General features: G+C 54.5%; 53 protein-coding genes and 1 tRNA gene (2 of these 54 cut by a window edge). 33 read left to right on the forward strand and 21 right to left on the reverse strand.

What is annotated here, in order from left to right; genetic code table 11:
• On the reverse strand, positions 1–429 hold the beginning of the coding sequence (drt3b, locus tag ATO67_RS18205) for an antiviral reverse transcriptase Drt3b (protein WP_067652569.1). Its footprint begins 1,644 nt before the window's first position; the window shows 429 of its 2,073 coding nt (coding positions 1–429); the start codon lies at positions 427–429; its stop codon lies off the left edge, out of view.
• On the reverse strand, positions 422–1,768 hold the full coding sequence (gene drt3a, locus ATO67_RS18210; RefSeq protein ID WP_067652571.1) for an antiviral reverse transcriptase Drt3a: 1,347 nt from the start codon (positions 1,766–1,768) through the stop codon (positions 422–424). Before drt3a ends, drt3b begins: the two co-directional genes overlap by 8 nt.
• 398 nt (positions 1,769–2,166) lie before the next feature.
• Between drt3a and ATO67_RS18215 the strand changes: the two genes are divergently transcribed.
• The 6 genes from ATO67_RS18215 (at position 2,167) to ATO67_RS18240 (ending at position 7,406) form a co-directional block, all read left to right on the forward strand.
• Positions 2,167–3,537 (forward strand): tyrosine-type recombinase/integrase, encoded by a 1,371-nt coding sequence (locus ATO67_RS18215; RefSeq protein WP_245304029.1) that lies wholly within the window; start codon positions 2,167–2,169, stop codon positions 3,535–3,537.
• Between the two features lie 80 nt (positions 3,538–3,617).
• Positions 3,618–4,013, forward strand: a complete 396-nt coding sequence (locus ATO67_RS18220; protein WP_067652573.1) for a hypothetical protein — start codon at positions 3,618–3,620, stop codon at positions 4,011–4,013.
• Positions 4,014–4,156: 143 nt separating this feature from the next.
• On the forward strand, positions 4,157–4,702 hold the full coding sequence (locus tag ATO67_RS22530) for a thermonuclease family protein (RefSeq protein WP_082760327.1): 546 nt from the start codon (positions 4,157–4,159) through the stop codon (positions 4,700–4,702).
• 65 nt (positions 4,703–4,767) lie between these two features.
• A complete protein-coding gene (locus tag ATO67_RS18230) occupies positions 4,768–5,220 on the forward strand; it encodes a hypothetical protein (RefSeq protein WP_067652577.1) in 453 nt (150 codons plus the stop codon).
• Positions 5,221–5,480: 260 nt separating this feature from the next.
• Positions 5,481–5,732 (forward strand): hypothetical protein, encoded by a 252-nt coding sequence (locus ATO67_RS18235; RefSeq protein WP_067652812.1) that lies wholly within the window; start codon positions 5,481–5,483, stop codon positions 5,730–5,732.
• A gap of 183 nt (positions 5,733–5,915) precedes the next feature.
• Complete coding sequence (locus ATO67_RS18240; protein WP_067652579.1) at positions 5,916–7,406, forward strand: hypothetical protein; 1,491 nt, start codon at positions 5,916–5,918, stop codon at positions 7,404–7,406.
• Between the two features lie 110 nt (positions 7,407–7,516).
• On the opposite strand, the gene ATO67_RS18245 is transcribed toward ATO67_RS18240, so the two are convergent.
• The 3 genes from ATO67_RS18245 to ATO67_RS18255 are packed head-to-tail and all read right to left on the reverse strand — an operon-like array spanning position 7,517 to position 9,509.
• Positions 7,517–7,894 (reverse strand): lysozyme inhibitor LprI family protein, encoded by a 378-nt coding sequence (locus ATO67_RS18245; protein WP_067652581.1) that lies wholly within the window; start codon positions 7,892–7,894, stop codon positions 7,517–7,519.
• A 33-nt stretch (positions 7,895–7,927) separates the two neighbouring features.
• On the reverse strand, positions 7,928–8,704 hold the full coding sequence (locus ATO67_RS18250; RefSeq protein WP_067652583.1) for a hypothetical protein: 777 nt from the start codon (positions 8,702–8,704) through the stop codon (positions 7,928–7,930).
• 37 nt (positions 8,705–8,741) lie between these two features.
• Positions 8,742–9,509 (reverse strand): hypothetical protein, encoded by a 768-nt coding sequence (locus tag ATO67_RS18255; RefSeq protein WP_067652584.1) that lies wholly within the window; start codon positions 9,507–9,509, stop codon positions 8,742–8,744.
• Between the two features lie 302 nt (positions 9,510–9,811).
• Between ATO67_RS18255 and ATO67_RS18260 the strand changes: the two genes are divergently transcribed.
• The 3 genes from ATO67_RS18260 to ATO67_RS18270 are packed head-to-tail and all read left to right on the forward strand — an operon-like array spanning position 9,812 to position 11,641.
• Entirely contained in the window at positions 9,812–10,357 is a 546-nt protein-coding gene (locus ATO67_RS18260; RefSeq protein ID WP_067652585.1) for a recombinase family protein, read from the forward strand.
• Positions 10,329–10,814 carry a hypothetical protein gene (locus ATO67_RS18265; protein WP_158667372.1) on the forward strand — a complete coding sequence of 162 codons (486 nt, stop codon included), beginning with the start codon at positions 10,329–10,331 and terminating at the stop codon, positions 10,812–10,814. Before ATO67_RS18260 ends, ATO67_RS18265 begins: the two co-directional genes overlap by 29 nt.
• 41 nt (positions 10,815–10,855) lie before the next feature.
• The gene (locus ATO67_RS18270; protein WP_067652589.1) at positions 10,856–11,641 is read left to right on the forward strand and encodes a hypothetical protein; all 786 of its coding nucleotides are present in this window, start codon (positions 10,856–10,858) and stop codon (positions 11,639–11,641) included.
• Positions 11,642–11,871: 230 nt separating this feature from the next.
• On the opposite strand, the gene ATO67_RS22535 is transcribed toward ATO67_RS18270, so the two are convergent.
• The 5 genes from ATO67_RS22535 to ATO67_RS18295 form a co-directional block, all read right to left on the reverse strand.
• Positions 11,872–12,534, reverse strand: coding sequence for a DUF2272 domain-containing protein (locus ATO67_RS22535; protein ID WP_082760328.1), 663 nt, complete (start codon positions 12,532–12,534; stop codon positions 11,872–11,874).
• Between the two features lie 14 nt (positions 12,535–12,548).
• Entirely contained in the window at positions 12,549–13,232 is a 684-nt protein-coding gene (locus ATO67_RS18280) for a glycoside hydrolase family 19 protein (protein WP_067652593.1), read from the reverse strand.
• A gap of 70 nt (positions 13,233–13,302) precedes the next feature.
• Positions 13,303–14,046 (reverse strand): hypothetical protein, encoded by a 744-nt coding sequence (locus ATO67_RS18285; protein WP_067652595.1) that lies wholly within the window; start codon positions 14,044–14,046, stop codon positions 13,303–13,305.
• Positions 14,047–14,383: 337 nt separating this feature from the next.
• On the reverse strand, positions 14,384–14,863 hold the full coding sequence (locus ATO67_RS18290; protein WP_067652597.1) for a class I SAM-dependent methyltransferase: 480 nt from the start codon (positions 14,861–14,863) through the stop codon (positions 14,384–14,386).
• A complete protein-coding gene (locus ATO67_RS18295) occupies positions 14,863–15,078 on the reverse strand; it encodes a hypothetical protein (RefSeq protein ID WP_067652599.1) in 216 nt (71 codons plus the stop codon). The genes ATO67_RS18290 and ATO67_RS18295 overlap by 1 nt, the downstream gene beginning before the upstream one ends.
• A gap of 1,035 nt (positions 15,079–16,113) precedes the next feature.
• Here ATO67_RS18295 and ATO67_RS18300 point away from each other — a divergent pair.
• From ATO67_RS18300 to ATO67_RS18340, 9 genes are all read left to right on the forward strand, one after another.
• Positions 16,114–16,986 carry a phage integrase N-terminal domain-containing protein gene (locus ATO67_RS18300; RefSeq protein WP_067652601.1) on the forward strand — a complete coding sequence of 291 codons (873 nt, stop codon included), beginning with the start codon at positions 16,114–16,116 and terminating at the stop codon, positions 16,984–16,986.
• Complete coding sequence (locus ATO67_RS18305; RefSeq protein ID WP_067652602.1) at positions 16,986–17,288, forward strand: hypothetical protein; 303 nt, start codon at positions 16,986–16,988, stop codon at positions 17,286–17,288. The genes ATO67_RS18300 and ATO67_RS18305 overlap by 1 nt, the downstream gene beginning before the upstream one ends.
• Positions 17,289–17,433: 145 nt before the next feature.
• On the forward strand, positions 17,434–18,234 hold the full coding sequence (locus ATO67_RS18310; protein ID WP_067652604.1) for a hypothetical protein: 801 nt from the start codon (positions 17,434–17,436) through the stop codon (positions 18,232–18,234).
• Between the two features lies 1 nt (position 18,235).
• Positions 18,236–18,868 (forward strand): thymidylate synthase family protein, encoded by a 633-nt coding sequence (locus ATO67_RS18315; RefSeq protein WP_067652606.1) that lies wholly within the window; start codon positions 18,236–18,238, stop codon positions 18,866–18,868.
• Between the two features lie 72 nt (positions 18,869–18,940).
• Positions 18,941–20,623, forward strand: coding sequence for a type IV secretory system conjugative DNA transfer family protein (locus ATO67_RS18320; RefSeq protein WP_067652608.1), 1,683 nt, complete (start codon positions 18,941–18,943; stop codon positions 20,621–20,623).
• A 9-nt stretch (positions 20,624–20,632) separates the two neighbouring features.
• Entirely contained in the window at positions 20,633–21,556 is a 924-nt protein-coding gene (locus ATO67_RS18325; protein WP_067652611.1) for a M48 family metalloprotease, read from the forward strand.
• 59 nt (positions 21,557–21,615) lie between these two features.
• The gene (locus tag ATO67_RS18330) at positions 21,616–22,356 is read left to right on the forward strand and encodes a hypothetical protein (protein ID WP_067652613.1); all 741 of its coding nucleotides are present in this window, start codon (positions 21,616–21,618) and stop codon (positions 22,354–22,356) included.
• A 49-nt stretch (positions 22,357–22,405) separates the two neighbouring features.
• Positions 22,406–22,681 carry a hypothetical protein gene (locus tag ATO67_RS18335; protein WP_158667373.1) on the forward strand — a complete coding sequence of 92 codons (276 nt, stop codon included), beginning with the start codon at positions 22,406–22,408 and terminating at the stop codon, positions 22,679–22,681.
• 112 nt (positions 22,682–22,793) lie between these two features.
• On the forward strand, positions 22,794–23,969 hold the full coding sequence (locus ATO67_RS18340; RefSeq protein ID WP_067652617.1) for an HNH endonuclease: 1,176 nt from the start codon (positions 22,794–22,796) through the stop codon (positions 23,967–23,969).
• Positions 23,970–23,997: 28 nt separating this feature from the next.
• Here ATO67_RS18340 and ATO67_RS18345 read toward each other — a convergent pair whose 3' ends face one another.
• The gene (locus ATO67_RS18345; RefSeq protein WP_158667374.1) at positions 23,998–24,888 is read right to left on the reverse strand and encodes an HNH endonuclease; all 891 of its coding nucleotides are present in this window, start codon (positions 24,886–24,888) and stop codon (positions 23,998–24,000) included.
• A 205-nt stretch (positions 24,889–25,093) separates the two neighbouring features.
• Here ATO67_RS18345 and ATO67_RS18350 point away from each other — a divergent pair, with 205 nt between their 5' ends.
• Positions 25,094–29,680 (forward strand): NACHT domain-containing protein, encoded by a 4,587-nt coding sequence (locus ATO67_RS18350; RefSeq protein WP_067652620.1) that lies wholly within the window; start codon positions 25,094–25,096, stop codon positions 29,678–29,680.
• Between the two features lie 17 nt (positions 29,681–29,697).
• On the opposite strand, the gene mobQ is transcribed toward ATO67_RS18350, so the two are convergent.
• The 3 genes from mobQ to ATO67_RS18365 form a co-directional block, all read right to left on the reverse strand.
• A complete protein-coding gene (gene mobQ, locus ATO67_RS18355) occupies positions 29,698–30,756 on the reverse strand; it encodes a MobQ family relaxase (protein ID WP_067652621.1) in 1,059 nt (352 codons plus the stop codon).
• A gap of 191 nt (positions 30,757–30,947) precedes the next feature.
• Positions 30,948–32,108: a tyrosine-type recombinase/integrase gene (locus tag ATO67_RS18360; protein WP_067652622.1), complete on the reverse strand. Its 1,161-nt coding sequence runs from the start codon at positions 32,106–32,108 to the stop codon at positions 30,948–30,950.
• Positions 32,109–32,195: 87 nt separating this feature from the next.
• Positions 32,196–32,271: transfer RNA gene (locus ATO67_RS18365), tRNA-Lys, on the reverse strand.
• 270 nt (positions 32,272–32,541) lie between these two features.
• On the opposite strand from ATO67_RS18365, the gene ATO67_RS18370 reads away from it, so the two are divergent.
• Both ATO67_RS18370 and ATO67_RS18375 read left to right on the forward strand, forming a co-directional pair.
• Positions 32,542–33,288, forward strand: coding sequence for a cytochrome c biogenesis CcdA family protein (locus ATO67_RS18370; RefSeq protein WP_067652623.1), 747 nt, complete (start codon positions 32,542–32,544; stop codon positions 33,286–33,288).
• Positions 33,289–33,323: 35 nt separating this feature from the next.
• On the forward strand, positions 33,324–34,268 hold the full coding sequence (locus ATO67_RS18375; RefSeq protein WP_067652625.1) for an AEC family transporter: 945 nt from the start codon (positions 33,324–33,326) through the stop codon (positions 34,266–34,268).
• Here the strand turns inward: ATO67_RS18375 and ATO67_RS18380 are convergent.
• Complete coding sequence (locus tag ATO67_RS18380) at positions 34,246–35,460, reverse strand: UbiH/UbiF family hydroxylase (protein WP_067652627.1); 1,215 nt, start codon at positions 35,458–35,460, stop codon at positions 34,246–34,248. The two genes, ATO67_RS18375 and ATO67_RS18380, sit on opposite strands and share 23 nt — an antisense overlap.
• Positions 35,461–35,684: 224 nt before the next feature.
• Between ATO67_RS18380 and pcsA the strand changes: the two genes are divergently transcribed.
• The 8 genes from pcsA (at position 35,685) to ATO67_RS18420 (ending at position 45,729) form a co-directional block, all read left to right on the forward strand.
• Positions 35,685–36,419: a phosphatidylcholine synthase gene (gene pcsA, locus ATO67_RS18385; RefSeq protein WP_067652629.1), complete on the forward strand. Its 735-nt coding sequence runs from the start codon at positions 35,685–35,687 to the stop codon at positions 36,417–36,419.
• 180 nt (positions 36,420–36,599) lie between these two features.
• A complete protein-coding gene (locus ATO67_RS18390; RefSeq protein ID WP_067652814.1) occupies positions 36,600–38,159 on the forward strand; it encodes an ABC transporter ATP-binding protein in 1,560 nt (519 codons plus the stop codon).
• On the forward strand, positions 38,149–39,237 hold the full coding sequence (locus ATO67_RS18395; RefSeq protein WP_067652630.1) for an ABC transporter permease: 1,089 nt from the start codon (positions 38,149–38,151) through the stop codon (positions 39,235–39,237). The genes ATO67_RS18390 and ATO67_RS18395 overlap by 11 nt, the downstream gene beginning before the upstream one ends.
• A complete protein-coding gene (locus ATO67_RS18400; RefSeq protein WP_067652634.1) occupies positions 39,237–40,157 on the forward strand; it encodes an ABC transporter permease in 921 nt (306 codons plus the stop codon). The genes ATO67_RS18395 and ATO67_RS18400 overlap by 1 nt, the downstream gene beginning before the upstream one ends.
• 34 nt (positions 40,158–40,191) lie before the next feature.
• Complete coding sequence (locus ATO67_RS18405; protein WP_067652636.1) at positions 40,192–41,265, forward strand: BMP family ABC transporter substrate-binding protein; 1,074 nt, start codon at positions 40,192–40,194, stop codon at positions 41,263–41,265.
• A 308-nt stretch (positions 41,266–41,573) separates the two neighbouring features.
• On the forward strand, positions 41,574–42,932 hold the full coding sequence (gene glmU / locus ATO67_RS18410; protein WP_067652638.1) for a bifunctional UDP-N-acetylglucosamine diphosphorylase/glucosamine-1-phosphate N-acetyltransferase GlmU: 1,359 nt from the start codon (positions 41,574–41,576) through the stop codon (positions 42,930–42,932).
• 99 nt (positions 42,933–43,031) lie between these two features.
• A complete protein-coding gene (gene glmS, locus ATO67_RS18415; protein ID WP_067652640.1) occupies positions 43,032–44,858 on the forward strand; it encodes a glutamine--fructose-6-phosphate transaminase (isomerizing) in 1,827 nt (608 codons plus the stop codon).
• 184 nt (positions 44,859–45,042) lie between these two features.
• Positions 45,043–45,729: a DUF502 domain-containing protein gene (locus ATO67_RS18420; RefSeq protein WP_067652642.1), complete on the forward strand. Its 687-nt coding sequence runs from the start codon at positions 45,043–45,045 to the stop codon at positions 45,727–45,729.
• On the opposite strand, the gene ATO67_RS18425 is transcribed toward ATO67_RS18420, so the two are convergent.
• The gene (locus ATO67_RS18425) at positions 45,714–45,971 is read right to left on the reverse strand and encodes a hypothetical protein (protein ID WP_067652644.1); all 258 of its coding nucleotides are present in this window, start codon (positions 45,969–45,971) and stop codon (positions 45,714–45,716) included. The genes ATO67_RS18420 and ATO67_RS18425 overlap by 16 nt on opposite strands.
• Positions 45,972–45,977: 6 nt before the next feature.
• On the reverse strand, positions 45,978–48,083 hold the full coding sequence (gene recG, locus ATO67_RS18430) for an ATP-dependent DNA helicase RecG (protein ID WP_067652645.1): 2,106 nt from the start codon (positions 48,081–48,083) through the stop codon (positions 45,978–45,980).
• Between the two features lie 170 nt (positions 48,084–48,253).
• Here recG and ATO67_RS18435 point away from each other — a divergent pair, with 170 nt between their 5' ends.
• From ATO67_RS18435 to ATO67_RS18445, 3 genes are all read left to right on the forward strand, one after another.
• The gene (locus tag ATO67_RS18435; protein WP_067652647.1) at positions 48,254–48,571 is read left to right on the forward strand and encodes an FAD assembly factor SdhE; all 318 of its coding nucleotides are present in this window, start codon (positions 48,254–48,256) and stop codon (positions 48,569–48,571) included.
• A complete protein-coding gene (mfd, locus tag ATO67_RS18440; RefSeq protein WP_067652649.1) occupies positions 48,568–52,065 on the forward strand; it encodes a transcription-repair coupling factor in 3,498 nt (1,165 codons plus the stop codon). The genes ATO67_RS18435 and mfd overlap by 4 nt, the downstream gene beginning before the upstream one ends.
• A 131-nt stretch (positions 52,066–52,196) precedes the next feature.
• Positions 52,197–52,526 carry a hypothetical protein gene (locus ATO67_RS18445; RefSeq protein WP_067652650.1) on the forward strand — a complete coding sequence of 110 codons (330 nt, stop codon included), beginning with the start codon at positions 52,197–52,199 and terminating at the stop codon, positions 52,524–52,526.
• Positions 52,527–52,547: 21 nt separating this feature from the next.
• Here the strand turns inward: ATO67_RS18445 and ATO67_RS18450 are convergent, their stop codons facing one another.
• From ATO67_RS18450 to ATO67_RS18460, 3 genes are all read right to left on the reverse strand, one after another.
• Positions 52,548–53,492 (reverse strand): DMT family transporter, encoded by a 945-nt coding sequence (locus ATO67_RS18450; RefSeq protein WP_067652652.1) that lies wholly within the window; start codon positions 53,490–53,492, stop codon positions 52,548–52,550.
• 53 nt (positions 53,493–53,545) lie between these two features.
• Positions 53,546–54,217 (reverse strand): DsbA family oxidoreductase, encoded by a 672-nt coding sequence (locus tag ATO67_RS18455; RefSeq protein WP_067652654.1) that lies wholly within the window; start codon positions 54,215–54,217, stop codon positions 53,546–53,548.
• A gap of 91 nt (positions 54,218–54,308) precedes the next feature.
• A complete protein-coding gene (locus tag ATO67_RS18460; RefSeq protein WP_067652656.1) occupies positions 54,309–56,135 on the reverse strand; it encodes an extracellular solute-binding protein in 1,827 nt (608 codons plus the stop codon).
• Positions 56,136–56,455: 320 nt separating this feature from the next.
• Between ATO67_RS18460 and ATO67_RS18465 the strand changes: the two genes are divergently transcribed.
• Positions 56,456–57,106 (forward strand): invasion associated locus B family protein, encoded by a 651-nt coding sequence (locus ATO67_RS18465; protein ID WP_067652660.1) that lies wholly within the window; start codon positions 56,456–56,458, stop codon positions 57,104–57,106.
• Positions 57,107–57,178: 72 nt separating this feature from the next.
• Here ATO67_RS18465 and hspQ read toward each other — a convergent pair whose 3' ends face one another.
• Positions 57,179–57,501 carry the 3' portion of a heat shock protein HspQ gene (gene hspQ, locus ATO67_RS18470; RefSeq protein WP_067652662.1) on the reverse strand. Its footprint extends 7 nt past the window's final position, so the window shows 323 of its 330 coding nt (coding positions 8–330); its start codon lies beyond the right edge, outside the window — the gene reads right to left on this strand; its stop codon occupies positions 57,179–57,181.

Raw genomic sequence — 57,501 nt, forward strand, 5'->3', positions numbered from 1 at the left:
CGTATGATAGATAATAAGCGCGCTATGCGTTGCGTAGAAGCTCGCCACCGCGACCTGATTGCGCGGATGAATAACGCTTAATGTACGACCATCTAGGTTGTGAGATACGCGAAAATTAAATGGTATAGTTGCCATCTTGCATTTGCCGATGGGCACTGAGCGGCGCGTTTTCAGTTTGCCCCATTCGGTCACGACAGTGGTCGTGATCGCAAAAGTGGTATCGATCCCGAACAGCAGCCGCATAGTTCGATCAAGGGCGTCAGTTCCGCATACCCAGCGCAGCTGCTTGTTTTCGATCTCGACGCTGTTGTCCCGAAGAAAGCGGTAAAAGCCTCGATTGGAAAAAGTCGGCGGCACCTCGAATGGCAGCATATCCGTCAGCACGGATCGCTGTTTTCGGTGGGTGAGCGAGACGCGTCGCTTAGCCATGTTTCCAAGCCCTTACGATCATCTGCAACTCTCTCGTACTGAAATTATGATATCTGCGTTGCTCGAAGCCGGTGGTGAATTTGAGCTTTTTCAATTGTTTTTGCAGACTGGTGCTTTTCAGCGTGCCGATATGTACCTTTAGCTCATTGTCAAGCTGACCGAAACTCGACAAGTCGGTGACGACCGAGTTGTTGAAATAAATGCCGGTAGCCGCTTGCGATTTGCTGTTTGAGAGGCGCGTGTTACCCGTCAAAAACTTTATGCGACCCACTAGCTCTCGGTACGCGATCCTCGGGCTGATGGGCCTTTCCTGCCAGTAGGCGTCAAACGCAGCTTTCATGCGCGTGCGATATTTATCCACCTTCGCTGCGCTCGGGCCAATCTCGAGCTTTCCGCCTTTCGGGCTAAAACTATAACCGAGATACTCGAAATCCTTGGGATTGGAATCTGCGATCGCGACCTCAAACGTCTTTGTCGTATTGTGCGTGAGGGAGTTGTCATCGAAGATGGCGATAGTACGGTCTTTGTAGGAACCGAGGCTTGTGCCTGCGGGCGGTCGTGCGAATACAGCCACGATGTCATCGACGAACCGGCAATATAAAACTAATCCGGGGATCGCCTTTATGGCCTTGTCGACCGGTCGAAGATACAGCTCTGCTAAATATGCGCTGATCCCGACGCCCCTCGGTACGCCGGTCACGGTGCCAGAAACCTTGCCGTAGGAGTCTAGCACCTGCTTGATGTATTTCTTCGAGGCGGGACTTAATAGCTGGTCCCGGTCCAGTTTCTCGACCAGTCGCTTACGGTCGATGCTCTCATAGAATGATGAAATATCGGTACGGACCAGCTCGAACGGAAAGCTGCTACAGAGCATATCACGAAGCTGACAGACCAAGTCATGACGGTTCGCCTGCTTCACGCCATAGATGCGATGGATGTTACGCTGGAGTTGCTTGATGACGAAAAACGTCGCTGGCTCCGCGTCGATGCAGAAAACCGGCTTCCCTCCCGGCCCAGTCTTCTGGGAGAGGTCGATCTTGAAATTGGGCTTCAGTACCTTCAGGCTGATCTCATCCATGAGATCATCGATCGCTGTAGATTTGGCGTTCTTGAGTTCCGCCAATTCTGCTTTCAAAGCCAGCATCGTCGCTTCAAATACATCGGTCGCCATTGTCAATCCGAGCGCACGGTGTCCGCGGATGTCCTTCACTTTCTCGCGAATCGCGAGTGTGTGATTCTCGAGTGTTGGGAAATACCGGGTCGCCAGATCGAGCCCCTTGCGGTTCTCAGCATCGTAGATGCGTCGGAAGTTCTCCGCAGTGAACATCTGATCAAGCATTATTTGCGACTCATCCCATTTTATATCAGTCCGTAGTTACACGCGATAATGTGCGAAGTGGTGTCGAATCGCAACGTTGAGATGAGATATGTTGCCGCGACACTGTCTGCTAACTGGGCACATCGGAAGGTAAAGGCGAAAAGCTGCCTGTTACACCAAAGTTACATGAACCTGGCAATGGCGGGTGAAATTCACGTAACTGTTTGGAAAATTTGGTGCGCCCAAAGAGATTCGAACTCCTGACCCTCAGATTCGTAGCGGCTACATTTCGAAATATTCGAAATATAAAATGACAACAAGTGCATGTTATTACGTCATTTTATCAATATGATCACTCGTCATTACTTCACATTCTGCGTTACATGAACTATAAATCCGTTACATGGAAGTTACATGAAATGCCGAAATTGTTCTTAACCGACTCGTTTGTTTTTGGGTCATCGTGTCCTGCCGGAAAGGATCAAGAAATCTTCTGGGATTACCCCGTCGGGGAGGATGGTGTCATCCGTAATGGCTCCTTGTCGGGGCTGGGCTTGCGGGTCACGGCGCTTGGAAACAAGACATTCGTGCATGCCTATGTTTTCAACCAAAAGCGGCATCGGAAAGCGCTGGGATCGACCGTCGTCCTGAACGTAGCGTCCGCAAGATTGGCGGTGATAGACCGCGAACAACGGCTGAAAGCTGGCGAAAACCCTGACCTTGATGAAAATGATCCACGCCGCATTCACCTCATGACTGTCCGCGAAGCGATAGACCGTTATTGGGAGAGCCACGTCTCCGGTTTGTCGGACGGCTACAAGCATTCATTTGTCATGCTGATGGCGAAGTGGCTCCGCCGCGTCCCGACGGTCGCGACCAAAAGGGGCAAGAACATTCGGAACTACACCGATCTCGGCACGATGTTCTTGGATAGGCCCTTATCCACAATCAAACCATTGGACATCGAGCGTTACCAGAAACAGTTTACCTCACCGTACGTTTACAACACAGCGCTCCGGCACGTTTTGGCACTGTTTAATTGGGCCATCCGCATGCAACTGGTGGATATGCGCAATCCTGCCCACCCGCTGAAAAAGCGCAAAGTCATTCGCCAGCGGCGGGATTACTCGATGGAGCAAATTCGCCAAATCACCGCGCATATCTTTTACCCTGTTTTCGATGCCGTACCCGACATCAAGGACTTGAGCGGTATCGCGAAACGCGATGAGGCTCTCGTCAAAGCCCATATCGTTACAGCCAATGACCAGATGGCAGAGCTGTGCAATTACATGGGCGTCCTTTTCCTTACTATGGCTCGCCCTAGTGATCTCGCGAACGCCGAATTTGCGCATTTCGATCTGGACCAGCTTATCTGGAACAAGCACAACACCAAAGGCATCAAGTTGTCGCGTTCTCTCTACGAATACGCTTACCGCACAGTGCCGATCCACAGCAAGGTGGCGACAATGGTCCGGGCCCAGCGGGATCGTTGGCCCGGTAGCAATCTTGTGTTCCCGTCACATTCTGATCCATCAAAGCCACGCGACAATTTCCGCAAGGGACTGGCGCGGTTTAAGGCGTTACCGGGTGTGCCCGACCACTTCCAACTTTACGACCTCAAACGCATCGCAATTTCGCTGATGCTGACGGGGCAGGGGGTGTCCCGCGAAGCGGTCTCCCACTACGTCGATCACAAGGGCAATCTTGAGACGACGATGATCTACGACCTCGGGCTTGTCGATCCGCTCCGACCTGTAACCCAGCGCCTTGGCGAACTGGCAGGCATTTAAGCAGGATCATTTCAACGGGAGGGAGGCTCGACCAAACTGGTATCCGTCGCCCTAATGCCTCATAAGGAAAGGATCGGCATATGGAACCCCTTCGTGCGATTGTGCTTTCAGATATCCAACTGAACGACATGCTACGGGAGGCGGCACGACAGGGCGTAGCCTTAGCTGTGGCCGAATTGCGTAAGGACCTTCACCAGTCACCGGACGATGTCACTTTGCAGAGACTGAGGACATACCTCACAAACCCAGCGTCAATCCCGAACCCGAACGACTGCTGGGCGCACAGCGGTATCATCCGCCAGATCGAGTCCACGCCTCGCGGTAAACCAAAATCATCGGCATGGTTCATGAAATTCCAGCGAGAGACCGGACTTGCCAGTTGCTACACCCGTCCAAGCCCTGCCTATGGCCGCCGCCGCGAATGGTCGTTTGCCGATATCCGGCTGGCGTGGGGGGCATACTACCGTCGACGGTAATTGAAGTGCGCGCTGCAATGTTAGCGATATCGCCTGAAAGATTCAGCCGTACACGCTTATCCGCGAGATGTTCTCTTTCCCTCACTTACAACTTGTGGGTATTGTCCAGATAAAGGGAACAATGCGTGTAGTGGGTTGGGGACATGGGGTTATTTCGTATTTTAGTACGGGCATTTTTCGGGAGGAAAAGGCGCTCGTCTTCATGGAAGAAACAATCGCATCCGGTTGTGATTGTGACTCGCCCAACTCCGCAGCAGAATGCGACCCCACATTCAATTGTTGTTCCGCTAGCGCCAGTCGATACCATTCTGCAAGGGCCGTGCTGGGTTGTTGATGGCGACACGATTGTCATCGATAGCCGCCATATTCGACTTGCTGGGATCGATGCTCCCGAACTCGACCATCCCTATGGCAAACAAGCCAAATGGGCGCTGGTTAAGCTCTGCAAGGGACAAACCATCACCGCCCGGATCAGGCCGGAATTGTCGTACGACCGAGTTGTCGCGGAATTTTTCTTGTCGGATGGCCGTGATCTGGCGGCTGAAATGGTCAGCGCTGGCATGGCGCTGGACTGGCCCAAATTCTCAGGCGGGAAATATAGGCATCTCGAAACAGCGGATGCACGAAAAAAACTTTGGCGTGCCGATGCGCGTCAGCGCGGCAAACTGCGCTTGCAGAAAGATAGTTAGGCCACCCGGCATTATGTGGCGCTTTGCGAAACTGCCGCCGTCGGAGCACTGGTTGGGAAACAATAATGAACCGAAATGAGTATCAGCGTGATGTGTGCGCCCGGAGTGGCGAAGCGCTCAACGTCCCGTTTAATCCCGACGTCACGATTGGCGACTGGAAGCCGCAACCGTCCGAGTGCCATCAGAACGTCGATTACTATGTGCAACATCACCGTGGATATGTGGCAGTCAGGGGATGGCTACTCCTTTTGGTGTTTGGCGAGCAAAAGCAATACACCCCGCACTCTGTCGTACGGTGCCCAGAGGGCAACTTATTCGACATCACGCCCGTCAGAGGTCAGACACCCGTACACCGATGGTTTATTACCCACGTTGAAAACGAGCAATTATTCCATTCAATGAGTCAACCGAACTATCCGATTCAATGCCTCGGCTGCACGGTCGCGCCGCCTTTGAGCTTTGAACAGCTGTGCCAGATGCAAGATGTAGAGACAGCTTCTCATCGGCGCGATTGTTGATAACGAAAAACCGTCCCCTCCTGATTACGTGTTCAGGAGAGGACGGCCCACTCTCTGACCTTCGGGTACTTCCTACGTTCCGAAGCGCAGGAAGTGTCTAAACCCTATCGTGGCCGAAGAAGTCTGGCTGTCATATCTGTGCCAGAATTGCATAACCGTGCCATCAAATAACAGACAACCCACAGCGGCAGTGCAGATCTGCATATTGCCACGCCTAGACCGAACATTAAGGCTGCTGGTCAATTCGCATGGAGGCCAAAATGCGCAAAGACCAGATCCCAGAATTCGTAGACGAGATTATCGCGACAGGATGCCCCATATGTGCGGTGGGACATGACACCTATGTATTTGGGGAGATCGACGTACTGGATGAAGACTTTGACCGCGTGGTGAGAGAGGTTCAGGAAATCTGTGACAACTACGGCGAACGCGATCACTTGCGGTTGGAAATTGCCGCTTATCTCCGTTCTATTGGTCGTGTCTTCGATTTGCCGGAAGAGACCGTTCATTAACGGGGTTCGGAACGACGTTGGTGAGGGGAGGCCCGCAGACTCGGCGTTGGGCGGAGTGAAATAGTCAAAATTTGATGACGAGGTCGGCTCTCACAACTATTTGGGGAGAACCGTGTGCTTTACACAGTAAACTGTTGTTCAGTCTTAACTTCCTTTATACTGTCAAAAAGGAAGGGGGAACTTATGGCAACTTTTATCAGCGACTATTTCGGTGTGGACGCGGAGGTTTTTGAGGATTACGGCGCTTTAAACATCTCAGTTGTAAATGACCTGCCGCTCTTCATCGATCCCTTTCTGCTTTTTCATAGCGACCGACCTGAATATGTAGAATTACATGAAGCGATAATCAATTATCTTGTCTTTCTGCGCGACCGTGCCGCAGCGGGCCCTGTTAACGAGGGCGAATTGCGAAACTGGTACTGTTTCAAAGAGGTAAAACAAAACTGGCTGGGGTTCTCAGTTTCAGGAAATGGTGGCGCTGGTCTCGGGATGGAGTTCGCGCGCAATCTTCATGCAAACCTAAACGTTATTTTTCCAAATTTCGGGCAAGAGCAGATTACCGAAAGTAGTCACTTGGAAAAGGTCTGCCTGGTTTCTGATGGCGTAGGCCGGGACAATATCAGCGATTTTACCACGAATTTGATCAAAGATTTTCTTTGCAAATACACCCAAACCTTTGCTGCTGCCCATTTACCTCCAGAAGCCGTACGTGAAGTTTGGGTTGAGCGCGCTCGGTTCAACTACGACACCGAAGCCTGGTCGCGTGCGAAATACAGGCTGCCGGTGGTGAACGGTGACTATGTAATACTTACGCCCAAGGATATGCTGACCCGAGATGAGAACTGGATCAACAAAGAGGATCTGATCGACGGGTTCGAGAACATTCCTACCGCGATCCCTGACGTGCAATTGCGCTCATCTGTGTTTAACTATTTCGAGACCGCGCTGAAACGCCGTCCCAAACAACCCGGAAAGAAACAACCCGAGCCCACGCAGAAAGAGCGTGCTCAGGCTGCGGTCGCAACAATGCGGCAGTTCCCCGAAATCATTGATTATTACATCCGGCTTAAGGAGCAAAATGGCGACAACGCTTCAGATGTGAGCGCGGAAAAGGTCATGGCAATCGAGTACATGTTCATTGAACAACTGCGTGCCTTGCAAGCATCTCTTGTCGCAAACACAAAGTTCTATGAAATTGGCAAGTCGACATATGAGGAGGCTCATGCGCGCCTCGCGTACCTGAAAGATGTCATCGAGAACAAAGGCGGTCACCGTTTCTTCTATAACGACAAGGGCGTGCCAATCGAGCGAGAAAAGGACCTGCACGTTCTTTATCGATTGGTCTGGTTTGGGACGCCTTCCGATTTTGGTGCCGAAGCCAACGATGGTCGCGGACCGGTTGATTTCAAAATAAGCCGAGGGACAGAGAAGACCCTCGTAGAGATGAAGCTCGCTAAGAACACGAAGCTTGCCAAGAATCTTCAAAATCAGGTCGAGATTTATCAGAAGGCCAGCGACGCCAAGACAGGTATCAAAGCCATCATCTATTTCACTACCTCAGAGTTAGCTAAAGTCAGGGGTATTTTGAAGGATCTCAAATTGACGAACAGTCCCGATGTAGTTTTGATTGATGCACGGCGAGACAACAAGCCGTCAGCTTCCAAAGCCGCATAGTCGACAGTTCCGGAGCGCTGTTCCCCACCCTTCAATATAATGCAGGGCGACTATTTTTAGTTACCGCCGATATCGCGCAAAAGGTGGGTCTTAGGCCTCAGTTTTGTAATTTATCGTTTCGGCCAGCAGTCCACATCCTCTACGCAGGTGTTTTGATAGGTGAGCCGCTCCAACTGTTCATTGGTCAGTTGGGTCAGGCATTGCGCCAGGACGGACGGATACATCGAACCGTTCTCAACGGTGGAAGACTGCAAGGCGCACCAGTTCTCCTTATAAGCGACCCACGCCCGCTGCGCATCGCGGAGACGGGTGGCCGCCTCCGGTGTGAGCTTTTTACGTAGACTATCATAGGTGGCCTGCAATTGACTGTCGGCTTGCTTGTACAGCGTGCCATAGCATTCATTGATGGCCCGCTGGTTGGCGGCGTCGCCACATACGCCTTGCGCATTGGCAGCCCCGGCTGGGCATACCAATGCCAAAATCATCATAACTCTTCGTACCACCAAGGCTGTGCCTCCTGTTCACCGTCCGAGGCTGTAAACCACATCGCCACCGTTGCGGGACTTGATCTTTGCGGCCTTGCCGTTGGTGAGACGGTAGATACCGTCGGCTGTCGCAACCGTAGCAAACCCTTTATGGGCACGCACGTCCGCACTCTGCGTAAAAACTGCCAACGCTTTCGTGACTGTCTTGGCCTGCTGCGTGAAAATTGTCAGGCTGGTGCCGCCGTTACCGCCACTACGGGACACGACCTTGCCATCGGCAACGCACGTGGCTTCGTCGCCATTCAGAACGTAGTCATCATCGCCGTCATGGTCGATATCGACCACCGTCAGGTAGTCGTCCGAAAACACTGCCTCGGCAGTATCACCACATGCCTTGCGCCATGCCAGAAAAGCTTGCGCCACAGCGGAGGGCATCCCCTCCATGGAGCGTTGCTCGGTGGGAACCGGTGCCACACGGACGCTCTCACTTGAGCAAGCCAGCGCCTTGTCCTCAAAATGGCAACGGGTCAGTCCCTCCGGCAACGGCACGCGGAACAGGGTGGCCTTGTCGGTCGTGCGGAAGCACATCGCGGTCAGCGGCTCGGTGGCGGTGGCGAGGAAGTTGAACTCCCAGCGCCCGTCGTTTTTATCCGGTGTGAACACCTGCGGCGGCTCGTGCTTGCCAACCTCTATGAACGCATGGTGGACCGGAATACCGCACGCGTTGGCTATGGCAACCGATTGCGCAGCCGCCGCTGGTGCGGTCAACAAGGAGCCGCACAACAGAGTAAGTATGCAAAGATTCTTGTTCATCGCGGCCTCATATTCGGAGCAGATGTGGGAGGAGCGATTATAGCTTTGGTGCTGTCGCACGTTCACTGACGCTGTCTTCAAGAATCTTCTGAGTTGCCGCCTTCAGAAAAGCCCGGTATTTCTCCTCCGCTTGTTGGGATGCGGCAAGGTCGCTGAGGACCGTATCCATGCGATCAGAGATGGACAACTTCAGTCGGACGTCCACCGCGACTTTGCCATTTCCTTCGCAATAGGTCTGGCTCCATGCAAATTCTTCCACTGGCTGTCCATTGCGGTACGCCCAGCATTGGATTTTGGTCATGTCAAAATTAGTGCCTGTCGTCGGGGCTGGATATTTTTCCCGTAGAGCATTTGCGACGTCCTCCGGCTTGGGTATGTCTGCCGAACTCTTCGCGTTTCGATAGTCGATATAGCGTATGATCTCTAGGAGCTTGCCACCAGCTTGCACCGGCGCGAACTTTAGATAGACCGTTTCTAAGGGATTAGCAGACGTGAAGCGCCTCGCGCCGGTGTCTTTCTCGATGCACACTTTAAACCGCTGAAAAGGCGTCGTGGGGAATGTGCAGTCGGTACCGCCTTCTTTCCCTTGATACTTATACCCAGCGTTTTTTAGCACACTTCTCGTGGTTTCTTCGTCCATTCCGGGTCGCAGGCCGAGAACATCAATTTTTTCAGGCAGTTCAGAGAAAGTGATCTCGTAGTTGGGGATGACCACGTCCACCGGTGTTGGATCGGCGAGGGCAGGTGAGGAAAGGCATGCGAGTGCAAGTACGGTAACAGGGTGAAAACGACGCATGCCACGCATGAACGGCTCCAAGTTAATGCCTGCTACGCGGGATGCGTGCGGTACGGAGCCTTTTGACTATCAAAAATCACGATTTTTGACGGTTGCCAGATCAAGCACGGTCCCTGCGGCCCCAAGTAGAAAAACCGAGAGTTTTCAGTAGTTCTAAAATAGAGGTTCAGTTACAAATTGTGAATCTGCCCTACTTGCATAAGTCGTGATTTGTGACGCGTGCAATTTGGGATTAAACCTAATTGATATAAAGTATTTATCAGCATGGCTTTGCCCACTGTCCCCGTAAAATTGCCTTGCAAGGTGCGGTCATGATTTACGGCTATGCACGCGTCTCCACCGAAGCCCAGGATTTGGCCTACCAGCTTGAACGGCTCAGAAAGGCCGGGTGCGAGTGCGTGTTCCATGAAAAGCGTAGCGGTAAAAACACCACCGACAGGCCAGAGCTACACAGGCTTTTGGTAACACTGAAAGCTGGCGATACCTTGCTTGCTACAGTTGGTGATCGCGTCGCGCGTGATCCCCTTGATATGCTGCTTATTCTTAATACCGTTAGAAATGCAGGGGCCACCTTGCGATTATTAGATGAGGCGTTTGTCGATACGTTTTCGGAGACGGATGATCTTATCGCATACGTCTATGGCTGGGCTGCTCGCCAGCATCGCCTTAAAATCCTCTATAACACCGCTGCTGGTCGGGAGCGTGCCAAGCAGCGCGGTGTCAAGTTTGGCCGACCGCGAAAACTTGGACCAAAAGAACGTGAAATGGTTGCCGCGCGTCGGGCTAAAGGGGAACCGTGTGGACGTATTGCAAGGGCGTTTGGCGTGAGTGAAAGTACCATCCACAGAATCACGTGATTTCCGCGATAAAACTAGAACGTGTCTACTGGGAGGATTAACGCTGGGCATTTTGGACGAAGTGAATGAGACCCGTATTGATGCCAGCTTGCTGGTGGAAGCCAACGCTGCCCACGCTGCCTTACCTGAAAAAGATAGGCAGGATGGAACGGCAACAGCGCTAGCTTTCTCCAGATTGCTGGATAATAAGCCCGTTTCCGGTAAAGAGCGCCGTGCGTTACTAAGGGCTATCCAGTTCCGCCTTGAGGCGTTGGCGCGACTGGAAATGCACGGTCACTCTCAGTTGGGGGCGTGGACGCTACCAAGTACAGACAAAGATGCGATTTATGGAAGTGAACTGTTATTTGAGGCTGCGGCGCAAGAACCGCTTGTTGAGATCAACGATGAAGCTCACTTTAATTCCGAGAGTTTTTTCTCCCGCTTGCTTGCCCTGTCAGAGGCAAAAGGCAGCGCGTAGGTGCTCTCAGGCTATTTCACTCGATTTCCGAGACGATTTATATGACCGATGAACGTGATCCCTCCAAAAAAACCTTTAAGCTTTCAGATGTTATAAACACGTTTGAAGGGGAGGGGCGCGTGAGCCCAATGGCGAAGGCGATGGGACTTCATTCCACCTCGGAAGGCCTGGTGAATCTATTTGCGCGAAAGGAAGAAGAACGCGCGCGTATGGCTGCGATGATCGCTTCCACAGGCAGCATACGGCAGATTCATGAGGATATAGACGCGCAGCGGAGGCGAATTGGTGAGTTCACAGCCTCTCAGAAGCCAAAAGTTGTGAAATCTCACGCCCCTGCGCTTGTGACGCCGAAGATTCCACCTAATCCAATTTTGGAGACGAACCGTAAACTCAAGGACATTGAGTCAAAGTTTGAGGATATGCTTGATGTCATGGGCGGCGCTGCCAAAATAGCCACCGATATTCAGTCGCATGCCGTCCAGTTCCTAGACAAATTCGACAAGGCGTCGGAACAGACTGATCATGCCGCTAAAAGTGCTATTCGTATTGCTGTCTTCGCCATCGTGATTTCGGTCGTAACGCAGTTTATACCGATGGGCGTTGGTTACGTCTGGCCTGACCAAACGCTTCCATCGCTCGAAAAACTTACGCACCACATCGTTGCCACCCAAGAGGCAAGCCGTGCGGAGACCAAACGGATCGTTGAGGAGCTTCGATTAAACGACCAGCGCATGGCAGAAGAGATTGTTAAAGTCTTGAACCGGCGTGACGAGGAAGCTGCACGTTTGTTGGAGGCGGTCAGAAAGTTGGCTGAAAGACCGCAGTGAGCCTGACAAGGCAATGGCCGAATTCAACTTGTGTTTTTAACATTGCTTACTCGCAATGCGGGCCTTGATTTCAATGAAGACCAACTGCGCCCACAGCCTTTTTTGCACGCGATGATCGGCAGTTTCAGCGGCGATATCGACACCCTCACGGACGAAATCCGACGCGTAATTTAGCCTCGCGTGATTCCGCATTACCTATAATGCCGGTGTGCTCTATCGTACGATGGTTACTATAGGCCATTTTCGATAATGCAGATCACGCCGGAGGTTGAGCTCCCAGGATCATGGTTCCCGATCATTTTGTTGCCATCGAGCGGCCACTTCTTGCGAGTGACGGAGTTTTTGACGTTTCCGCCAATCGTGATGACAAACTTATCATGAACTTCCGTCACGATATCGCAGTGAGCTTCATACTGACCAGCGGCAACGTACGATTTGTAGGTGTCAAAGTTCGGATCAATAGATGGTTTACGTTCACATGCGATGAGATCACCGAGTTTGGGAGTGTACGTTTTATGGCGGCGAGCGATGAATTCCTCAGTCGGTTTCGTTTTCTTGGCTTGCTCCAACGCTTTAACGATGTAGACGGAATGGGAGGGGGCGTATGAAAATTTTTTATCTGCGCCTGCAACGCTCATAACATATGAAATAAATGCGGCAGACCAAGGCTGATTTTTATTAGAGGAGACGTTTCCGTTTTTGTCGAACTTAACTCCTGAGCGACCATTGTATCCAGCCCATGAAGAGTAGGGCGGATGTTTCGCTAGTTTAGTCCAATATTCCCCAACGCGTTTGAAAACAGAGCTCTCATATTCTTTCTTTGCTCCATCTCCGAAATACGCACATTCATCTGCGGCCACTTGAATTAGTTGATTCACGAATGCTGATGGCATATTTCAACTCCTTTTTAGATAAGTTTGTCGAGGATCGGCATCGCCGACGTCACGTTCTTCAAACGTTCAATAATTGGGTCATTGCCTTTCATCGCAGACTTGCGGTCTGCAAGCCCATTCGTTCCGCCGTTCCAAGCTTTAACGAAACCTACAAAGTTGCCCTCATCGGCGTATTTCTCCAGCTGCTTCCAGTCGTAGAAGGCTGCAATAATCGCGGGCTGGTTCTCTGGAAGAGTGGCTAGCTCGGGGGTTTCTACTAGGTTAAGCCCACATCTTTTTCCAACTTGTTTGTAGCCATCGCGACCGGTGATTTGCGGTGCTCCGCGGCCTATGTACCGTGACCCATCGCTCGTGTTAGGTCTGTTGCCCATGCGGTTTCCGTATATGTCGTCAAATGCTTTCTTCTGCCATCCCAGCCCATAACCGTATTTTGCGACAACATCTGCCGCTGATGAAAAACGGTTGTCCCATACCTCTGCCATCCGTTTGGCAGAGTAGTTTATATTCTCAGTCAGATTTTTAACGGTGAAGCCGCCGCATTCGTGCTCGACATTAGCTAAAGTATAGGCAAGGCGCGTTCGGTTTTCAGTAATCCCAACCTTTTGTAGAGGGGTAGGGTTTTCTACCAATGCGTCGATATACAATTGAGGAGCTTTGGGAAAGAGTTCATTCCAGTCGGATCGCGTTACTTGAAGCATATAATGTCTCCAATTTAAAGCAGTGATGGTACAATCTACCACCTATACATGGCAGCTTTCGCTACGATGATTAATTTGAAATCCAGACCTCTAGAGTTCCTGTGTCGACGAGAGAAACTTGCTTTACCGCCAACGGAACAGATGCGATCCGTGATGCCGATATAGCTTTTGCCAAGGCCTCAGCCGCAGCTTTGTCTTCACCAGTTTTGTATCGTATCTCGTTTATTCCTGCGGCTGATCTGATGCGCTCACCACTATCACTTTGTACTCTCCAGCCACCTGCTTTAAGCGCTGCATTCAAGTCTTGAATACTTTCGCGTGTAATAAGGCCAGCAAATTGGATAAATACTTTGTAATTTGAGGAAGTAACACCTGCGTTATTTCCCGATATAACCTGTGGAATTTCATTTTTAGAATCAATAGCTTGGCTATTGAGTTCAGCGACGCGGTCTTCAATGACGTTGCATCTCTCCCAAAACCTTACCAAGCAATACGTTGGGTTAATAATACCCTGATCTCTAAACAACGCCGACACTACAAAACATACTGCGACGACACAAAAGCAAACAGTCAATGTGTATCCAATGATATATTTTGTTACCCTATCATCAATAATATTAGCGATGATTATCAGGACTGTTCCAATCCCGATTATATAAGCTGCCACAAGAATTGATGTTTTTATATCAATATTAAAGTTCGTAATAATAGATATAGCAGCGAATATTGCTATAGCTGAAACTATTATAGTTGAAGCACTTTTGTTGAGTTTTGTGAGCTGAGATATAGCAGCTATAGGTGATATCGTGGCCATCTGCGTTTCCTGAACGGAGAAAAATATGCGCTACTGACATCGTAAGCAACGCTTCGCGATGAAATCATAAAAAATCGGATAGTTATGTATTAATCCCCTAGGTTAACCATGATATATTTGGTATTATCAGGTTGCAAGTGGAAAAATTAAAATCTCTTCTGAGTAGATTTTTTTAATCAAATCTAGCCGGGTAATTTCAATTTTTACTCACAATTTTGAAGTGCTTCGATGCCTAGCTTTCAAGCCTTTTCTTAATCTGCGTCCGTAACCTTTTCGTGCACTTAGGGCATAACCGTTTAGGGGCACGATGCTAATATTGACGCTAAGTGCTTTCGCCTTAGCTAGAGCATTGACCTCGGACCATGGCTGAATCAGGCACCAGCTCGCCTAGTGACAATACGTGCAGATAATTCGTGCTGCGCTTCAGACCGCTCTCTACGGGACGTATAGTCCTTGTAGAGCTCAGTGTGACCAACGCGCCCTGAACGCGGCGGCAGCCCACGCCGACGGTAATGCTTCGATGGCGGTCCAGCCGTAGAAGCTGATGCACAGCGTGTCCGGCTGGCTTCACGAGCCGGTGGATTGCACGGCACGCAGGCTCCAGCCGGTCGACGTTGGTGTCGTTGGCAATGGTGCGGCCCTGCCGGTCACGGTAGTTGCAGATATACGGCGGGTCGGTGAGGACGAAGTCCACCGACGCGGCGGGTAATCCGGCCATGACGGCAATGCAGTCGCCATGGATGACCGTGTTTTCGGGAACAGCCACCTCGGGGAAGACGAGGTGGCCATCACGGACGCCGTAGTTGGCGGGGCGCATTAGCTGCGCCCCTTGCGGTTACGTGTTTCCGTGGCCTTGGCGCTGCGGATTACGATGCGTCCGTTGAGCGGCACGGCATGCAGGGTCATGTTGAGACCGTCGCCGTCGGGGTGCTGCCATGCGGCTCCGATTTTGGTCCAGAAGGCTTTGTCGCCTTCGCCGTCCACCACGTAAACGTCATGGGTCGGGCGGAGGGTGGTTTTAGGTTGGCTCATGTCAGGTTCTCCCGTTGGTTTACGGTCACGTCCTTCGCGACCGGTCGGGGTGTCTCAAGGCCCTGATAAGGGGCAGGCTGCAATGGAGGGTCCGGCTGAGGCTCCCTTGGGATACGGCTGGATGCCTTGCGGCCTGACCCGCAGGGACTAACCACGACCAATACCGGTCGCGGGCGTGATCGTGCCAATGGGAGGCACATGAAAGCCAATCGCCACCTTCCGTTCCCGCCACAGGACAGGGGGAAGCGCGAAGCACCGTCACGAGCCTCCCGTCGCCCGCATTCTCGCCGGAACGGAGCAGGCGGAACGCGTACCATGCAATCTCTTGGGCAGATGGCCCGATCAGCCCCGTGACCTCCGGTGTTCGGCCAGCCTGTGCTCGGGAGACCGCTTGCGGCGGCACACGGCTGGAGGGTTACCGGAAACGGGGCAGGGTCCCATCGTCTGCCGAAGAGATTGCATGGTGCGCGTGCAGGCAGCGGAGTGAAAAGGCGAGACCGGTCGGATGTGCAACATCCGACATGCGGGCGGCGGGCGGTTCGTCACTCGCCAATTTATTGGGGAGTGACGAACCGCAGCCAAACCCACGGCAGCCGCTATCTTCACGCAAAGGTTTCCACATGACCCGCAAATGAGCGCGGTTTAACGCTCCGCTTCGCTGATCATTTTCAGCGCACACCGCTGGAAATTACAAACCGGGTGCGTTCATTATCCCGCTAGATCACGCCTAACGCTGATCCATCTACCTCACCGTTTCCCCAGCAAAAAGGAGGGCATCATGCATGCTCATTATATTCGCGCGCCGCCGCAGCGGTACCTACTCCCGACACCCGTTCACATGCGAACCCGTGCCGGTGCCCAGCAGGGCAAACCACGCAGGCCAGCCATCCGGCTGGCTCGGGAGGCTTTTACCGACGAAAGGACATGACTGACGCATTCCGGCTTCTGCCGCGAATGACCTTCGCGGGATGACGACTTCCAAGGAATCGCCATCAGCCATCAACACTCACCGCCATTTTTGTGGAGGAGAACAAGATGGATAACTTAACTATGGACCTCGTGCGTCTGAGCCAGCGTAACCGTGATGGCTCGTATGGCACCCAGACCAACCGCCGGCGCGGCCTGACCGCTATGGCGAATGACCTTGACGATCTCGGCTATAAGCTGCCATCGGCCGCGTCGCTGAAACCGAAACATATTCAAGCGCTGGTGGAGAAGTGGCTCGATGCCGACACCACTGATGCCAGTATTCGTAACAGGCTTACTTGGCTGCGCTGGTGGGCGGAGAAGATCAACAAACCGAACGTCGTCAACCGTGACAACGCCGCCTATGGCGTCGGGGAGCGTGGCGAAATCACCCGCAACCGCGCCCAGACACTTGACCCGGCAAAGTTCAAAGCGATTGAATGCCCGTACATCCAAGCCTCACTGCTGCTGCAATCGGCATTCGGCCTGCGCCGCGAAGAGGCGATGAAGTTCCAGCCGCTGACAGCGATACGCGGCGAGTACATCTCGCTGCAAGGCAGCTGGACCAAAGGGGGCAGGGCTCGCACCGTGCCAATTACCACGCTGGAACAGCGCCAGGTTCTCCAGCACGTCATGAAACTCATGCCCGGTCGCGGCTCGCTGATACCGGCACACCTCAGCTACATCGAACACCTCAAGCGGTTTGAATACCAGACCCTCAAGGTGAACCTGCGGAATACGCACGGTCTGCGCCATGCGTATGCGCAAAAGCGCTACGTGGCACTGAGCGGACAGGTATGCCCGCTGGCAGGTGGCAAGAACTGGGCAACCATGACCCAGACTGAGCGCGAAGCCGACCGCGCCGCGCGTCGGCAGATTTCTGCCGAACTGGGCCATGGCCGTCTCAAGATCACCGATATCTATCTGGGGAGTGCATTCTGATGAAACGTTCCGACGGCAATGTTCTGATGGCCATGAACCACCGCGCCCAGTACGCCAAGAAACTGTTCAACCCCGCCACCATCGCCACGGCTATCGACGCCGTGGCGGCGGAGGGCCATCGCCAGTATCGCGTGGTGCAGGAGATACCATTCGATCTGTCCGGCACCGCCGCGGCCCGTGCGCTTGAGATGTGGTTGGATCAAGAGAAATTCAGCTATACGTGGCCGCCACGGTTTTTGGAGCAGGATGCGTTCAGGCCTTCGATTGCGACGGAGCATCCGGAGTTAGTGGTATTATGGTAAGTTGAGTAGTTCCCTAAGAAAATCGGCCGAACTGACTAAGTTTCTTCTCTGTGATTTCTTAAGGCTTAAGATTTTGTCTTGCTTGAATATCAGCGATTCTTCTTCCATAAGTTGTTTATCAGATTCCATGCGGGTGAGATAAAAGATGAGCAGGCCACCGAGAGAAACGTCACCGCAGCAAGCATCCACTGGAAAGGCCGAGTTGGAGTTGCTGAAAATGCAAGCAGAGGCGATGAAGAGACAAGCTGAAGCTACGATTGAGCAATCAAGATCCATTGACAGGCAGACAAATTTTTCATTTTTACTTAAAGATTTTGAAAAAGTATACGATGTTTACCTGTACTCACATAGCGAACGGTCGGAATCTATCAAAATGTTTCTTACGTTGTTGACGGTTCCTTTCGTTTCTCTTTCTATTTTTGGATGGGCAACTAGAATAAATCCAGCCGACAACACACTTGAAGCGCTGATTAAGAGCTTTCCCAACTGGGTGTTTTGGCTTTTCTTACTGGTTGGAGCGGCTGGTTTGGTCCCGTTTCACCGGTTTGTCGCTGCTCATTGTAATTCTTACAAAATGATGAGGTACATGAACAACTATCGCCTTCTGTATTTTCAGTTCTTGAAGGATGATATCAATGATCTCAAGTGGAGATCTGTTATTGAGAAAGATCCTAGGCACCCTAAGGCCACATTAAACCTTCATTGGACGTCAATTTTTTCTGTAATAGTCTGCGCTACGAATACATTGTACATGTGTATTGGAGTATATTACTCTGATGGAGCGCAATCTTCATGGACATATATTGCTTTTAGTGTTTTTATTAGCATAATATTGCATGGGCTTATCGTATGGAGTGAAATTAAAACGGCAGATTTGGATAGACTCAAGATATTCCACGTGCCTGTCGATGCGTTGCTTAAGAATATTGATAATGAAGTAAAATAGCATGATTTTATTGAAAAACAGCGAAATAGGTCAGGTTTGGCTGGAGTATATTCAGTCTGTGCTTAGTAACGGTGAATGGGTTTTTGATAACCGCGAGGAAATATTTGAGACCACATCGATATGTTTCACAATATCAGAATTTGATGATGTTAATGGCATTTTATCACGCCATTCTCAAAAAAAAATAATCGAATTATACACAAGGAAAATGTTTTCAACGGAAATTATTGAAGAATTAAATTCGACATATGGGGATCGATTTTTCAACAATATTGGAGTTAATCAATTTGAATTGGCGGTCAAAAAGTTAAAAGAGAACAAATACGCAAAATCAGTTTTCATTCCTTTAGTTGTACCCAATGATCCCGGCCCGAGGATACCCTGTTTAAGTGCGGTGCAAGTGGCCATCAGGCATGGCGAGTTGGTGATGTTCGCAACATTTAGATCTCAAAATGTATTTAACTCCTACGGGAATTTCTTGGGATTGAAAGAACTCTCCGTGCGATTTGCCACCGAGCTCAACGTTGCTAGCGGTCCAATAAATTTCTTTGTTAATTTCCCACATATATATCGAAGCGATGTTCCTCGTTGCCAAGGCATTATCTCTGCCGAGACAACTGGAGATAAAACTTAAGGTTATTCCTGCTCGATCTTTTCAATTTGAGTTTCGATCGCTAGTCTGCTCAAGTCAGGCCGGGGCAGTCATATGGGCAAATACGATCCATTCGGAGGATGGCAGCGCGATATCGCGTCCTTCTTCAACTGGGGCAAATGGGGCTTCAAAGCAGGACGTCATCTTAAAGCCCGTTCCGCACGGAAACGGGTTGAGCAACTCTACGGTCCCGAAGTAGCCGATGCCGTCGAAGCTGCTGTCACCTCAGGCCGCGATCCCAAGCCCATCATCGAACGCGCCAAACGCGATCTTGCTGCCCGCGAAGAACGCGAGCGCCAACTTGCCGACCCAACACCGCTGTATGGCTCCGCCTGCTGGCCAACCTCTGACGATCTCAAACGCCTCCTGCGCGACCGCGCCGCCTTCAACGACCCATGTTCCATTTTGCTCGGCACTTTCACCGACGAACGCCAAACCTCACCTGCTGGGTTCGTCCACTGGGATGGCGACGGCCATCTGCTGACCATTGCCCGTACACGGACGGGCAAGGCACTAACCACGATCATTCCGAACCTCCTGCGCTATCAGGGAAGCTGCGTGGTGCTCGACCCCAAGGGAGAACTGTTCGAGGAAACGTCCAAGTGGCGCAGCACCCTAGGCCCGGTGTACCGGATCGCCCCGCTCGATGCCGGTTCCGGTAAACCTGTCCACCGGTTCGACCCGCTCAGCCGGGTCAAACGCGAGTCCGACGCCCGCGCTATCGCTATGCAACTCTTTCCCCACGATTCAAAGGCCCCGTCGTTCTTTATGGACGACGCCGTCGGAATCATGACCGGCATGATTATGTACGTCCGGTTCAAGGCTCCACCACATCGCCAGACCATGGCGACGGTGTGCCAGATGGCGATGCTGAAGGGGCAGGCGCTGCTCAACGTAGCCCGCGATATGCTCACGTTCCCGCCGTCGAAGGACGCGGGCACAATCATCCTCGAAAAGAACTCCCAGACCAGCCTCAAAACCCTACAAGACAGCCTGTCGAGCAAGCTCTACGAATGGAAAGACGCGGATATTCAGCGAAGCGTCAGTGGTAACGACGTAAGCTTCGAAAACCTCAAGGATCAGACCGCCACGGTCTACATCGAAATCCCGTTCAACATGATGACGACGTTTTCAGGCTACCTGCGTGTAGTCTTGAAAGCCGCCCTCGATGCCATGCTGGTGAATCCGCGCCAGCCGGACATACCGGTACTCTTCGTCCTCGATGAGTTCTTAAGTCTTGGCTCCTTTCCCGAATACCGCGACGCGATCCACACCCATGCGGGGGCAGGGGTCCGCTTGTGGTTTTTTCTCCAGAACATCTACTCAATCGAACAACATTATCCGAACAACAGCTGGCGTCCGTTCCTGAACTGCGCGGTCAAGCAGTTCTTCGGCATCAATGACGACGATACCGCCAGAATGGTCAGCGGCTATCTCGGTCACAAGACCCATGCGATCCGCACCACCAGCAGCAATACCAACGTGTCATCGCATCTGGGCGGCTGGAGCGGTGACGCTTCGACCAACAGCGGGTTTTCCATGACGGAGGGCATCCAGTTCCTTGGTCGTCCGCTGCTGACCAGCGACGAGATCAAGGAACTACTCGGGGAATGGCAGGGCGACGGCTGGCGCTACGGCATTACCGACATCGCGGGCAAACGCCCGTTCAAGACGCAACTCGTGATCCACGAGAAAAGCGAAGCATGCAGGCAAAGGGTGGGAATGCAAACGCCATAGGGGGCAGTCATGACAGGGGACGTGGACGTTCGTCGCATACGCAATAGCAGTTTTTTGACGTGGGTCGGGCTGGTGCTGGGCAGTTGGGTTGGACTGCTCTGGGGCAGTCTTTTGTTTATGCCGGTCGGCGCGGGATTTGGCATTGCAGCAGCCAGTGCCATGGGCGGCTACATCGCGGTGCCGCTGTGGGGTACGTTCTGGGGTCTGACCGGCCTGAGTGGTCAGCGTAATAAGGCATTACGTGATCTCGGCATTAAGGTTTTGCCTGATGACGACCCGCTAACCCAGCGGGTTGGGGCTCTCGCGGCGCGACTGGGCCTCACCACTCGCCCGTGGGTGGCGATCATGCCGCACAACAATGCCTTTGCTATCGGTGCGACGCGCAACAGCGCCATGGTGGTGCTTGGGCAACCATTGATCAACACCCTGACCGATGCCGAGCTTGATGCCATCATCGGTCATGAACTTGGCCACATCGCCACCAATGACATGCGGCGCATGGGGCTGGCCCGTTCATTCCAGAACGCCTTGGTCTGGTATTTTGGATTCTCGCGCACCCTTCAACGTTGGGTCCGCTGGATACTAACGTGGATGTCGGAATTCCTGATCCTTGCGATGTCGCGCAGGCGCGAATACTGGGCCGACGCCGTAGGTGCGGCGCTGACCAGCAAAGAGGACATGATTTCAGCGCTCGAAAAACTTCACCACAAGCCACGCCTCAGTTCCTACGAGCGGCACCATGCCCGGCTCATGATTCATGGTGTCGATAGCTCGGTGTTCTCCACGCATCCCAATTTTCTTCAGCGAAAGCGGGCGCTCGAAAAGGAAAAGTATCTGCGGTTCGTAAAAAAGCCGGTGGTGGCGGAGGAGGTGTTGGCAGCCCCGGTGACGTTGCCGCTGGTGGCGGAGATGGCTTATGTAAATTCGAAATAGAATTAGAAAGTGCAGTTGCTTTTACACCGACAAGGTCTTCAGCGAGACGGGGAGCGTCAATGAACTGGAAACTTAAGAGTCTGATGTTTGTATTTCTCGTTTCAACGCAAAGTGCCGTTCGCTCTGAGGTTTTCCGTCTCGAAACGATTGTTTACCAAGAGGACCAATCGTGTAAGTACACGTTGTCACGACCAGATTGGCAACACAGCATCAAAGACCTACTTCGTGACATACTGAATATAAATATTCAGTATGTCCGACTCGAGCCCCAGCGAATGCTAGTTACAAACCTAGGAAACGGTAATGCAGTGAAGTTCAAAACAAAATACAGGGGGATGTCTGGTGATGATAATAATGAGATTTACGAGATTATTGAAATTGAAGGAATGGCTATCCTTGGTAAAGACGGCATATTTATAAAAGTCACGAATACAAATCATGTGACTAAGCCCTATCTGTCGGGTAAATTTATTACCTGCGAACCTGTTTCAGTTCCTCATGACGCAAGATTGACATTGGAAGACATGAAAAAGATGGAAACAAACAGAGTGCGCGAATTTGAACGTAAATCCGCTGGAGCTTTGGACGAGGCTACCGGATTTATGCTGAAACGGGCGGCCGATACGACTGGATCAGCAAAACATCTAATTAAGTCGAGGATTGATGCCTATGTTGAAGAGACCAAAACGCATCGCGAAAAAGGCCTCAAATCCAAAGATACCTCGGCCCTCGAATGGTCAAACCACAGGGCGATTGAAGCTCAGTATAATTGCAACATTCTCTTTGGTGGTGATTGTTAGCGCATGCTTTGGGCCAGCTTATGCTATTTCTCAAGATAAGATGATATGTATGACGCAAGAGTATTGGTTCGCAAAACTTGGGCCCGCAGAAAAAGATATCTACGAAGAAATATCGAAAAAATGTCAACTGAGCGATGAGCGATCAATGGAGATCGACGAGTTCATCGATACGGCGACGGCAACTGTTGAAGGCGGCGGCGATGAGTTTTTTGCAGCTGTCTACGGACAAGAACAAGCAATTTTATTTAGGGACGTGACGCGGGAGACCTTGCGTTTCATGCAAGCTGTCGACGCTCACGTTATAAGAAATGCACCTATCGAATAAAGTGATCACCTGAAAGAAAGTCGTTTGAAGTCATTTACAGTGATTTCAGAATATACCGAGCAACGAAAGCGAGCGGCAACAGCACCCATTGATCGGAAAGGCGGAGCGCCGGATGAAGACCTGTTTGTATTGTAGTGAAGAAAAGGCAGAGAAGGAGTTTTCTGACGAGCATATCTGGCCAAATGCCCTTGGAGGCGATTTTTTACCCAAAGATATCTGGAGAACAGACGAGGTTTGCCAGCGATGCAACAGTATAAGCGGTTTGTTTGTGGACGGGGAGTTTATCCGTGGGTGGATCGGACAAGCGGAACGGTCACAAGGCTCACTGGAATATCTGGCCGGTAAAAAAGCTGTAGCGCCAATACCCTTGGACTATTTGGGACCTCTTCAAGGCATTCCGGTTCCTGTCGGACATATCGCGGATTATTGGGCAGGTCCGTGCGGCGCGAATATTATCCATATTCGTCCAGACGACGGTAATCCCAACTGGACCACTTACTCAGGTGGTAATCCGATTATCAAGAAAGGCTCGGGCGGAAGAGCATACATTGCGCTCACCTCCGAAGAACCGTTCTGGATCATGGTGAGCCTTGAATCCTTCCGCCATCACTTCGATAAAGCTGAGCGTTACGTGGTGAATGCCAATATTTCACCCGACTGGGGAATCGGCGTTCCCGATCCGGAAAACACCGTTCAAGCCGAAGATATGAAGACCGTAGATGCGGTCGATAGGAAAGGCCGTGCTGGAGAGAAGCTGCACCTCCGACCGGCTGTAGCAATTGACACGGGTGGACGTATGCTCGCCAAACTTGGCTTGGCGGTGGGATATAAGCTGCTAGGTGATGCGTTCCTGGCCACAGAGTATGCAAGCCATCTGCGGGCGGCGATGCGGGAAGGGGACTTTGAAAAGCGACGGGCTATTCCCGTGCGAGGTTCATCGTTCCTAAAATCTCCGAACAATCCCGAAGTAAATAAAGCGTTAAGCTGGCCGGGGGCATGGGTCCTGATGATCAATGTCATCGCCGACAAACTCTCGCTGAGTGTGATCTCCCCTTCGGGTCGTTCGATGACAGTACTCGTCAGCGATGAGAAATCGCTTTTAGGTCGCCTCGACGCAAAATACGCCGACGGGGTAGTTTGGATCACCGTGGTGGCGGCGAAGAAAGCGGTCGGCCCCTTCGCGCTTCCTGACTACATCACCCACAAGCTCAACGTTGCCTCTCTTCAGGAACTTGAAGACCTAGAAGCGATGCGCGGCGATCCGGCCATGCTGCCGCCGTGCAAGTAAAAAGAGATCATCTAGCTCTAGGGAGCGGCTATGTCGCGACTTTTTCGGTCCAATCGAACAGAGTGTCGTCATCGCCGCTCAGAGGTGTCTCAACACGGTAATGAAGCGATTGGTTGGGCTGTTCGAAAATGGTGACTGGGCGAGTCATCCGGCACTTGTCTACGATAGCTTGGGCGGGATCACGCTCTCCGAAAAAGCCGATCAGCCTGTGTGAGCGGTTCCACTCTAACGCCCATACCCACGTCTCAGCGGTAGGGTGTTTGCGTGTCATTGCTTTGAAAAATCCGTCTGCGGTGATGCAATGAAACCTGAAATCCCAATCATTAATTTCCGTCATCAACTGGCGCATGACCGCATTTCCCCAGTCTTCCCACCTCACCATCTGGACGGGATGATATCCATGAAGCCAATAGCCACCGACCTGCGATTCCGTTTTGTAGGTCTGGAGGTAGAAGAACGCCATCAGCTGAAGCCTTGCCAGTTCAAAGGCGCGTGGTAATTCGATTTGGGGGGGCGAGGTAAACGCGATTTTCAGATTAATACCGGGGCCTAGGCTACCGTTTAAGTTGACGGTTTCCCGGCTTTGGCTGATTGGCTTGCGCGTTCTCCGGCTTATGGAATTTTCCGCACGTCGTCTTGCCTCTTCGATGGCAGGTAGATCGTCATGGGAGTGGCGGCCTGTGACATCAGGCGCAAGGGTGATAGCGGCAATATCGTCCTCAAGATCGGCTTTCTTATTGTTGCAGGCGCGGCAGGCGTTGACGATAAGATTGAACTGAGCGTTGAACTTGCCTTTGGGAACGAAACGTCGCCCGATCACATGGTCTTTGGTCCGGTTCAGGCCCGATAGCATCTCGCCGCAATACACGCAGCGGATATTTTTGAGTACGACGGCACGATTGGCCGGGAACGTGCGCATGTCTTGGTTCATTTTTTGAAGATTAGCCCCTCTTGATTTGAGGAGCTAGTCTAAAACAGTGTTCGATGTGGCGATCCTCACTTCTGCTGGGGAAGATTTACCTCCTTGCGTTGTGGAAAGATATTGTCCAGCAAACTCTAATGTTGAGTGTTCCCGTCGGATACGAGATGATGCCCATGCCTACACAGCAGGAAAGCAGCGTGCCTTGAAACTTCCCGATATAAACTTCAGAAATATCCGCAAACACCGAAGCTCCCAGAACGATGGGTTTGAGGAACTCACTCGTCAGCTTGTGTTGGCTGATCCACCTGAAAATTACTCGTCCATCGAGAATCGTGGTCCTGGCGCAGACGGCGGCGTCGAAATTGCCGTGAAGTTTTCGGATGGGCGTGTGTGGGGCTGGCAGAGCAAATACTTCCCTGATGGATTTGGGGCATCAGAGGTAACACAACTCAAAAAATCATTCAGATCTGCACTAACTCATTTTCCTCAGTTGGAACGCTATTACGTTGCTATTCCACGAAATCTGTCAGGTTCTGCTGAGGGTGAAAACGATACTCAGACGAAACAGTGGATCAATTTCAAAAAATGGAGCCAACAAGAATCTAATAAAAGAGGGCGGTCAGTTTCGATAGAGCTTTGGGATGAAACCTACTTCGTCAGTAAGCTGCAACGGAATGAAGCGCGTTACTCCGGAATGCGGTTGTATTGGTTTGACGAAAATTCCTTTGACAAGCAGTGGTTTGAAAACCAACTGAGTAAATCGCGCGATTACATTGGTAAGCGGTATCGCCCTGACGATCACGTTGATGTCGGCATTAACAAAAAATTGCAAATACTGCGACGCCACCATAGCGTTCGGGACCGTCTTACCTCTGTATCTAAAAACTTAATTGACGCGAGCATCGCGCTCCGTGACATCATGGGGACGGGCAGTGGCGCGGAGCCGCTACGCGAACATTGCGACAAGATCCAAGCTGAAGTGGAGCGAATTCTCGCGCTTTTGCAGGCCCTTAATGTAGACAACCTGTACGCCTGCGATTTGTCTGAGTGTCTCGATGACGTCCAGACGATAGACCGGGCTATGCCTGCTTACCAAGCGCTCCTTCAAGCCCGATTTGAGAGAATTGACGTTATCACCCCTAAAACGGACGAAACAAACTCTGTGTATGTTTATTCTAGTGCAGTTAGGAGTGCCATAAATGACGTCGCAGGATATTTGAGGAACGCCAGCCTTGTTTTTTCTGTTTCAGATCGAAAAATCCTTGGGCAACCAGCGCTGCTAGTGGAGGGGGACGCCGGAGCTGGTAAATCGCATTTAGTAGCGAAAGAGGTCGAATCTCACATCAGAGATGGTAATCCCGCTCTGTTTATACCAGCAAGAACACTGGACCACGGCGACAGACCCGAACAGGAGATCCTGAGATATCTCGATATCGCGGATATAAGATTTGAAACGTTTCTGGCGGCGCTCGATAGCGCAGCGCTCGCTGCCGGTGGGCCTGCGTTACTGATTATCGATGGCATCAATGAAAGCTTGAATGCTGCGGGCTGGCAGGCTGGTATTCCGGCACTGTATGGCCAGCTCAGAAAATTTGAGCGGCTAGCATTTTGTATCACCGTGCGTTCTTCTTATCACGACTTATGCATTCGGTCCGATGTGGATATTCCAAGGGTCTTCCACTATGGATTTAGAGGCCATTTGGGAGAGGCAGCTAAAGAATATTTGGATCGCCATGGCATTGAACGGTTTTCCGCTCCAGTTTTCGGCCTGAATGAGCTTCTTTTAAGTCCACTGTTTTTATCGACAGCTGTTGATTTCCTCAAATCATCCGCGCAAACTTCGTTCCCCCGAGGAATGGATTCTATTGCCAAAATTATCTCGTTTTGGCTCAAAGCCGTCGAGAAAAATCTCGTTGAAAAGCGATTTGACAGACTTTCATTGAACGACGGAAAAATCTCCAATGCCTTGAACAAAATAGCGGCAGAGATGGCTTCGACGGGAAGCGAATATCTGGCTTACGAGGTTGCAGCTAAACTCTGTGAAGACGCCATAAACCTAGGTCCGCCAGCAAAAGAAAGCGACAGGTTCATCTCCCGTCTTATCGATGAGGGCGTGCTTTTAGATTCTCCGTCGCGGGATGCAGAAAGTGGGAAACGGATTTCCTTCGGTTTCCAGAAGTTTAGCGACTTCTTTGTCGCTGAAGCTATTTTGCGAGATTGCAAAACTCCCGGTCAACTCGCCGAGGCGCTGAAAAATGGCGGGACATACGAATATGTTTTTTCGGAAGACCGCATCCATGAGTTTGCAGGGTTAAGGGTTGCTCTTCTCGCGTTGACGCCGATCCTCTGGCAAGTTGAGCTCCTCGACCTTGATGACAACTTCATGGAAGCCGTTGATGTATCGGTTGAAGACTTTCTTGCGTCCCTTCTCTGGCGACGTGGTGAGGCTATCACTGAGCGAACTGTCGAGCTCCTGGAGTCGCAACGCAAACCAGTTCATGGTGATGAACAGGTTATTGATGATACGCAGTGGTTTACTCTACTCCTTGCAATGGCAACTCTGCCCAATAGTCCCATTAATGCTGCATACTTGAAGCAAGAGCTTGCATCCCTAACGCTTGGTGAAAGGGACGCAAGCTGGTCGGTTTATTTGGTTGGCAAGAGCGAGACGTACGAGGATGACTGGTCAGTCGTGCAGCAACTGATAGATTGGGCGTGGGTCGCCCCCAAAATATCCGTCGAGTTGAGTAAGATTCATCTGGCCGCCACCGCATTGGCGTTGATGACTTCGACTACAGACAGACAATTGCGTGATTGTGCGACGAAAGCGCTTGCTAGTCTGCTTACGAAATATCCAGAGGAAATTCCTGCGCTTATAAACGAGTTTGAAACGTGGGACGATGCTTACGTGCGGGAGCGAGTTCTTGCCGCTGCCTCGGCCGGTGTCCTTTATTGCGAGGATAAGGCTTTAATAAAAGAAGCGGCAATTGCAGTCGACAATATGGTGTTCACTAGAATGCCGGTTGAACGGCATGCATGGACGAGGCGTTATGCGCAGATCATTGTGGATCACGCTGTGTTCAATAGCGCGGGTATCGATGATAAAGTGGTTGCGAGGGCGGCACCACCTTATGCTTCAGAGCCAATTAAAGATTGGCCTAGACTCGAAGACGTCGTGGAGCAGAGGGAGACAGCGCGATCAATTTTCGGTTCGGTCATCGGCTTCGTTCCAGCCCGGTTTGACGGAAGAGCGCCTACCATGGCAGGCGATTTTGGCCGTTATACGATGGGAGGAATCTCCAGCAGCTTTTCGCAAGAAGTTCGTAGAGGCACTCCGCCCCCAACGCGGGAGCAGGAAATTTCCGTTTTTTGGGAGCAAGTGGACGCACTTGGGGAGTCAGCCACGGCCCTGCACACTGAGATAGCGGACGTTTCCAGCCTGATTACAGAGACACGCTTCTCGGATTTGTTGGCGTCGGTAGATCCCGAAAACGCAGGCAAGGAAGACGTTGATAGCGCCAAGGACTTCGAGACGAGACTTACAGAGTTACAGCAAGAGCTTGTTGCCAAATTGCCCGAGCACTTGCGGGTCGAGTTTTATCGTATTAAGCCGTTAAACCGCTACGGTGAAAAAGGTATTCGTAAATTTTCACTATTGGAGGCTCAATACTGGGTATTCAAACGCACGTTGGAATTGGGGTGGAATCGAGCTCTGCATGAAAACGTTGAGAGGGAATCACTCGCATTTTCAGATGGAAGACGCGATCATCGTGTCGAACGAATTGGCAAGAAATATCAGCATATTGCCTACGGCGAACTAGTTGGCTATCTAGCGGATTATCACTGGTATGTGAATTGGGATCAAGAGCCAACTATTCTGGCGTGCCTAGAATCGTTCCAAAACGCGGATATTGATCCAACCTATTTTAGCGGCAGTTACAGTAGGCCAGTGGAAACATTTATGCCTGACGGCTTTGTGGTACCACCGATGGCGTTTGTGGTGGATACACCGAAACGAAATATGAATTGGACGAAAACACTCGATGATATTCCCGACCTAACGCAATATCTTGTCCAATCTGATCCGGAAGGAACACTTTGGGCGATGCAACGCTGCCATTGCAGAAGCCAAAACTACATGCGTGGGTTTGAAGTAGAGGAGCCCTTTCGAAGTGCTCAGTATGGCGTAGAGTTAATTTTGGTGAAACGTTTTGATCTGGACAAACTAGCTAATTTGACGACCGATGAGATCAGCGAAAATAACAGTGACGTCTTTGACCATGGCTCGACAGATTTTCACCTCTGGGCTCAATTGAGTTACAAGCATCAAGCATCTCCGCCCGTCTTATCTTTGGAGTATCAGGCAGCGGACTTTCAGTTTGCAAGGCCGAAAAAAGCGTTCTCACCCAAATACACAGAGTTTGACCACAGCGGGGTACGTGACGAGCCCGACTTCATTGCGCCTCATCCAGCCATATTAGGCTATATGAAATTAAAACCTAAGAACGGGTGGTCATCCGTTTTCGTGACGCAGGATGAGAAGCCAGCTTTTGCAGACAAGCCAAATCAGGGTGATAACGCTGCGTGCTTCCGCCTCGATATTATCGAAAAATTTGCAGAAGATCATGATTTAAAAGTTGCTTGGCGTGTCTGGGTGGAGAAAGACGGCGGGTTGGGAACACACAGAGCGGGGCCAGATCATAAGCAGTTCGCGAGAAACGACTATATCGGGTATTTTTTCCGGGATGGTGACGAATGGCAAGGCGATCTCGTCCGATTTAGAGATTGAGTGACTGCTCCCATGTATCACCGATTGCGGTCTTGTTCACGTTGCCGCTCTTCCGGACCACTCTTTGTGGGTTGTCTGTTATCCACTTCTAGCCAATCAAGATGGTTTTCCCACCGTTCCAGCGTCGCTTCATCCTGCGCTGGAGCGGGATCACCAAGCCAGTCCAGCAAGTTTTCAGGTGCCAGCCTGTAGTTCAGCGCGTCATCCTCACTGATTTCGCGGCTGTTCAGCCGCTCAACCTCATCGCATGCGGCATGGGGAACGCCGTTCGGCGCTAAAGTCACGGGAAGGTCTTCCCGTTCGACTTCGTCAAGCATCCGCCGTTCGGCTGATGCAAGCTCGCGCGGATGGATAGGTGATCCGTCCGGGTCGGGCACTGGCAGGTCGCGGTCATCATGGTTCGGAGTCATGCTTTCCCTTTCTCGCTGGCGCTGCCTGCGGGCACGCCGTTCCTCTCGGTCCGGCCCGCGATGCTGGCCCGGTGTGCGGTCAAGCTTGCGCTTGGCGTAACTGCGGCTGTCGATGGCGGCACTCACACCCGCCTTGGTCAAGGCGGCGTTGGCAACCCGCTCCCACGTCACCCGTGCTTCACTGATAAACTGCCGCCCGTCGGCACTGCGGATTTTCGGGCCAAAGCCCTCCGACGTAATAACGCGGGTGGTCAGCAGGATATGGATATGGGGATTGTGCTGGGTGCCATCGTCATGAATGGCGAAATCCGCGACAAAGCCCTGCGCGGTGTAGGCGTCAGCCATCGCGTGGGCAATGCCCAGCCACGCGGAGCGCGGCAGTTCACGGGGCAGGGCGAATTCTATTTCCTTGGCCAGCCGCGCATCGTGGCGCTTTTCGGCCAGTTCGACCGCGTTCCATAAACGCGACCGGTCGGCCATCCAGTCGGGTGCGCCAACAGGCAGGCGGATGCTGCTGGTGATCACGTCGCGGCGTCCACCGAAGTCCGACAGCCGTTCTTCCGCTTCGTTGGGTAACACTTCCCCAGCGCGGTACGCGGCGGCAGCGACGACGGAGCGTCCGTCGCTCCGGCTGATATTTTTGACATTCAGGTGATAGATAGCCAATTCACCTTGCTCCGGCACGGACGGGGGTTCAGGGGGTGTCCCCCTGACGCACTTGCCGGTTTTCTCCAGTTCGTCTTACGGCTGGTTAGAAAACCGTGCATCGCATCACCACCTCTTCAATGCGTACACATGGTGATGCGTAGGTGCGCTGTTACGCATTGATACATGCAGCCCGCAAATGTTCAAGCTGGTTACGCCTCGGCAGTAACCGCCTTCACCTTTCTACGCACGTTGATAGCCTTGGCATCCAGCGTGTTCTTTAGATGTACCGCATAGTGCTTCTCGATCATCTCCACGCTTGTCCGGCAATTTTTGGCGATCTGGTAAATGTCGGCACCTTCCAGCAGCCGCAGGCAGATATAGGTATGGCGCAGGCTGTAAGCCGAACGCCGGTTGCCCTCGCGGTCGGTCTTGAGTTCGCAGTCAGTCAGAACCTTGTTGAACTGTTTCTTGTGATCCTGCGGAAACACCAGATCGGTTGGCTTGGGCGCATTGCGCTTCACCAGCCGCTCAAACGGATGCACAGCGCCCGTGGTGCTCTTGCAGTAACCAAACCCACGTTTGCCGCGCACTTCGATCAACAGGATGCGCTCGCCGTTATCTGGGTCGGTCTCGAACGTTACGTCACGGTATTCCAGGCGGTTGGCCTCATCGGGCCGTAAGCCGGTATTGGCCATGAACAGGATGTAGTCATGCATCTGCGCAAGTGGATATTCCCAAGGCATTCCCTTGGCGGTTTTAATGCGCTCGCGGGTATGCGTGTAAAGCCGCTTGTATTCTTCGGGTGAAAACCACGCGCGGTGGCTGATCTTGCCGGACGCGCGATACGGCGCGGAAAAGTCGGGGAGGTGGCTGATCCAGTCGTGCCGCAGCGCGGTTTTCATAACCTGCCGGAGGGTGACGGTCTCATGGTGCAGGGTAGCGCGTGAGGGCACCTTGCCGGTCTCTGGATGAGGCACCAGCCGCATAACGCGGAATTCCTGTACCTTGCCCGCCGTGATGGTGCTGAGGCCGAGCTTCCCAAAGAAGGGGATGAGGTGATTGTCCAGCCGCGCTTGATGGTCTTTGACGTATTTTGGGTTGCGCTCGCCTTTGGTCAGCGGCACGTATTCGGTCATGAACTGCTTGGCGGCGTCGGCAAACGTCCGTTCCATCTTCAACTGGCCGATACGGCTTTTGCCGCGCAGTTCAAGATACCAGTCTTCGGCAAACTCTTTGGCCAGTGCCAGACTGTCGGTTTTGGAGCTGACCCGCCACTCTCGGCCTTCGAGGTATGTGGAGCATTGCCACAGCGAACTGTTGGCGCGGCGATAGACGCGAACCTTATCGCCAAGAATGGAATGTGAGGTCATTTAATCCTCTCAAACTGTGCGAGACATGTGTGAGAGTGATTCTAGCCCGTTCTCGGCCGTTATCAAGATGTAAGTTTTTGAATTTGTTGGTGAGAGGCGTGGGACTCGAACCCACGACCCGCGCATTAAAAGTGCGCTGCTCTACCAGCTGAGCTAGCCTCTCTCACCATATCGTTCCGCGTATCCCTCTGACACATAAACACAAAAGCTGTGTCAAATTCAGTTGCTTCAAAAGCCGGGCTGCGTGTTCCTCTGCGGCGGTGAAGCGCCCTTTGGAAGTGCGCGGAACATAGGTAGAGGCACGTCTGCGGTCAACCCATAAAAACGCGAATATTTCTCGTTCCCGCATTTTTTTGTCGCGAGCGCAAAAAGGTGATTGGTCGTAAGGGGTTGGCCGCGTTAAATGCGTTTCGAAATGTAGCGGAGTCAGTCCTTGTCCATCGCAGATATCTCTCTTTTTACAGCGCTTCTGGCCGGTGCACTCTCGTTTTTGTCGCCCTGCGTGCTGCCATTGGTGCCGCCCTATCTGTGCTACATGGCGGGCATCTCCGTGGAGCAGTTCCGGGATGAGCGATTTGAGGCAAAGCCGCAAGTTCGACGAGCGGTGATGTTTGCTGCACTGTTTTTTACGCTCGGATTCGCGACGGTGTTCGTGGCGTTGGGCGCAGGTGCGTCCAGTATCGGCATGGTGCTGCGCCAGAACCTGGATATCCTCGCCAAGATCGGCGGCTTCATCATCATTCTCATGGGGCTTAATTTCCTCGGCGTGTTCCGCATCGGGCTATTTTCACGCGAGGCTCGGTTTCAGAGCGGCGGCAAGCCAGCGACACTGTCGGGGGCGTATGTCATGGGCCTCGCCTTTGCCTTTGGCTGGACGCCGTGCATCGGGCCTGTCCTCGGTGCCATTCTGGGTGTGGCGGCTGCGAGAGATACGGTGGGGGAAGGGGCGATGTTGCTCGCCGTCTATTCCGCCGGGCTTGCCATTCCATTCTGGATCGCGGCCGTATTTTCGGGAAGCTTCATGCGGTTCCTGGCCCGCTTTCGTCGTCATCTCGGCGTGGTGGAAAAAGCGATGGGTGTGCTTCTCATCCTGACGGGGATAGCCTTTATGTCCGGTTTCATCACCAATGTCGCAATCTGGTTTCAGGAAAGCTTTCCAATACTTATGCAAATCGGTTAAAGCACTTATGGCATTACAAGCGGTGAGGGGGAGCCATGGCTGAGATCGCCGGATTGCTGTTTCCGTTTTTCGGACTGATCTTGATCGGCTATCTCGCCGGGCGCATTACCAAGCAGCCTGCCGAAGCGCTTGGCTGGCTGAACACTTTCATCATTTATGCGGCTCTGCCGGCGTTGTTTTTCAAGCTGGTTGCCAAGACGCCCGTCGATCAGCTGGCGCGCATGGATTTCGTTGGCCTTAGCCTTTTGGCGACGTACTCCATTTTTACGCTGCTCTTCGTGATCGGCTATTTGGTCTGCCGCAACAGCCTGGCTGATACCACGATTCAAAGCTTCGCCGGCAGTTACGGTAACATCGGTTATATGGGGCCGGGCCTTGCACTTCTGGCCTTCGGAGAGCGCGCCGCCGTTCCTGTTGCGCTGATCGTTTGTCTTGAGAATGCCATGCATTTCGTGACGGCCCCGGCGTTGATGGCGATTGCCGGGGGAGACAAACGACCGCCGCTGACGCTGGCGGGCGATGTGACGCGCAAGGTTCTGACCCATCCGTTCATTCTATCTGTCATCGCGGGTTTTCTCGCCGCCGTCATCGGCTGGCAGCCACCTCAACCGGTGCAGCAACTGGTGGACTATCTGTCGCAATCGGCAGCACCCTGCGCTCTGTTTGCCATGGGTGTGACGCTGGCTTTGCGCCCGCTGAAAAGAGTACCGGTTGAAATCAGCTATATCGTTCCTGCGAAGCTCATTCTGCACCCGCTGCTGGCCTATTTCATTCTGTCGTCCTTCGGCTCTTTCGATCCGATATGGGTTTCAACGGCGGTGCTGCTGGCCGCACTGCCGACCGCCACGAATGTCTTCGTCATCGGCCAGCAATATGGGGTTTGGCAGGAACGCGCGTCGGCAACGATTCTTGTGACCACAGGCCTTTCGGTTTTCACCGTCTCCTTGGTGCTTTATCTCATCCGTTCCATGAGCGTCTGAGGCTGCCGAAAATCATCGAGGGCAGGGCTTTGATGCCGCGGCCTGGCTCGATGCCTTCCCGCATGACCAGACCCCGCAAAGGCCCGACGCTGGAGAGAACATGCAGGCCCGCTGCGCGCGCCATCTGTACGGGCAGAAGGCTTGATAGCAGCGAGCGGTTCAGAAGATCGACGCTGAGCGTCCGGCTGACGACATCTGCGCGGCGGCGACGGTCGAATGTCGAGCCTGCATCACCGGGTATCGTCTTGCCCGTCAGCGTGCCGAGAAGTTCGGTCAACACGATGATATCTCGCAGGCTGAGGTTCAGGCCCTGGGCACCGATCGGCGGAAAACCGTGGCCGGATTCACCGACCAGCGCCACGCGGCCCTTGCCGTAACGATGCGCGGTCATGCTGGAAAGCGGCCACGTCTGCACGTCATCGGAGACTTTCACGTTACCGAGCATGGACTGCATGCGGTCCTCGATGCGGCGGCTGAGGTCTTCCAATGGAAGGATGGTGATTTCGGCGGCCTGCTGCGGTGTTACCACCCAGACAAGACTGGAACGGTTGCCGGGCAGAGGCACTTGCGTGAAAGGCCCCGTTTGTGTGTGAAATTCCGTGGAAACATTGCCATGAGGGCGGCTATGCTCGAAGTTCAGCACCATGGCGGTCTGTGGATAGGACCACGAGCGCACGCCGATCTTCGCGGCTTCGCGCACCTTCGACTTTTTGCCATCTGCACCGACCAGGAAACTTGCGGAAATCTGCTCGCCATCTTCAAGGGTGACGGTCGCCTCGCGTTCTGTGATTTCTATCGCGTCAGCGACGCCGTCGATAACAGTGATGTTATTTTCTTGCGCGACTGCCTCGCTTAACACCGTCAGGAGCGTGTGATTGGCCATGTTCCATCCAAAGGCGGGCAGGCCGATTTCTGACGAGCGGAAAGCCACCGTTGGCGCGCGCAGCAAACGGTCCGTGCCATCGATGATCTGCATGGTGGAAAGCTTGGCCGCGGATGGCTCGATCCGTGACCAGAGGCCAAGGCGATCCAGAAAACGAATGGACTGGTCCATCAAGGCCGTGGTGCGATGATCCGTCTTATCGGATATAGGCGCTATCAGCGCGACGCTGCGGCCTGAACGGGCGAGTGCGATGGCGGCGATCTGACCTGCAAGTCCTGCACCCACGATGGCAATCTCGAAGTTTCTCATCGTCCTGTCCAATCCAGCTTTTACCTTCAACACCTAATACGCGTTCCAACATAGAAGTTCGGACGTGCCGAATCCAGAACCCATCTGTGTCGCAATCGTCATGAGGACGAAGTAAAATGCATATTAGCATCAGGATAAGCTTTCGCGCATGGTTGCAAACAGCGATAAATGGCCGCATACCGGACTGGACGTAGTGGATAAAACACGAGGCGCCTGCGCTGACTATGAAGATATTCAAATACAAGCGTGTGCCTTACGCTGAAATACGCGCATTTTCCGTCCATATTCTCACCGCCTCAGGCTCGTTTCTGGCATTTCTGGGCGTGGTCGCGGCGGCAGAGCATCGCTTTGTGGATATGTTTTGGTGGCTCGGGCTTGCGCTTCTGGTTGACGGCATCGATGGTCCGATTGCACGAAAAGTGCGGGTCAAAGAGGTTTTGCCCAACTGGTCCGGCGATACGCTGGACAATATCATCGACTACGTGACCTATGTTCTTCTGCCTGCTTTCGCCCTTTATCAAAGCGGTATGATCGGCGAGCCATGGTCATTCGTGGCTGCTGGCATGATCGTCGTTTCCAGTGCGATTTATTATGCTGACATGGGCATGAAAACGGATGAATACTTCTTCTCTGGCTTCCCCGTCGTGTGGAATATGCTCGTCTTTACGCTCTTCGTCATCGATGCCAGTGCGACGACCGCAATGATCATCGTTACGATTTCCGTTGTCCTGACCTTCTTGCCGATCAACTTCCTGCATCCCGTGCGGGTGAAGCGCTTGCGGCCGCTCAACATGACTATTTTCCTTATCTGGTGCGCATTGGGCGGGTATTCTCTCCTTCTGCACTTCACTACGCCAGATTGGGTGGTGGCAGGCGTCGTTATTACCAGCATCTACCTTTACTGCGTCGGTGGCGTTATGCAGTTGCTGCCGTCACTGGGTGGAAAAACCCCGTCTTGAAAACAGTCGTTCAAAACTGTGGTTTTGAATGCGTTTTCAGTTGTACAGAGCCGTAAAACGGGTATCTAGTATCAATTAAGGGCACTGCCCAAATTTAGTGCATGACTATCGGCTCAGTCGTTCAACACTTCGAAGAAAGTGCGGCGGCGGGTTGGAAAAGGGGAACAGGTGACGGGATCGGTGACGTCTGAGGCCTTGCCTCTATTGTCCGTTCGCCAGCTGACCAAGCTGTTTGGAACATTCGGCGCTTGCAATGCGATCGATCTCGATATTGCACCCGGTGAAATTCATGCGCTTTTGGGTGAGAATGGTGCTGGCAAATCCACTCTGGTCAAGATGCTTTTTGGCGTGCTGGAGCCATCGGCAGGTGATATCCTGTGGAAGGGCGAGCCGGTTCGCATCGGTTCCCCAGGCGAGGCGCGTCGGCTCGGCATCGGCATGGTTTTCCAGCATTTTTCGTTGTTCGAAGCGCTGACGGTTGCCGAAAACATCGCGCTGTCGCTCGACCCGAAAATCTCGCTGAAAGAGATTGCCCGTGAGGCAGAAGCGTTGTCCAAGGCCTATGGCTTGCCGCTTGACCCTTACGCTCATGTCGCCGATCTTTCGGTGGGCGAGCGTCAGCGTATCGAAATCGTCCGCGCCCTGCTGCAAAACCCTCAACTTATTATTCTGGACGAGCCGACCTCCGTGCTGACGCCACAGGAAGCGGACCGGTTGTTTGAAACACTGGCGAAGCTGAAGGCCGAGGGCCGCTCGGTTCTTTACATCAGTCACCGGCTGGAAGAGGTGCAACGCATCTGCGACCGCGCCACGGTTCTGCGTCATGGCGAAGTCACGGGCGCCTGCGATCCCCGCAAGGAAACACCGTCTTCGCTAGCGCGCATGATGGTGGGTTCCGATGTCGCTGGCATTGAGCGCGATGACACCGGTACAACCGGTGACGTGAGTGTGGAAGTGATCGGTCTCTCCGTTGCAGCCCGCACGCCCTTTGCCGTTTCTCTCAAAGACATCTCCATGAAGGTCCGCGCTGGCGAGGTTCTGGCCATTGCCGGTGTTGCCGGTAACGGGCAGGGGGAATTGTTCGACGCTCTCTCCGGCGAATATCCGGTGGCAAAGGATGACTCGATTTTCCTGCGTGGCAAGCCTGTCGGTCGCATGGGTATCAATGGTCGCCGCCTGCTGGGTGCCGGTTTCGTGCCCGAAGAGCGCCACGGCCACGCCGCCGTGCCGACCATGACACTGTCTGACAATCTGCTTCTGGCCCGCTGTCGCTCCGACAGAAAAGCCTTCCTCAGCGCTGGGGTTCTAAAGGTCATCCGCAGTTCCACCATCAAGAATGCCGCCAAGCGTATTTCAGCCGCCATGGATGTTCGCAAAAGCGGGGATGATCCGCTGGCGGGTTCGCTTTCGGGTGGAAACCTGCAAAAATTCATCGTCGGTCGTGAGTTGGATCGCCAGCCGTCGGTGCTGGTCGTCAACCAGCCGACCTGGGGCGTGGATGCGGGTGCCGCCAGCCGTATCCGTCAGGCGCTGGTCGATCTTGCCAAGGCAGGTTCGGCTGTCATCGTCATCAGTCAGGATCTGGATGAAATCTTTGAAGTGGCCTCCAGCATTGCCGTTATTTCCGATGGGCGTTTGTCGCAATCCTATCCGGCGGGCGAAATGACGCGTGAAAAGATCGGACTTCTGATGGGCGGTCTTGACGCTGGACATGCGGAGGCTCAAGCCCATGCGCATTGAACTCGAGAAACGGACCGGCGTCTCAAACATTTTCGCCTTTCTGTCGCCCTTACTGGCGCTTTTCCTGACGCTTGTCTTCGGCGCCATCATGTTTGCGCTGCTGGGCAAGAACCCGTTCAGCGCGCTCTACAGTTTCTTCATCGATCCGCTGCTGGAAGTCTGGTCATTGCATGAGCTGGCAATCAAGGCCGCGCCGCTGATCCTCATCGCGGTTGGCCTGTCGATCTGCTATCGCTCCAACAATTGGAATATCGGTGCCGAAGGGCAATTCACCACCGGCGCGATCACGGGCTCCATTTTGCCGGTTCTGTATCCTGAATGGCAATCGCCGATGATCCTGCCGCTGATGCTGATCATGGGGGCCATGGGTGGAGCGCTTTATGCGGGCATTCCGGCGCTGCTGAAAACGCGTTTCAACACGAATGAAATTCTGACCAGCCTGATGCTGGTCTATGTCGCCCAGCTGTTCCTTGACTGGCTGGTGCGCGGCATTTGGCGTGATCCGGCTGGCTATAATTTCCCGCAGACGACGCCGTTCAACGAAAGCGCCGTGCTGCCTGAGCTTCTCGAATCCGGTCGCGCCCATTGGGGCATCGTCTTTGCCATCATCGCCGCCATCGCGCTGTGGTTCATGATGCGCTTCATGCTCAAGGGATTTCAGGTGACCGTGCTTGGCCAGTCTCCAAGGGCAGGGCGCTTTGCCGGTTTCTCTTCACGCGGCATGGTGTGGTTTTCGCTGGTTCTGTCCGGCGCCATGGCGGGGCTTGCGGGCATTTCGGAAGTCTCAGGCTCCATCGGCCATTTGCAGCCTTCGATTTCGCCTGGTTACGGCTTTACCGCTATCATCGTCGCGTTTCTCGGTCGCTTGAACCCGCTCGGCATCATCGCATCCGGCTTCGTGCTGGCGCTGACCTATCTTGGTGGCGAGGCAGCGCAACTGTCTATCGGTGTATCCGACAAGGTCACACGTGTGTTTCAGGGGTTGATGCTGTTCTTCGTGCTCTCCTGCGATACGCTGATCATCTACAAGATACGGGTCCGTTTCGGGCGCGGCAGCAACATCGAAGGAGCCGCATGATGGATATGTTTCAGGCGATCCTTCTGACCGTCATTACCGCTGCAACGCCGCTGGTCATCGCCGCTCTCGGCGAGCTGGTGACGGAGCGTGCAGGCGTGCTGAACCTCGGTGTCGAGGGCATGATGATCATGGGTGCCGTCTGCGCCTTTGCTGCCGCCCATCTTACCGGTTCTCCCTATATCGGCATCGTCGCCGGTATCGCATCCGGTGCTGTCTTCTCGCTGCTGTTCGGTTTCCTGACGCTGACGCTGGTGACGAACCAGGTGGCGACGGGGCTTGCGCTGACGCTTCTGGGTCTCGGTGTGTCCGGCATGTTGGGTGAAAGCTTCGTCGGCCTTCCCGGCGTCAAGCTGCCGCCTATCGTCTTTCCGATGCTGTCCGAAATTCCCGTTATTGGACCTGCGCTTTTCCGGCAGGATCTGATTTTTTACATGTCGATTGCGCTGGTCATCGGTATTGGCTGGTTTCTGTTCAAGAGCCGCGCGGGCCTCAAAATCCGTGCCATTGGCGATAATCACGGCTCCGCCCATGCGCTGGGCATCAACGTCATCCGCACGCGCTACCTTGCCGTCATGTTCGGAGGTGCCTGCGCGGGGCTGGCCGGGGCGCAGCTGTCCTTGGTCTACACGCCGCAATGGGTGGAAAACATGTCGGCCGGACGCGGCTGGATTGCGCTGGCGCTGGTGGTGTTTGCCTCCTGGCGGCCATGGCGGGTTCTGGCGGGCGGCTACCTCTTTGGGGCCGTCACCATCGGCCAGCTGCACGCGCAGGCTTTCGGCATCGGCGTACCGTCCCAACTTCTTTCAGCAATGCCTTACATAGCGACTATTGTGGTCCTCATCATCATCTCCCATAATCGTCGCACAACGCTGATCAACACACCGGCATCGCTCGGCAAACCGTTCGTTCCGGATCGCTAAAAACAAAATCAAACCTAACCAATCAGGGGTAAAAATGAAGAAACTTATCATCGCACTGGCCGCCTCGGCCGCCGCCATCGTCGGCGTGGTTCCCGCAGCCCAAGCCGCAGACGCCAAGAAGGTCTGCTTCGTTTATGTCGGCACCAAGACTGATGGCGGCTGGACGCAGGCGCACGATATCGGCCGTCAGGAATTGCAGACGCATTTCGGCGACAAGATCGAAACGCCTTTCCTCGAAAGCGTTCCAGAGGGACCAGATGCCGAGCGCGCAATCGAGCGCATGGCCCGTTCCGGCTGTGAACTGATCTACACGACGTCGTTCGGCTTCATGGACGCGACGGTAAAGGTTGCCCAGAAATTCCCGAAGGTGAAGTTCGAACACGCAACCGGCTTCAAGAACGCCGAGAACCTCGCCACCTACAATTCGCGCTTCTACGAAGGCCGCTACATTCAGGGCCAGATCGCAGCCAAGATGTCGAAGAAGGGTGTCGCCGGTTACATTGCGTCCTTCCCGATCCCTGAAGTGGTCATGGGCATCGACGCCTTCGTTCTGGGCGCGCAGTCGGTTAACCCGGAATTCAAGGTCAAGGTCGTATGGGCCAACACATGGTTCGACCCCGGCAAGGAAGCCGATGCTGCCAAGGCGCTGATCGACCAGGGCGTCGATATTCTGACCCAGCACACCGACACCACCGCTCCGATGCAGGTTGCTGCCGAGCGCGGCATCAAGGCCTTCGGTCAGGCATCCGACATGATCAAGGCTGGCCCAACCACGCAAATGACGGCAATTGTCGATACTTGGGGCGCTTATTACATCAAGCGCACACAGGCGCTTCTCGATGGCACATGGAAGTCAGAATCGATATGGGACGGCCTGAAAGACGGCATTCTCACCATGGCGCCTTACACCAACATGCCTGATGACGTGAAGAAGATGGCTGAGGAAACCGAAGCCAAGATCAAGTCCGGCGAGTTGCACCCCTTCACCGGCCCGATCAAGAAGCAGGATGGCTCCGAGTGGCTGAAGGCTGGCGAAAAGGCTGAAGACAAGGTCCTTCTCGGCCTGAACTTCTACGTCGCAGGCGTGGACGACAAGCTGCCGCAGTAAGCAGTTCGCTTGCTCTCCGTCGTCATCCTCGGGCTTGTCCCGAGGATCTACCTAGGTCTCCTGAATTGCAACGTGGTAGATGTCCGGGACATCGTCGGACTTGATCCGGGGACCAAGCATGACGACCGTGGAGTTTCACCAATTCAAGCCGCGCCCGTAAACAGGCGCGACTTTTCATATCCCGCTCACGGCAGGTTTCCTGCTGTCACGCAATTTCCATGGTTTCTTTATTCTCGAGCGTTTATAGCGTGGCGAAACAGTCTGCCGTTTGATTGGCGGCCAAATGAACGATCAAGTCGGAGATATCAATGGAACGCAGTTGCCTCGCCGTCATTCTCGCCGCTGGTGAAAGCACACGCATGAAATCGTCCATGTCGAAGGTGCTGCATCCTGTCGCTGGCCGGGCAATGATTGCGCATGTGATGCAGGCTGTCGCGGGCGCAGGCGTCAGTTCTGCTGCACTCGTCGTCGGCCGTGATGCGGACAAGGTGGCGGATGCGGCGCGGAGTGCTGGCGTCAGCGTTGAGCCGTATCTTCAGAAAGAACGTCTGGGCACCGGCAACGCCGTTCTGGCGGCGCGCGCGGCTATAGAAAGCGGTTACGACGATATTTTGGTCGCCTATGGCGACGTGCCGCTTCTGACATCCGAAACACTCAACAAGGCGCGTCAGGCGCTGACTGACAATGTCGATGTCGTGGTCATCGGTTTCCATACCGATAAGCCGGCCGGTTACGGCCGTCTGCTTGTTGAGAACGGCGAACTCGTTGCGATCAGAGAAGAGAAGGATGCGACGGAGGAAGAGCGCAAGGTTACCTGGTGCAACAGCGGCCTGATGGCGATCAATGGCCGCCGGGCGCTCGATTTGCTCTCTCGCATCGGCAACAACAACGCCAAGGGCGAATATTATCTGACGGATATCGTTGAAGTCGCCCGTTCGCTGGGCGGCAAGGCAGTTGCCATCGATGCGCCTGAGACAGAATTGACCGGCTGCAACAATCGCGCTGAACTGGCTTATATCGAAAAGCTCTGGCAGGAGCGCGCGCGCCATCAGTTCATGATTGACGGTGTGTCGATGATCGCGCCGGAAACCGTGTTTCTATCCTGGGATACAAAGATAGGTCAGGATGCATTGATTGAGCCCCACGTGGTGATCGGGCCGGGTGTGACCATCGAATCCGGTGCTGTCATCCACGCATTTTCGCATCTCGAAGGTGCGCATGTGAGCGGTGGCGCGACCGTTGGTCCCTACGCACGGCTGCGCCCAGGTGCAAATCTGGCCGCCAATTCCAAGGTCGGCAATTTCTGCGAGGTCAAGAAGGCCGAGATCGGCGAGGGGGCCAAGGTCAATCACCTCACCTATATCGGCGACGCCTTCATAGGAGCTGGCAGCAACATCGGGGCAGGGACGATTACCTGCAATTATGATGGTATCAACAAGCATGAAACGCGCATTGGCAAGAATGCCTTTGTCGGCTCCAATTCATCGCTGGTCGCACCTGTTGCGATTGGTGACGACGCCTATGTCGCGTCCGGTAGCGTCATTACCGAAGATGTACCCGCAGGTGCTTTGGCTTTCGGTCGCGCGCGGCAAGAGACAAAGGAGGGGCGAGCCGAGGCTTTGCGCGCCCGTGCGCAGGCCATCAAGGACGCCAGAAAAAAGTCCTGAGATCGTAACGGATAGACACTGAAAGTGACTGCAACCGCAATTGCAGATTTCGCGGAAATCGCTAGGACTTCCGCTAGCTAAAATGTTTTGGAGAAGTGCATGTGCGGCATAGTTGGAATTGTTGGAACGCAGCCGGTTGCGGAGCGCCTTGTGGAAGCGCTGAAGCGTCTGGAATATCGGGGTTACGACTCCGCTGGCGTCGCAACGATTCATAATGGCGCACTCGCCCGCCGCCGTGCCGAAGGCAAGCTTTTCAATCTGGAAAAGAAGCTGTTCGATGAGCCCCTATCAGGCCTGACCGGCATCGCCCACACCCGCTGGGCGACCCATGGCGTTCCCAATGAAACCAATGCCCACCCGCATTTCGTGGATGGCGTCGCTGTCGTTCACAATGGCATCATCGAAAATTTCTCAGAATTGCGCGACGAATTGACGGCGGAAGGTGCCGTCTTCACCACGCAGACGGACACGGAAGTCGTAGCGCAGTTGCTGGCGAAATTTACGCGCGAAGGGCTTGGTCACCGCGCCGCCATGCTGGCGATGCTCAACCGCGTGACCGGTGCCTATGCGCTGGGCGTGATCTTTCAGGATGATCCTGACACGCTGTTGTCTGCCCGTTCCGGCCCGCCGCTCGCTATCGGTTATGGAAAGGGTGAAATGTTCCTAGGGTCAGACGCCATCGCTCTGTCGCCCTTCACCAATGAAATCACCTATCTGGTCGACGGCGACTGCGCCATCCTGACGCGCGATGGCGTGGAGATCATTGATTTCGCCGGCAATCCAGTCGAGCGTCAGCGTCAGATTTCGCAGGCAACGGCGTATGTCGTGGACAAGGGCAACCACCGCCACTTCATGGAGAAGGAAATCTACGAGCAGCCGGAGGTGATCTCTCACGCGCTTAGCCATTATATCGATTTCGCTGAGAAACGCGTGAAGGATGCCGACCCTGCCATCGACTTCGCCAAACTGACAGGCCTTGCCATTTCCGCCTGCGGCACGGCCTATCTTTCCGGCCTCATCGGCAAATACTGGTTCGAGCGTTATGCGCGTCTGCCGGTTGAGATCGATGTCGCTTCGGAATTCCGCTACCGCGAAATGCCGCTTCTGCCCACGCAGGCTGCAATTTTCATTTCTCAGTCCGGCGAAACCGCTGATACGCTGGCATCGCTGCGCTATTGCCAGGAAAACGGCCTGAAGATCGGCACCGTCGTCAATGTGCGCGAATCCACCATGGCGCGTGCGTCGGATGCGGTGTTCCCGATTCTTGCCGGTCCCGAAATCGGTGTGGCCTCCACCAAGGCCTTCACCTGCCAGCTCGCGGTTCTCGCATCGCTCGCCATTGCCGCTGGCAAGGCGCGCGGCACATTGACGGTTGAGCAGGAAACGGACCTTGTTCGCCACCTGATCGAAATGCCACGCATGATGAGCGAAGTTCTGAACACCATCCAGCCACAGATCGAAACCCTGTCGCGCGATCTTTCCCGCTTCAAGGACGTGCTCTATCTCGGGCGCGGCACCAGCTATCCGCTGGCGCTGGAAGGCGCGCTCAAGCTCAAGGAAATCTCCTATATCCACGCCGAAGGTTATGCCGCTGGTGAGTTGAAGCATGGGCCTATCGCGCTGATCGACGAGAACATGCCTGTTATCGTGATCGCGCCGCATGACCGCTTTTTCGAAAAGACCGTTTCCAACATGCAGGAAGTCGCGGCACGCGGCGGCAAGATCATCTTCATCACGGACGAGAAGGGTGCTAGCGCCTCCAAGCTCGAAACCATGGCAACAATCGTTCTTCCGAACGTGGACGAGATTATCGCGCCCATGGTCTTCTCACTGCCGATCCAGCTTCTGGCCTACCACACCGCCGTTTTCATGGGGACGGATGTGGACCAGCCGCGCAATCTGGCAAAGTCGGTGACGGTGGAGTAAAATCCGCGGTCACGACCGCGCCAGATACCGCTCGATAAGCCGTGGCGATAACGCACTTGCGAACAGGATTTTGTATCGCAGTGCACATCGGCTCGATAATTCACTTGAAAGGCGGAACGCGTTTCGCCACTGTCCGTTTCAAGAAAGTCTTCATCTCTGAAGTTTCTCGAATTTATGCGGATTCATGACCGAAATCCCTGTCAAAATCTCCTTCGCAACCCGCTTGCGCAACAGCTTCCTGACCGGCGTGCTCATCCTTGCGCCCGTCACGATCACCATGTGGTTGGTCTGGACATTTCTGCAATGGGTGGACAGTTGGGTTAAGCCCTATATCCCGGCGCGTTACGATCCTGAGCAATATTTCGATGTCGCCATTCCGGGTTTCGGCCTTCTGGTGGCTGTCATCGGCATCACGCTGATCGGTTTTCTCGGTAACAACCTCATCGGCAAATGGATCGTGGGCGTCGGCGAGTCCGTTCTGAACCACATGCCGTTTGTGCGGCCGATCTATAAAAGCATCAAGCAGCTGTTCGAATCCGTTCTGAAAGAGCATTCCAGTTCCTTCAAAAAAGTAGGCCTCATCGAGTTTCCGTCACCCGGCACATGGGCGATGGTTTTCGTTGCATCTGACGCCACCGGCGAGATGGCCTACCGCTTCAACGAGATCGGCCAGGAAATGGTCGCGGTCTTCCTTCCGCCGACGCCGGTTCCGACGGCGGGCTTTCTGTTGTTTGTGCCAAAAGATAAAATCATCATGCTGGACATGTCGCCGGAAGACGGGGCAAAGCTTTTGATTTCAGGCGGCCTCGTCGCACCGGATTTTACGCCGAAGACCGCAGTCGAGCCGGTGCCTGATCAATCGTCGTCATAGACTTCCGTCGATGTCGACGTTGAATGGAACACCGGTACAAAAACGCGCATATAGACGAACTTTACGCTCCAGCCTTCTTCCAGCGCTTTTGCCCAGGCTTTTTTGCGATCCGGTTTTTTGAAGTTTTTGCCAATTGCCTTCTTCTCGCTTTTCGCGAAGGTTTCCGGCAGCAGCAGGTTGTCAGGAGAGCAAAGGGCGTAGCCCTTGCAGAAAGCTGCGGGCGGTAGGGGCATGTCATTCATGATGGGTCAGCCTGCATGGAGGAAACGGATCGCTTCGTCGCGGCGATGGAGATAGAGCAGGGTTCTGAGGTTGCGGCCACGGTCGCTCACCAGTTCCGCGTCGCGTTCTATGATGTAGGCCGCATCCTTGCGGGCGATTTCCAGAAGGTCGGCATGGGCTTCGAGACTGGCGATGCGGAAGCCCGGTGTGCCGGACTGGCGGGTGCCAAGAAGCTCACCTTCGCCGCGCAGCTTCAGGTCTTCTTCGGCAATCAGGAAGCCGTCCTCGCTGTCGCGTAGAATGGAAAGGCGCGCTTTGCCGGTTTCGCTAAGCGGTCCCTTGTAGAGCAGAATGCAGGTGGATGCCTCCTCGCCACGCCCCACGCGTCCCCGCAACTGATGAAGCTGGGCGAGGCCGAAATTCTCGGCATGTTCGATAACCATGATCGTCGCATCCGGCACGTCGACGCCCACTTCGACCACAGTGGTCGCCACCAGCAGGCGGGTCTCGCCGGTCTTGAAGGCCAGCATTGCTGCGTCCTTCTCGGGCCCGCTCATACGGCCATGAATGAGGCCTATGTCTGCGCCCAGTGACTTCGACAGAACGGCGTGACGTTCCTCCGCCGACATGAGATCGGATTCCTCCGATTCCTCTACGAGAGGGCAGATCCAGTAGGCTTTCTTGCCTTCGGAAAGAGCACTTCGCAGCCGTGCGACGATATCGCCGATGCGCTCGGTTGGAATGGTTACCGTCGTGATCGGTTTGCGGCCCGCCGGTTTTTCAGTGAGCTTTGAAACGTCCATGTCTCCGAAGGCGGCCAGAACCAGCGTGCGGGGAATGGGCGTTGCCGTCATGACCAGCATATGCGGAGAGATGCCCTTGGCGGTCAGCCGCAGGCGTTGATGCACACCGAAACGATGCTGCTCATCCACCACCGCCAGTACGAGGTTCTTGTAGCTGACGCTATCCTGAAACAGCGCATGCGTGCCGATCACGATCTGTGCCTCACCGGATGCGATGCGGTCTTCGATGTCGCGGCGTTCCTTGCCCTTGGTGCGGCCTGTCAGAACCGCGCAGGAAATGCCAGCCGCTGTGGCGAATTTTGAGATCGTCGCGAAATGCTGGCGGGCCAGAATTTCGGTCGGTGCCATTAGCACGGCCTGACCGCCAGCCTCCACGGCGGTGGCCATGGCCATCAATGCCACCAGCGTCTTGCCCGCGCCGACATCGCCTTGCAGCAGGCGCAACATGCGGTCTTCGCCCGCCATGTCGGTCAGAATGTCCTTCACCGCAGCGCTTTGGCTCGCCGTTAAAGAAAATGGCAGGTTCTCCAGAATTTTGGCGGCAAACTCGCCTTTGGCGCGGATTGGTCGGCCGGTGACCTTGCGCAGCCTCTGGCGCACCAGCGCCAAGGAAAGCTGACCGGCCAAAAATTCGTCATAGGCGAGGCGTCGGCGTGCAGGGGCCTGTGGGTCGATATCGGCAACGTCGCGTGGATCATGCAGATCGCGAAAGGCATCGGCCACATGCGGAAAGCTCTCACGCGCCGCAAGTGCTTCGTCGATCCATTCTGGAAAGACCGGCATTTTAGTGAGCGCACCATCGATCGCGCGTCTCAGGACCTTGGGCGAAAGCCCTGCGGTCAACGGATAGACTGGCTCAACCAGCGGCAGGTTCTCCGCCTCCGAGACCTTCACCATGAAGTCTGGGTGCACCATGGAGGCACGACCGTTGAACCAGTCGATCTTACCGCTGACCATCACCTCTTCGTCCACCGGCAGTGCTTTGGACAGCCAATCGCCTTTGGCACGGAAGAAGGTCAGCGCCAGTTCGCCGGTCTCATCATGCAGGAAAACACGGTAAGGGGCAGAGCGATTGCCCGGCGGTGCTGGTTGGTGGCGGTCCACGCGTCCCTGAATGGTGACGATGGCGCCCTGTGGCGCGAGCGCAATGCCCGGGCGGTTGCGACGGTCTATGATGTTGTAAGGCGCGTGGAAGAGGAGGTCGATGACACGGCTTTCCTCGGCGCTTTCCCGGCCCAAAAGCTTCGCCAGCAAATCGGCAAGCTTCGGCCCTACGCCGGTCAGCGTGGCGACGGTTGCAAATAGCGGATCGAGGAGGGCGGGGCGCATGGCGAGCAAAATCGTGGAAGGGCGTGCGCAATGCAAGAGCGGCGGGGCGATAAACTCGGTTTATCACCGGCAGTTTTTGGCATGTGCGGCAATATTTCGATAAAAACCGGTTCCCAATCGTTCCTGTCCTGTTCTATAGGAAAGGCCAAGTCAACAAACAGGTGAATGCGATGACAGGACTGGTGCGCACAAGCGCTGACCTCGATCCGAGGCGCAGGCGGATTCTTTATCGGTGCTGGCATCGCGGCATCAGGGAAATGGACCTTGTTCTCGGCCAGTTCGCGGAGGAGAACATTGCGGACCTTTCGGAAGAGCAATTGGACGAGCTTGAAATCATCATGGACGAGGAAGATCAGGACCTCGTGCAGATGGTAACGGGTGCGCAGGCTATCCCTGAAAAATTCCAGACGCCGTTGTTCCACACGATCATCTCCTACCGCCCGGATTTCGATCTGGTCACTGCGCAGAATGGACACAGCTCAAAATGATAGCCGGATTCGATGTCAGGCTGGTGGCATCGGCCGATACGCCGTTGACCATTGGAAATGTGCCGACCGGCACGGAAGCGTTTCTTCTGGCTGATCTGGCGCGACAGGGCACGCCTGTTGCCTATGTGCTGTCCGATGGCCAGCGCGTGGCCGATCTGGAGCAGATGCTCGGCTTCGTTGCGCCTGACATCCCCGTTCTGTCATTGCCCGCCTGGGATTGCCTGCCTTACGACCGTGTGTCGCCCAGCGCGCATGTATCGGCTCGCCGTCTTGCCACCCTGTCCGGTCTCATCCACCATCAGAAAAAACCGCATGCTGCCATCGTTCTTGTTACCGTAAATGCCATGCTTCAAAAGATGGCACCGCGCGATGTCATCGAGAGCCTCGCTTTCTCGGCCAAGCCCGGCAACCAGATCCGTATGGAAGACATTGCTGCCCGGCTGGAGCGCAATGGTTTCGACCGCGTGGCGACGGTGCGCGAAGTGGGTGAATTTGCCCTGCGCGGTGGCATTCTCGACGTGTTCGTTCCCGGGACGGAAGAGCCGGTGCGGCTGGATTTCTTCGGGGACACGCTGGAAAGCATCCGCACCTTCGATCCCGCCAGCCAGCGCACCATTGGTCAGGCTCGGTCGCTCGACCTTAGCCCGATGAGCGAAGTGACGCTGACGCCGGATACGATCAGCCGCTTCCGCAAGAACTATCTGTCGATGTTCGGCGCTGCGACGCGGGACGATGCGCTGTATCAGGCCGTATCCGAGGGCCGCCGTTATGCCGGCATGGAGCACTGGCTACCCCTGTTTTACGAAAAGCTGGAAACGGCCTTCGATTATCTCAAGGGTTTCCGCATCGTCACCGACCACACAGCCCGCGAAGCCGCCGTTGAGCGCTCCAAGCTGGTGCATGATTATTTCGACGCGCGCCAAACCTCCGGCCAGACAAAGGGCGCAACGCAGGGCGCACCTTACAAGCCTGTACCGCCCAGCCAGATTTATCTTGGCGGCAAGAGCTTTGACGAGGCGTTGAATGCCGTCAACGCGGTGCGCCTGACACCCTTCAACGAGCAGGATTCGAAAGACAAGCCGGTCGCCACGCTGGACGCCCATGTCGGTCCGCGCTGGGCAAAGTCGCAGACGGAGAGTGAGAGCGAAGAGCGCGTCAATGTGTTCACGCTTGCCGTCAAGCATATCGCGGAGCGCCGCTCCAAGGGCTGGAAGGTTCTGATCACCGGCTGGTCTGAGGGCTCGCTCGACCGCATGTTGCAGGTGCTGAACGAGCACGGGCTTGAGAATATCAAGACCATCCAGTCGTTCAAAGAGATTGAAAAGCTTGGCAAGGGCGAGGCCGCTGCTGCGGTTCTGAGCCTCGAAGCGGGTTTCGAAACCGGCAATCTTGCCGTCATCGGCGAGCAGGATATTCTCGGAGACCGCATGGTGCGCCAATCCAAGCGTCGCAAGCGCGGTGCGGATTTCATCTCTGAAGTCGCCGGTCTGGACGAGGGTTCGCTGGTCGTCCACGCCGAACATGGTATCGGTCGCTTCGTCGGTCTTCGCACCATCGAGGCGGCGGGTGCGCCGCGTGATTGCCTTGAGTTACATTACGCCGATGAGGCCAAGCTTTTCCTGCCGGTCGAAAACATCGATCTTCTTTCGCGTTACGGCTCGGATGCGGCGGAAGCCAATCTTGACAAGCTGGGTGGCGGCGCATGGCAGATGCGCAAGGCCAAGCTCAAAAAGCGCCTGCTGGATATGGCGGGCGATCTCATCCGTATTGCAGCCGCGCGCATGGTGCGCCACGCGCCGACGCTTATTGCGCCCGATGGCCTTTACGACGAATTTGCCGCCCGTTTCCCCTATGACGAGACGGAAGACCAGCAGAATGCAATCGATTCCGTTCGCGACGATCTGGGTGCAGGTCGCCCGATGGATCGCCTGATCTGCGGTGACGTTGGTTTCGGCAAGACGGAAGTGGCGCTGCGCGCCGCGTTCCTCGCTGCCATGAACGGCGTTCAGGTAGCCGTTGTCGTGCCGACCACACTGTTGGCACGCCAGCATTTCCGCACCTTCTCCGAACGCTTCCGTGGCTTGCCGATTCGCGTTCAGCAGGCGTCGCGCCTCGTCGGCGCTAAAGAGTTGGCGCTGACGAAGAAGGAAGTGGCCGAAGGCAAGACGGATATCGTCGTCGGCACGCATGCGCTGCTCGGTGCTGGCATCAATTTCGCCAATCTCGGCCTTCTCATCATCGATGAGGAGCAGCATTTTGGCGTGAAGCATAAAGAGCGTCTGAAAGAACTGAAGAGCGACGTGCATGTGCTGACGCTTTCGGCCACGCCCATTCCGCGTACTCTTCAGCTTGCGATGACCGGCGTTCGCGAGTTGTCGCTGATCACCACTGCGCCGGTGGACCGCATGGCGGTGCGCACCTTCATCTCGCCATTCGATGCGCTGGTCATCCGCGAAACGTTGATGCGTGAGCATTATCGCGGCGGCCAGAGTTTTTATGTCTGCCCACGTCTTGCCGATCTCGCCGATATCCACGCCTTCCTGCAATCGGATGTGCCGGAATTGAAAGTAGCGGTGGCCCACGGCCAGATGGCGGCGGGCGAGCTGGAAGACATCATGAACGCCTTCTATGACGGCAAATATGATGTGCTGCTCTCTACCACCATCGTGGAATCCGGGCTGGACGTGCCGACGGCCAATACGCTGATCGTCCACCGTGCCGACATGTTTGGCTTGGCGCAGCTCTATCAGTTGCGTGGTCGCGTGGGCCGCTCCAAGGTTCGCGCTTTCGCGCTGTTCACGCTGCCGGTCAACAAGGTGCTGACAACGATGGCTGAGCGCCGTTTGAAGGTGCTGCAATCACTCGATACGCTGGGCGCCGGTTTCCAGCTTGCCAGCCACGATCTGGATATTCGCGGCGCGGGCAATCTGCTGGGTGAAGAGCAGTCCGGCCACATCAAGGAAGTCGGCTTCGAGCTTTACCAGCAAATGCTGGAGGAGGCCGTGGCCGAAGTGAAGGGTGAGGACGATGTCATCGACACCGGCTGGTCGCCGCAAATCTCGGTCGGCACATCGGTCATGATCCCGGAAAATTATGTGCCCGATCTGCATCTGCGCATGGGTCTTTACCGCCGCCTTGGCGAGTTGACCGATCTGAACGAAATCGATGGCTTCGGTGCCGAAATGATCGACCGCTTCGGTCCGTTGCCGAAGGAAGTGCAGCACTTGCTCAAGATCGTCTACGTCAAGTCGCTGTGCAGAACCGCCAATGTCGAAAAGCTGGATGCTGGCCCGAAAGGCGTCGTCGTGCAGTTCCGCAACAAGGAATTCACTAACCCGGCAGCACTGGTCGGCTATATCGCCAAGCAGGGCTCCATGGCCAAGATCCGGCCTGACCACAGCGTGTTCCTGACCCGTGATCTGCCGACGCCGGAGAAGCGTCTGGCGGGGGCTGCCATGGTGATGACGCAGCTGGCAGAACTGGCGAAATCCTGACGAATAAAGGGTCGCCGTTTCTTACGGCGATTTAATCAAACGGACATCTGGCCGTAGGATTGAGAGGCATAGTCTTGGCTTTATCGGCTCGGCATTTTTCGCCGACAGCCGTTGAACGAAGGAGCAGGACTATGTTGACCACCATGAACAGGTTCGTCACCGCTGGTCTGGTTGCTTTGACAATTGCGGGCACCACAATTGCCACCACCAGTCAGGCAGAAGCACGTAACAATTTCGGGCGCGGATTGGCTGCCGGTATTGCCGGAACAATCGTCGGAGGTGCGCTTATCGCTGGGGCATCTCACCACTATTACGGCTCGCCCGGGTATGGTTACACACCGGTTTACAGTCAACCGGTTTACGGCCCGCCGGTCGCCTATGAACCCGTTTATCCTCGCTGCCATCTTGCATGGCGTCAGGATGGCTACGGCGACATGTATCGAGTGCGTGTCTGCGATTGATGTGTGCCGAGGGCGGGCTGATCAGTCCGCCTTTTCCCCATTGCTCTCCGGAGTCATTGCGATGGCAACATTCTGGTCTGCCGCCGCAATCGACGTTGGCAACGTAACGTGTCTTTGCCGCTCACGGATGAGCGTGATCAGCCCTGAACCGATGATGAGGGCAATGCCAACCAGCATCCAGCCATCGACGTGATCGCCGAAAATCAGATAACCGAACAGGATGGCCCACAGCATCTGACTATATTGAGTGGGTCCGATCACTGCCGCAGGCGCGTATTTCGCCGCATACATGATAAGCACATTAGCGAGAGCACCGAGTAGCCCGTAACCGGCCAGAAACATCCATTGTTCGGCATTGGGTGGCGTAAAGGACGATGTCATCGCCACGCCGCAAATCACCAGCGTTCCAAGCAAGCCCGCACCATAAAGTGAGATATTCTTTTCCGATGGCCCCATGGCGCGGAAGATGACGATGGAAATCGCACCGCACAGACCCGCAACGATGGCTGCGAAATGGCCGGTCGAGAGCTCGCGGAAACCGGGTCTCAGAATCACCAGCACGCCAGCAAAGCCGATGATGACGGCAGACCAGCGCTTTATGCCGACCTGCTCCTTCAGAAACAGGACAGACATAATGGTGACGAAGGCAGGCAGCAGAAAGATGAGCGCGAAGGCTTCGGCCATCGAGAGATGGGTGAAAGCGGTGACCGAGGTGATGGCACCGAGGCCGGATGTCACGAAACGCAGCAGCCATAGGGGGCGGTTGGTGGTGCGGACGATATCGCGCCAGTCGTCATTGCGCTTGCGAATGAAGGGCAGGGCGCAGAGCCCGAACAATGCGCCGAAGAAGGCAGACTGAATGGGCGATAATTGCCCTTCTATGAGCTTCACGCTCGCATCGCTCCAAGCGTAAGCCGCAAAGGCTGCAAATGCGAGCAAAATGCCCTTCAACGTGCTATCGGACACAGAAACACCAAGCTATTAGGGGCCGGAAATCGACAGCGATATTGCGCTGCCAATCAGTTCATTGCCCTATGCTCTTCCAGCTTCAATCTGGCAATATCCCGCAATGCATTAATCAGTACTTCCTTGCTCTGCGCACCGCTGACCGCATATTTCTGGTCGAGGATGAAGAAGGGAACACCGGCAACGCCCATTTGCTGAGCGGCATCGATTTCCGCGACAATCGTCTCTTTGTCGGCATCGGAGCTGAGCAGCTTGGTGACCACATCCCGGTTCATTCCGGCTTTTTCACCGATATCAGCCAGCACGGCGTGATCGCCAATGTTGAGGCCTTCTTCGAAATTGGCGCGGAACAGTTCGTTTACGACCTTGTCCTGAAACTCACGACCTTCCGCATGTGCCCACAGCGACAGACGGTGTGCATCCAGCGTGTTCGGACCGACTTTGATGGCGTCGAAGTTAAAGTTGATGCCGACTTCCTTGCCAAGCTGTGTCAGCATTTCATGCGCCTGCTCGACCTTTTCCTTGCCACCGAGCTTCTTTTCCAACTCGGCCTTCTGATCGACGCCCTCTGACGGGTAATCCGGGTTGAGGCGGTAGGGACGCCAGTTCACGTCGACGCTGACTTCATCCATAACTTCAGCCAGTGCGAGATCGAGCCGCGCCTTTCCTAGGTAGCACCAGGGGCAAACCATGTCCGAGACGACGTCGATAACAATACGCTGCATGGTGCTTCCTTTCAGAATTTGAATACCTGCCCCATCTAGGGGCGTTGCCGACCATGCGCAAGACGTTACCAAAAGAGAACCGTGTGGGCGTTCACTGAACGCGAGCATCCCACCATGTCTGTTTCTGGTTGCCGACCATTGGTGTTATCTCCGGGCGGGCAATATATTTCCAGCGGGCCACCCACTGCGCGCCGATGTGATACAGCGGAATAATATAATGCCCGGCCGTCAGCAGCCGGTCATAGGCCCGTACCGCCGCCTGAAAATCCTCCGTGGAACGTGCCTGCAAAAGCGCCTCCAGCATGCGGTCCACATCAGGGTCGGCAACGCCTGCATAGTTGAAGCTGCCGTTGGCATCACGTGAGGCTGATCCCCAACGGTTCAACTGTTCGGCACCCGGTGAAAGGGAGGATGGCAGTGAGCGGATGATCATGTCGTATTCGAAGCTGTTTGAGCGCGCCTGATATTGCCCGTCATCCACCGAGCGGATGGCCATGTCGACGCCGATCAGCCGCAGCGAACGTTGGTAGGCAAGTGCGATCCGTTCCTGCGCCGGGTTCTGTGTCATGATCTCGAACGAGAGCTGGCGGCCTTGCGCGTTCGTCATCTTGCCGTTCTTGATCGTATAGCCACCGTCTTTCAGCGTATCGACAGCCAGTTTCAAAACGGTGCGGTCAGCACCTGAACCATCGGTAACCGGCATGGCGTAGGTGCCGGCCAACAGTTCTGGCGGCAGCTTCTTGGCTGCATCGCCAAGCAGGGCGAGCTCTCGTGCATCGGCGGCATTGCCGAAAGCGCCGAGCGGCGAGTTCTGGTAGTAGCTCTGCGTGCGTTTGAACGATCCGCCCATGATGTTGCGATTCATCCATTCAAAATCGAGCGCGAAAGACAGGCCTTCACGCACCTTTTCATTCGCGAAAATGGATTTTCTGGTGTTGAAGACGAGGCCGAACATGCCCGATGGCATTCGTGGTTCGAAAATGTCTCTCGCGATGTCGCCGCGATGCACTGCCGGGAAATTATAGGCCTGTCCCCAATGGGACGTGTCGGCAGATCCGTTGATGGCATCTCCTTCGGGGTAGATGTCGATATCGCCCTTCTTGAAGGCCTCGAACATGGTGGTGACCTGAAGGAAATAGAGAATGCTGATTTCGTCGTAATTGTCGAAGCCGACCTTCGATGGCACATCCTTGCCCCAGTAATCAGGGTCCCGCTCCCATATGACCCGCTCTCCGGGACGCAAGGATTTGATTCGGTATGGACCAGAGCCGACAACCGGGCCCAGACCGCTCTGTTCGAAGGTAGCGGGGTCGATGGCGTGTTTCGGCAGGATCGGCGTCGAGGAAGCGAGAATCAGCGGCGTTTCGCGGTTGGCATTTTCGTTGAAGGTGAAGCGAACGCCATGCTCGCCGATCTTCTCCATTTTTGCCACCCCGTTCAGGCGGCTGTTGAATGGCGGGCGGCCTTTGTCCTTCAGAAGATTGAAGGTGAAGATCACATCTTCTGGCGTGACCGGTTGCCCGTCCTGCCATTTTGCCTTGGGGTTGAGGTTGAACTGAATGTATGTGCGGTCGTCGTCCCACTCGGCGGTTTCCGCAAGCAGACCGTAGAGCGAGAACGGTTCGTCGCCGGAGCGCTGCATCAGCGGCTCATACAAGAGATTGCCGAATTCCGGGTCCCAGACACCGCGTGCCGTTGTGCGCATGCCCTTCAAAATGAAGGGATTTAGGCTGTCAAAGGTGCCGACTACACCGTAGGAAACGCGACCGCCTTTTTTCACGTCAGGGTTCACATAGGGGAAGCTCTTGTAATCTGCGGGCAGGGCAGGTGTCCCATGCATCGAAATTCCATGAAGAGGTTCCGCCAGCGCCAGACCTGAAAAAAGAAGGGCGGGGATGAACGCCAAAAGGCTTCGCATGTTAATGTCCTGTCGCATTCTGGCTATCTAATCACGGTATGTCGCTTTGACGCGAGACCGCTCGCCTTGTATTGATTCCCGCGCGAATGTATCACACACGACTATGGCAGGCATCGGACGACGGAAAACTTGTCGGCCTTCAACAAAAAGTCAAAGAAGTGCTGGATATCGCGCCCAGCGGGATGTAACAGAGTTGCCGAAACAGTCGGGTCACGCATTTGCCTCATTTAAAAGACAGTGGAACGGGCAGACGGATACCGGTGATGTTAAGCAGTTCGTACCGTTCTGCTTCACATAAAAATTTAGGAGACGGAACTGTTATGATGCCAACCGCAAACACAATCACCCGCGCAGCCTTGGCTGCTGTTGTTGTTTCTCTGGGTGCCGTGTCTGCACCTGTCGTGTCGCAGGCCCAGCAGGCGGCTGCCGGAGGCGCTGGCGCACCACCGCTCGGCTGGTTCAAGACATGCAGCAAGCAGGAAGACAATGATGTTTGCGTCGTGCAGAACGTTGTTCTCGCGCAGAACGGCCAGATGATCACGGCTGTCGGCCTCATCAGCGTCGAAGGCAAGGTCAACCGCAAGCTGCTTCAGGTTTCCGTACCAACGGCGCGTCTTCTGCCACCCGGCGTGATGATGCAGATCGATGGTGCCAAGGGCCAGAAGCTGGATTACGCTGTTTGCCTTCCAGACAAGTGCACGGCTGAAGTACCTCTGACGGATGCGATGATTGCCAGCATGAAGAAGGGCACGGAGATCGTGTTCACCTCCATCAACTTCCGTCGCGCGCCAAACCCGATTAAGATTGCCCTGTCCGGCTTCACCGGTGCTTATGATGGCCAGCCTATCACGCAGTCCCAGCTTGCAGAAAGCCAGCGTTCGTTGCAGGAAGGCATGCAGAAGAAGGCTGAAGAAGCTCGCAAGAAGCTCGAAGCCGCTCAGGACGCTGCAAAGTCCAAGCCTGCAAACTAATCATTCAGACAATAAAAAACCGGCTTGAAATTTCAGGCCGGTTTTTTGTTGTCTATATGTTCGTTCAGTAGATCAATGCGTCATTGCTGACTTCGCCCGCAGCTCACCATTGGGAGTGGTGTCGAATATGCGGGAAATATTGGGGTTGCGAAGCGGCTGGTCACTCTCGTCATGAACGAGGTTCTGCTCCGACACGTAGGCGACATACTCGGTGTCATCGTTTTCTGCCAGCAGGTGATAAAACGGCTGGTCGCGATCCGGGCGTATGTCCTGCGGAATGGCGTTCCACCACTCTTCGGTGTTTGCATATTCCGGGTCCACGTCGAATACCACACCGCGGAACGGAAACACCTTGTGACGAACAACCTCGCCAATGGTAAATTTTGCGTCTCTTT

The sequence above is a fragment of the Agrobacterium bohemicum genome (assembly GCF_001562555.1).
In the GTDB taxonomy this organism is placed as follows: Bacteria; Pseudomonadota; Alphaproteobacteria; order Rhizobiales; family Rhizobiaceae; genus Agrobacterium; species Agrobacterium bohemicum.

What these genes read in the sequence shown, in the direction of transcription:
- drt3a (WP_067652571.1), bottom strand. Translation starts at nt 1,768, where the DNA reads ATGCTTGATCAGATGTTCACTGCGGAGAACTTCCGACGCATCTACGAT.
- ATO67_RS18215 (WP_245304029.1), top strand. Translation starts at nt 2,167, where the DNA reads ATGCCGAAATTGTTCTTAACCGACTCGTTTGTTTTTGGGTCATCGTGT.
- ATO67_RS18220 (WP_067652573.1), top strand. Translation starts at nt 3,618, where the DNA reads ATGGAACCCCTTCGTGCGATTGTGCTTTCAGATATCCAACTGAACGAC.
- ATO67_RS22530 (WP_082760327.1), top strand. Translation starts at nt 4,157, where the DNA reads ATGGGGTTATTTCGTATTTTAGTACGGGCATTTTTCGGGAGGAAAAGG.
- ATO67_RS18230 (WP_067652577.1), top strand. Translation starts at nt 4,768, where the DNA reads ATGAACCGAAATGAGTATCAGCGTGATGTGTGCGCCCGGAGTGGCGAA.
- ATO67_RS18235 (WP_067652812.1), top strand. Translation starts at nt 5,481, where the DNA reads ATGCGCAAAGACCAGATCCCAGAATTCGTAGACGAGATTATCGCGACA.
- ATO67_RS18240 (WP_067652579.1), top strand. Translation starts at nt 5,916, where the DNA reads ATGGCAACTTTTATCAGCGACTATTTCGGTGTGGACGCGGAGGTTTTT.
- ATO67_RS18245 (WP_067652581.1), bottom strand. Translation starts at nt 7,894, where the DNA reads ATGATGATTTTGGCATTGGTATGCCCAGCCGGGGCTGCCAATGCGCAA.
- ATO67_RS18250 (WP_067652583.1), bottom strand. Translation starts at nt 8,704, where the DNA reads ATGAACAAGAATCTTTGCATACTTACTCTGTTGTGCGGCTCCTTGTTG.
- ATO67_RS18255 (WP_067652584.1), bottom strand. Translation starts at nt 9,509, where the DNA reads ATGCGTGGCATGCGTCGTTTTCACCCTGTTACCGTACTTGCACTCGCA.
- ATO67_RS18260 (WP_067652585.1), top strand. Translation starts at nt 9,812, where the DNA reads ATGATTTACGGCTATGCACGCGTCTCCACCGAAGCCCAGGATTTGGCC.
- ATO67_RS18270 (WP_067652589.1), top strand. Translation starts at nt 10,856, where the DNA reads ATGACCGATGAACGTGATCCCTCCAAAAAAACCTTTAAGCTTTCAGAT.
- ATO67_RS22535 (WP_082760328.1), bottom strand. Translation starts at nt 12,534, where the DNA reads ATGCCATCAGCATTCGTGAATCAACTAATTCAAGTGGCCGCAGATGAA.
- ATO67_RS18280 (WP_067652593.1), bottom strand. Translation starts at nt 13,232, where the DNA reads ATGCTTCAAGTAACGCGATCCGACTGGAATGAACTCTTTCCCAAAGCT.
- ATO67_RS18285 (WP_067652595.1), bottom strand. Translation starts at nt 14,046, where the DNA reads ATGGCCACGATATCACCTATAGCTGCTATATCTCAGCTCACAAAACTC.
- ATO67_RS18290 (WP_067652597.1), bottom strand. Translation starts at nt 14,863, where the DNA reads ATGCGCCCCGCCAACTACGGCGTCCGTGATGGCCACCTCGTCTTCCCC.
- ATO67_RS18295 (WP_067652599.1), bottom strand. Translation starts at nt 15,078, where the DNA reads ATGAGCCAACCTAAAACCACCCTCCGCCCGACCCATGACGTTTACGTG.
- ATO67_RS18300 (WP_067652601.1), top strand. Translation starts at nt 16,114, where the DNA reads ATGGATAACTTAACTATGGACCTCGTGCGTCTGAGCCAGCGTAACCGT.
- ATO67_RS18305 (WP_067652602.1), top strand. Translation starts at nt 16,986, where the DNA reads ATGAAACGTTCCGACGGCAATGTTCTGATGGCCATGAACCACCGCGCC.
- ATO67_RS18310 (WP_067652604.1), top strand. Translation starts at nt 17,434, where the DNA reads ATGAGCAGGCCACCGAGAGAAACGTCACCGCAGCAAGCATCCACTGGA.
- ATO67_RS18315 (WP_067652606.1), top strand. Translation starts at nt 18,236, where the DNA reads ATGATTTTATTGAAAAACAGCGAAATAGGTCAGGTTTGGCTGGAGTAT.
- ATO67_RS18320 (WP_067652608.1), top strand. Translation starts at nt 18,941, where the DNA reads ATGGGCAAATACGATCCATTCGGAGGATGGCAGCGCGATATCGCGTCC.
- ATO67_RS18325 (WP_067652611.1), top strand. Translation starts at nt 20,633, where the DNA reads ATGACAGGGGACGTGGACGTTCGTCGCATACGCAATAGCAGTTTTTTG.
- ATO67_RS18330 (WP_067652613.1), top strand. Translation starts at nt 21,616, where the DNA reads ATGAACTGGAAACTTAAGAGTCTGATGTTTGTATTTCTCGTTTCAACG.
- ATO67_RS18335 (WP_158667373.1), top strand. Translation starts at nt 22,406, where the DNA reads ATGACGCAAGAGTATTGGTTCGCAAAACTTGGGCCCGCAGAAAAAGAT.
- ATO67_RS18340 (WP_067652617.1), top strand. Translation starts at nt 22,794, where the DNA reads ATGAAGACCTGTTTGTATTGTAGTGAAGAAAAGGCAGAGAAGGAGTTT.
- ATO67_RS18345 (WP_158667374.1), bottom strand. Translation starts at nt 24,888, where the DNA reads ATGCGCACGTTCCCGGCCAATCGTGCCGTCGTACTCAAAAATATCCGC.
- ATO67_RS18360 (WP_067652622.1), bottom strand. Translation starts at nt 32,108, where the DNA reads ATGACCTCACATTCCATTCTTGGCGATAAGGTTCGCGTCTATCGCCGC.
- ATO67_RS18375 (WP_067652625.1), top strand. Translation starts at nt 33,324, where the DNA reads ATGGCTGAGATCGCCGGATTGCTGTTTCCGTTTTTCGGACTGATCTTG.
- ATO67_RS18380 (WP_067652627.1), bottom strand. Translation starts at nt 35,460, where the DNA reads ATGAGAAACTTCGAGATTGCCATCGTGGGTGCAGGACTTGCAGGTCAG.
- pcsA (WP_067652629.1), top strand. Translation starts at nt 35,685, where the DNA reads ATGAAGATATTCAAATACAAGCGTGTGCCTTACGCTGAAATACGCGCA.
- ATO67_RS18395 (WP_067652630.1), top strand. Translation starts at nt 38,149, where the DNA reads ATGCGCATTGAACTCGAGAAACGGACCGGCGTCTCAAACATTTTCGCC.
- ATO67_RS18400 (WP_067652634.1), top strand. Translation starts at nt 39,237, where the DNA reads ATGGATATGTTTCAGGCGATCCTTCTGACCGTCATTACCGCTGCAACG.
- ATO67_RS18405 (WP_067652636.1), top strand. Translation starts at nt 40,192, where the DNA reads ATGAAGAAACTTATCATCGCACTGGCCGCCTCGGCCGCCGCCATCGTC.
- glmU (WP_067652638.1), top strand. Translation starts at nt 41,574, where the DNA reads ATGGAACGCAGTTGCCTCGCCGTCATTCTCGCCGCTGGTGAAAGCACA.
- glmS (WP_067652640.1), top strand. Translation starts at nt 43,032, where the DNA reads ATGTGCGGCATAGTTGGAATTGTTGGAACGCAGCCGGTTGCGGAGCGC.
- ATO67_RS18420 (WP_067652642.1), top strand. Translation starts at nt 45,043, where the DNA reads ATGACCGAAATCCCTGTCAAAATCTCCTTCGCAACCCGCTTGCGCAAC.
- ATO67_RS18425 (WP_067652644.1), bottom strand. Translation starts at nt 45,971, where the DNA reads ATGAATGACATGCCCCTACCGCCCGCAGCTTTCTGCAAGGGCTACGCC.
- recG (WP_067652645.1), bottom strand. Translation starts at nt 48,083, where the DNA reads ATGCGCCCCGCCCTCCTCGATCCGCTATTTGCAACCGTCGCCACGCTG.
- ATO67_RS18435 (WP_067652647.1), top strand. Translation starts at nt 48,254, where the DNA reads ATGACAGGACTGGTGCGCACAAGCGCTGACCTCGATCCGAGGCGCAGG.
- mfd (WP_067652649.1), top strand. Translation starts at nt 48,568, where the DNA reads ATGATAGCCGGATTCGATGTCAGGCTGGTGGCATCGGCCGATACGCCG.
- ATO67_RS18445 (WP_067652650.1), top strand. Translation starts at nt 52,197, where the DNA reads ATGTTGACCACCATGAACAGGTTCGTCACCGCTGGTCTGGTTGCTTTG.
- ATO67_RS18455 (WP_067652654.1), bottom strand. Translation starts at nt 54,217, where the DNA reads ATGCAGCGTATTGTTATCGACGTCGTCTCGGACATGGTTTGCCCCTGG.
- ATO67_RS18460 (WP_067652656.1), bottom strand. Translation starts at nt 56,135, where the DNA reads ATGCGAAGCCTTTTGGCGTTCATCCCCGCCCTTCTTTTTTCAGGTCTG.
- ATO67_RS18465 (WP_067652660.1), top strand. Translation starts at nt 56,456, where the DNA reads ATGATGCCAACCGCAAACACAATCACCCGCGCAGCCTTGGCTGCTGTT.